This is a genomic window from Microbacterium sp. ARD31 (assembly GCF_031844425.1).
On sequence record NZ_JAUZVE010000009.1, the window covers coordinates 1 to 56,833 of the forward strand.

General features: G+C 72.6%; 53 protein-coding genes and 1 riboswitch (1 of these 54 cut by a window edge). Of the genes, 9 read left to right on the top strand and 44 right to left on the bottom strand.

The genetic code is table 11. The features are described from left to right. Positions 1-46: 46 nt before the first annotated feature. The 13 genes from Q9S36_RS21415 to Q9S36_RS21475 all read right to left on the bottom strand — a co-directional run bounded on the left by Q9S36_RS21415 (position 47) and on the right by Q9S36_RS21475 (position 12,858). Positions 47-379, bottom strand: a complete 333-nt coding sequence (locus Q9S36_RS21415) for an Lsr2 family protein (RefSeq protein WP_311286875.1) — start codon at positions 377-379, stop codon at positions 47-49. Between the two features lie 100 nt (positions 380-479). Beyond that, a complete protein-coding gene (locus tag Q9S36_RS21420; RefSeq protein ID WP_311286876.1) occupies positions 480-2,201 on the bottom strand; it encodes a hypothetical protein in 1,722 nt (573 codons plus the stop codon). Between the two features lie 49 nt (positions 2,202-2,250). Beyond that, on the bottom strand, positions 2,251-3,033 hold the full coding sequence (locus Q9S36_RS21425) for a type III pantothenate kinase (RefSeq protein WP_311286877.1): 783 nt from the start codon (positions 3,031-3,033) through the stop codon (positions 2,251-2,253). Next, on the bottom strand, positions 3,030-3,941 hold the full coding sequence (gene nadC / locus Q9S36_RS21430; RefSeq protein WP_311286878.1) for a carboxylating nicotinate-nucleotide diphosphorylase: 912 nt from the start codon (positions 3,939-3,941) through the stop codon (positions 3,030-3,032). Before nadC ends, Q9S36_RS21425 begins: the two co-directional genes overlap by 4 nt. After that, a complete protein-coding gene (locus tag Q9S36_RS21435) occupies positions 3,938-5,671 on the bottom strand; it encodes an L-aspartate oxidase (protein WP_311286879.1) in 1,734 nt (577 codons plus the stop codon). Before Q9S36_RS21435 ends, nadC begins: the two co-directional genes overlap by 4 nt. Positions 5,672-5,680: 9 nt before the next feature. Continuing rightward, on the bottom strand, positions 5,681-6,097 hold the full coding sequence (panD, locus tag Q9S36_RS21440) for an aspartate 1-decarboxylase (protein ID WP_311286880.1): 417 nt from the start codon (positions 6,095-6,097) through the stop codon (positions 5,681-5,683). Beyond that, on the bottom strand, positions 6,097-7,035 hold the full coding sequence (gene panC, locus Q9S36_RS21445) for a pantoate--beta-alanine ligase (protein ID WP_311286881.1): 939 nt from the start codon (positions 7,033-7,035) through the stop codon (positions 6,097-6,099). The genes panD and panC overlap by 1 nt, the downstream gene beginning before the upstream one ends. Beyond that, positions 7,032-7,940 (bottom strand): DUF2520 domain-containing protein, encoded by a 909-nt coding sequence (locus Q9S36_RS21450; RefSeq protein WP_311286882.1) that lies wholly within the window; start codon positions 7,938-7,940, stop codon positions 7,032-7,034. Before Q9S36_RS21450 ends, panC begins: the two co-directional genes overlap by 4 nt. Positions 7,941-8,082: 142 nt before the next feature. Continuing rightward, positions 8,083-8,748: a methionine ABC transporter permease gene (locus tag Q9S36_RS21455; RefSeq protein WP_311286883.1), complete on the bottom strand. Its 666-nt coding sequence runs from the start codon at positions 8,746-8,748 to the stop codon at positions 8,083-8,085. Further along, positions 8,745-9,773 (bottom strand): ATP-binding cassette domain-containing protein, encoded by a 1,029-nt coding sequence (locus Q9S36_RS21460; RefSeq protein ID WP_311286884.1) that lies wholly within the window; start codon positions 9,771-9,773, stop codon positions 8,745-8,747. The genes Q9S36_RS21455 and Q9S36_RS21460 overlap by 4 nt, the downstream gene beginning before the upstream one ends. Before the next feature lie 32 nt (positions 9,774-9,805). Beyond that, positions 9,806-10,744, bottom strand: coding sequence for a MetQ/NlpA family ABC transporter substrate-binding protein (locus Q9S36_RS21465; protein WP_311286885.1), 939 nt, complete (start codon positions 10,742-10,744; stop codon positions 9,806-9,808). 75 nt (positions 10,745-10,819) lie between these two features. Then, on the bottom strand, positions 10,820-11,770 hold the full coding sequence (locus Q9S36_RS21470; protein WP_311286886.1) for a glycosyltransferase: 951 nt from the start codon (positions 11,768-11,770) through the stop codon (positions 10,820-10,822). Continuing rightward, a complete protein-coding gene (locus Q9S36_RS21475; RefSeq protein WP_311286887.1) occupies positions 11,767-12,858 on the bottom strand; it encodes a hypothetical protein in 1,092 nt (363 codons plus the stop codon). The genes Q9S36_RS21470 and Q9S36_RS21475 overlap by 4 nt, the downstream gene beginning before the upstream one ends. A gap of 35 nt (positions 12,859-12,893) precedes the next feature. On the opposite strand from Q9S36_RS21475, the gene Q9S36_RS21480 reads away from it, so the two are divergent. Continuing rightward, complete coding sequence (locus Q9S36_RS21480; protein ID WP_311286888.1) at positions 12,894-14,024, top strand: glycosyltransferase family 2 protein; 1,131 nt, start codon at positions 12,894-12,896, stop codon at positions 14,022-14,024. A 120-nt stretch (positions 14,025-14,144) separates the two neighbouring features. On the opposite strand, the gene Q9S36_RS21485 is transcribed toward Q9S36_RS21480, so the two are convergent. From Q9S36_RS21485 to Q9S36_RS21495, 3 genes are read right to left on the bottom strand one after another with little or no spacing between them, the layout of a single operon-like run. Next, positions 14,145-15,098: an ABC transporter substrate-binding protein gene (locus tag Q9S36_RS21485; RefSeq protein WP_311286889.1), complete on the bottom strand. Its 954-nt coding sequence runs from the start codon at positions 15,096-15,098 to the stop codon at positions 14,145-14,147. 53 nt (positions 15,099-15,151) lie between these two features. Then, positions 15,152-15,916, bottom strand: a complete 765-nt coding sequence (locus Q9S36_RS21490; RefSeq protein ID WP_311286890.1) for an ABC transporter permease — start codon at positions 15,914-15,916, stop codon at positions 15,152-15,154. Beyond that, on the bottom strand, positions 15,913-16,611 hold the full coding sequence (locus Q9S36_RS21495) for an ABC transporter permease (RefSeq protein WP_311286891.1): 699 nt from the start codon (positions 16,609-16,611) through the stop codon (positions 15,913-15,915). The genes Q9S36_RS21490 and Q9S36_RS21495 overlap by 4 nt, the downstream gene beginning before the upstream one ends. 3 nt (positions 16,612-16,614) lie before the next feature. Here Q9S36_RS21495 and Q9S36_RS21500 point away from each other — a divergent pair, with 3 nt between their 5' ends. Further along, positions 16,615-17,610 carry an ATP-binding cassette domain-containing protein gene (locus tag Q9S36_RS21500; RefSeq protein ID WP_311286892.1) on the top strand — a complete coding sequence of 332 codons (996 nt, stop codon included), beginning with the start codon at positions 16,615-16,617 and terminating at the stop codon, positions 17,608-17,610. A gap of 20 nt (positions 17,611-17,630) precedes the next feature. Here Q9S36_RS21500 and Q9S36_RS21505 read toward each other — a convergent pair whose 3' ends face one another. The 14 genes from Q9S36_RS21505 to dacB form a co-directional block, all read right to left on the bottom strand. Then, positions 17,631-18,719, bottom strand: coding sequence for a GNAT family N-acetyltransferase (locus tag Q9S36_RS21505; protein ID WP_311286893.1), 1,089 nt, complete (start codon positions 18,717-18,719; stop codon positions 17,631-17,633). An 89-nt stretch (positions 18,720-18,808) separates the two neighbouring features. Continuing rightward, entirely contained in the window at positions 18,809-19,405 is a 597-nt protein-coding gene (locus Q9S36_RS21510) for a hypothetical protein (protein ID WP_311286894.1), read from the bottom strand. 9 nt (positions 19,406-19,414) lie between these two features. Next, positions 19,415-19,906 (bottom strand): DUF3180 domain-containing protein, encoded by a 492-nt coding sequence (locus tag Q9S36_RS21515; RefSeq protein ID WP_311286895.1) that lies wholly within the window; start codon positions 19,904-19,906, stop codon positions 19,415-19,417. A 10-nt stretch (positions 19,907-19,916) separates the two neighbouring features. Beyond that, positions 19,917-20,486, bottom strand: a complete 570-nt coding sequence (gene folK / locus Q9S36_RS21520; protein ID WP_311286896.1) for a 2-amino-4-hydroxy-6-hydroxymethyldihydropteridine diphosphokinase — start codon at positions 20,484-20,486, stop codon at positions 19,917-19,919. Further along, entirely contained in the window at positions 20,479-20,853 is a 375-nt protein-coding gene (folB, locus tag Q9S36_RS21525) for a dihydroneopterin aldolase (protein ID WP_311286897.1), read from the bottom strand. The genes folK and folB overlap by 8 nt, the downstream gene beginning before the upstream one ends. Then, a complete protein-coding gene (folP, locus tag Q9S36_RS21530; protein WP_311286898.1) occupies positions 20,850-21,686 on the bottom strand; it encodes a dihydropteroate synthase in 837 nt (278 codons plus the stop codon). The genes folB and folP overlap by 4 nt, the downstream gene beginning before the upstream one ends. Further along, entirely contained in the window at positions 21,683-22,291 is a 609-nt protein-coding gene (folE, locus tag Q9S36_RS21535) for a GTP cyclohydrolase I FolE (RefSeq protein ID WP_396653816.1), read from the bottom strand. The genes folP and folE overlap by 4 nt, the downstream gene beginning before the upstream one ends. Before the next feature lie 8 nt (positions 22,292-22,299). Further along, complete coding sequence (gene ftsH, locus Q9S36_RS21540; protein ID WP_311286900.1) at positions 22,300-24,363, bottom strand: ATP-dependent zinc metalloprotease FtsH; 2,064 nt, start codon at positions 24,361-24,363, stop codon at positions 22,300-22,302. A 107-nt stretch (positions 24,364-24,470) separates the two neighbouring features. Next, positions 24,471-25,022, bottom strand: coding sequence for a hypoxanthine phosphoribosyltransferase (gene hpt / locus Q9S36_RS21545; protein ID WP_311286901.1), 552 nt, complete (start codon positions 25,020-25,022; stop codon positions 24,471-24,473). 33 nt (positions 25,023-25,055) lie between these two features. Beyond that, complete coding sequence (locus Q9S36_RS21550) at positions 25,056-26,789, bottom strand: ATP-binding protein (RefSeq protein WP_311286902.1); 1,734 nt, start codon at positions 26,787-26,789, stop codon at positions 25,056-25,058. Positions 26,790-26,834: 45 nt separating this feature from the next. Continuing rightward, the gene (locus Q9S36_RS21555) at positions 26,835-27,206 is read right to left on the bottom strand and encodes a response regulator (RefSeq protein ID WP_311286903.1); all 372 of its coding nucleotides are present in this window, start codon (positions 27,204-27,206) and stop codon (positions 26,835-26,837) included. Between the two features lie 51 nt (positions 27,207-27,257). After that, positions 27,258-28,241 carry a tRNA lysidine(34) synthetase TilS gene (gene tilS / locus Q9S36_RS21560; protein WP_311286904.1) on the bottom strand — a complete coding sequence of 328 codons (984 nt, stop codon included), beginning with the start codon at positions 28,239-28,241 and terminating at the stop codon, positions 27,258-27,260. Beyond that, positions 28,238-29,254 (bottom strand): zinc-dependent metalloprotease, encoded by a 1,017-nt coding sequence (locus tag Q9S36_RS21565; protein ID WP_311286905.1) that lies wholly within the window; start codon positions 29,252-29,254, stop codon positions 28,238-28,240. The genes tilS and Q9S36_RS21565 overlap by 4 nt, the downstream gene beginning before the upstream one ends. A 62-nt stretch (positions 29,255-29,316) precedes the next feature. Beyond that, entirely contained in the window at positions 29,317-30,804 is a 1,488-nt protein-coding gene (gene dacB / locus Q9S36_RS21570) for a D-alanyl-D-alanine carboxypeptidase/D-alanyl-D-alanine-endopeptidase (protein ID WP_311286906.1), read from the bottom strand. 115 nt (positions 30,805-30,919) lie between these two features. On the opposite strand from dacB, the gene Q9S36_RS21575 reads away from it, so the two are divergent. Beyond that, the gene (locus tag Q9S36_RS21575; RefSeq protein ID WP_311287091.1) at positions 30,920-31,456 is read left to right on the top strand and encodes an inorganic diphosphatase; all 537 of its coding nucleotides are present in this window, start codon (positions 30,920-30,922) and stop codon (positions 31,454-31,456) included. A 12-nt stretch (positions 31,457-31,468) separates the two neighbouring features. On the opposite strand, the gene lon is transcribed toward Q9S36_RS21575, so the two are convergent. The 6 genes from lon to Q9S36_RS21605 form a co-directional block, all read right to left on the bottom strand. Then, the gene (gene lon / locus Q9S36_RS21580; RefSeq protein ID WP_311286907.1) at positions 31,469-33,817 is read right to left on the bottom strand and encodes an endopeptidase La; all 2,349 of its coding nucleotides are present in this window, start codon (positions 33,815-33,817) and stop codon (positions 31,469-31,471) included. A gap of 153 nt (positions 33,818-33,970) precedes the next feature. Then, positions 33,971-34,855 (bottom strand): RNA polymerase sigma-70 factor, encoded by an 885-nt coding sequence (locus Q9S36_RS21585; protein WP_311286908.1) that lies wholly within the window; start codon positions 34,853-34,855, stop codon positions 33,971-33,973. Then, a complete protein-coding gene (locus Q9S36_RS21590; protein ID WP_311286909.1) occupies positions 34,852-35,433 on the bottom strand; it encodes a carboxymuconolactone decarboxylase family protein in 582 nt (193 codons plus the stop codon). Before Q9S36_RS21590 ends, Q9S36_RS21585 begins: the two co-directional genes overlap by 4 nt. Positions 35,434-35,498: 65 nt before the next feature. Further along, positions 35,499-36,185 (bottom strand): class I SAM-dependent methyltransferase, encoded by a 687-nt coding sequence (locus Q9S36_RS21595; protein ID WP_311286910.1) that lies wholly within the window; start codon positions 36,183-36,185, stop codon positions 35,499-35,501. 1 nt (position 36,186) lies between these two features. After that, positions 36,187-36,762 (bottom strand): hypothetical protein, encoded by a 576-nt coding sequence (locus Q9S36_RS21600; RefSeq protein WP_311286911.1) that lies wholly within the window; start codon positions 36,760-36,762, stop codon positions 36,187-36,189. A 1-nt stretch (position 36,763) separates the two neighbouring features. Beyond that, on the bottom strand, positions 36,764-38,836 hold the full coding sequence (locus Q9S36_RS21605) for an acyl-CoA dehydrogenase (RefSeq protein ID WP_311286912.1): 2,073 nt from the start codon (positions 38,834-38,836) through the stop codon (positions 36,764-36,766). A 36-nt stretch (positions 38,837-38,872) separates the two neighbouring features. Between Q9S36_RS21605 and Q9S36_RS21610 the strand changes: the two genes are divergently transcribed. Next, on the top strand, positions 38,873-39,742 hold the full coding sequence (locus Q9S36_RS21610; RefSeq protein ID WP_311286913.1) for a sulfotransferase domain-containing protein: 870 nt from the start codon (positions 38,873-38,875) through the stop codon (positions 39,740-39,742). Between the two features lie 6 nt (positions 39,743-39,748). On the opposite strand, the gene Q9S36_RS21615 is transcribed toward Q9S36_RS21610, so the two are convergent. The 5 genes from Q9S36_RS21615 to Q9S36_RS21635 all read right to left on the bottom strand — a co-directional run bounded on the left by Q9S36_RS21615 (position 39,749) and on the right by Q9S36_RS21635 (position 46,421). Beyond that, positions 39,749-41,248, bottom strand: a complete 1,500-nt coding sequence (locus Q9S36_RS21615; RefSeq protein WP_311286914.1) for a C40 family peptidase — start codon at positions 41,246-41,248, stop codon at positions 39,749-39,751. Between the two features lie 285 nt (positions 41,249-41,533). Then, entirely contained in the window at positions 41,534-42,580 is a 1,047-nt protein-coding gene (locus tag Q9S36_RS21620; protein WP_311286915.1) for a phosphatase PAP2 family protein, read from the bottom strand. 21 nt (positions 42,581-42,601) lie between these two features. Further along, positions 42,602-43,603, bottom strand: a complete 1,002-nt coding sequence (locus Q9S36_RS21625; protein WP_311286916.1) for an ABC transporter ATP-binding protein — start codon at positions 43,601-43,603, stop codon at positions 42,602-42,604. Positions 43,604-43,605: 2 nt separating this feature from the next. After that, on the bottom strand, positions 43,606-45,240 hold the full coding sequence (locus tag Q9S36_RS21630) for an iron ABC transporter permease (RefSeq protein WP_311286917.1): 1,635 nt from the start codon (positions 45,238-45,240) through the stop codon (positions 43,606-43,608). Positions 45,241-45,338: 98 nt separating this feature from the next. Then, the gene (locus Q9S36_RS21635) at positions 45,339-46,421 is read right to left on the bottom strand and encodes a thiamine ABC transporter substrate-binding protein (protein ID WP_311286918.1); all 1,083 of its coding nucleotides are present in this window, start codon (positions 46,419-46,421) and stop codon (positions 45,339-45,341) included. Next, positions 46,411-46,520: riboswitch (TPP riboswitch) on the bottom strand. It overlaps the preceding gene by 11 nt. Before the next feature lie 96 nt (positions 46,521-46,616). Between Q9S36_RS21635 and Q9S36_RS21640 the strand changes: the two genes are divergently transcribed. Both Q9S36_RS21640 and Q9S36_RS21645 read left to right on the top strand, forming a co-directional pair. Next, positions 46,617-47,516 carry an alpha/beta hydrolase gene (locus Q9S36_RS21640; RefSeq protein ID WP_311286919.1) on the top strand — a complete coding sequence of 300 codons (900 nt, stop codon included), beginning with the start codon at positions 46,617-46,619 and terminating at the stop codon, positions 47,514-47,516. Further along, entirely contained in the window at positions 47,513-47,962 is a 450-nt protein-coding gene (locus tag Q9S36_RS21645; RefSeq protein WP_311286920.1) for a GNAT family N-acetyltransferase, read from the top strand. Before Q9S36_RS21640 ends, Q9S36_RS21645 begins: the two co-directional genes overlap by 4 nt. Here the strand turns inward: Q9S36_RS21645 and Q9S36_RS21650 are convergent. Further along, the gene (locus Q9S36_RS21650; protein ID WP_311286921.1) at positions 47,916-49,061 is read right to left on the bottom strand and encodes an aldehyde dehydrogenase family protein; all 1,146 of its coding nucleotides are present in this window, start codon (positions 49,059-49,061) and stop codon (positions 47,916-47,918) included. The genes Q9S36_RS21645 and Q9S36_RS21650 overlap by 47 nt on opposite strands. A 56-nt stretch (positions 49,062-49,117) precedes the next feature. Here Q9S36_RS21650 and Q9S36_RS21655 point away from each other — a divergent pair, with 56 nt between their 5' ends. From Q9S36_RS21655 to Q9S36_RS21665, 3 genes are all read left to right on the top strand, one after another. Then, entirely contained in the window at positions 49,118-49,864 is a 747-nt protein-coding gene (locus tag Q9S36_RS21655) for a helical backbone metal receptor (RefSeq protein ID WP_311286922.1), read from the top strand. 9 nt (positions 49,865-49,873) lie between these two features. Next, positions 49,874-50,365 carry a MarR family transcriptional regulator gene (locus Q9S36_RS21660; protein ID WP_311286923.1) on the top strand — a complete coding sequence of 164 codons (492 nt, stop codon included), beginning with the start codon at positions 49,874-49,876 and terminating at the stop codon, positions 50,363-50,365. A 576-nt stretch (positions 50,366-50,941) separates the two neighbouring features. Further along, positions 50,942-54,268, top strand: coding sequence for a methylmalonyl-CoA mutase family protein (locus Q9S36_RS21665; protein ID WP_311286924.1), 3,327 nt, complete (start codon positions 50,942-50,944; stop codon positions 54,266-54,268). A gap of 31 nt (positions 54,269-54,299) precedes the next feature. On the opposite strand, the gene Q9S36_RS21670 is transcribed toward Q9S36_RS21665, so the two are convergent. Together Q9S36_RS21670 and Q9S36_RS21675 are read right to left on the bottom strand one after the other, a co-directional pair. Further along, complete coding sequence (locus tag Q9S36_RS21670; RefSeq protein WP_311286925.1) at positions 54,300-56,321, bottom strand: ATP-binding protein; 2,022 nt, start codon at positions 56,319-56,321, stop codon at positions 54,300-54,302. Between the two features lie 134 nt (positions 56,322-56,455). Beyond that, a protein-coding gene (locus Q9S36_RS21675; RefSeq protein WP_311286926.1) for a SurA N-terminal domain-containing protein crosses the window boundary here: on the bottom strand, positions 56,456-56,833 show its end. The gene runs 420 nt beyond the window's last position; the window shows 378 of its 798 coding nt (coding positions 421-798); the start codon falls outside the window, past its right edge — the gene reads right to left on this strand; it ends in the stop codon at positions 56,456-56,458.

A 56,833-nucleotide genomic window follows, 5' to 3' on the forward strand; every position in this document is an offset into this window, starting at 1 on the left:
GTGTCTGGTGTGGCCCGGCGCCCGCGGCGCCGGACCACCCGGTGCGTCAGTGCGCGGCGTCGTAGGCCTGCTGCACGTCGGCGGAGATGCGGCCGCGCTCGGAGACCTCCATGCCCTGGGCCTTGGCCCACTCCCGGACGTCCTTGGTGTTCGAACTGCTCGAGGACGACCCCGACGACGCCTTGCGTCCGCGCCGCGACCCTCCGGTCACCTTGCGGGCGTGACCGACGTAGCCGCTCATCGCCTCGCGCAGCGCCGCGGCGTTGGCGTCGTTGAGGTCGATCTCGTAGGCGGTGCCGTCGAGACCGAAGGAGACCGTCTCGGTCGCCTCGGTGCCGTCCAGGTCGTCCACGAGAACGATGTTGACCTTCTGTGCCATTTCGTCGCTCATTTCAATTCAGGGGTGATGAACACCGATGATCATGGTGGAAGAAGTCCGTGGAGACAATTCCGCCCGTTTTGAAATGGCGTCAGGAATTTCATGACAGCCGAATTGTGCGCACCACCTTCTTCGCATTTCCTGCGGAGTCGCGCAGCGTCACGACGAGCTTTGCGGCAGCCTTTGTCCGCGAATTCCCGATCGCCCGCGCCACGGCCCGACGGGCCTTCTGTGGGATGACCAGCCGCAGCACCTCGGCGCGACCGGCGTACGACGTCGCCCGGGCCGTCCTGAGCACCACCGGCTTGCGGACACCGGGCAGCCGGACGCGGCCGCGGGCGGTGGACTCGACCCACTCCCCCGCACCTGCCCGCACCCGGACCGACCAGGCGCCACGACCGACGCGCGCCACCTTCGGAGCGCGGACCCGCGGGCGCGCGATGGCCGTGTCGACCTGGGTCGCCCACAGCTCGCGCCCGGCGGCGCCGTCGTCGAGCCCCATGAACAGCGTCCCGCCCGCGTCCGTCAGGCCGGTCGGGACGGACCCCGCCCGTCCACGGCGGGTGTCGTCGACCGGGTGCGTGCCGCGCGTGGTGCCGTCGGACACCCACAGCTCGGGGCCCCGCCCCTCGTCCGCGACGAACCACAGCCGTCCGTCGCTCGCGGTGAGCTCGGCGGGGCGGGTGCGGAGCAGCCGCGTCGGCAGGTCGGTCAGCCGCCGCGTGCCCGCGATCGTGCCGTCGCTGCGCCACAGCTCGGGACCGTGGTCGGCGTCGACGTGGGTGAAGAAGAGCGTGCGGTCGACCAGGGTGAGGTCCTGCGCGTGGTCCGACGGGTAGTCGCCCGCCTCGGCGGGCAGCACGGCCAGGCGCTGCGACCCGGCAGGCGTGCCGTCCGAGAGCCACAGCTCACTGCGCCGGCTCGCGGCGTTGGTGCTCGAGATGTAGACCCGGTCCCCGTCCGCCCGCAGCTCGTGGACGTAGTCGGCCTCGTCACCGAAGACGAGCTCGGCGGTCGTCCCACCGGCGGCGATGCGGAACACGTCGCGGCCCTCGGACCCTCCTCCGAGCACGAAGTAGACGTGGCCGCCGGCCGGGGTCAGCAGACCGGGGTAGGTGTCGAAGAAGGTGCGGAACTTCGTCAGCGGCGCCGTGCCGGCCGGGGTGCCGTCCGAGCGCCAGACCTCCGAGACGATGTCGGTGCCGTCGCTGCCCGTGAACCAGACGGACGACCCGACCGCGGTGAGGTTGGCGAGCGGCTTCGCGTCGGCGCCCGGCGGGCGGTTCGTCAGCGGGATCGTCCCCGCCACGGTCCCGTCGGAGCGCCACAGCTCCTGCCCGCCGACGCCGTCGTCGCCCAGGAACCAGACGAGGTCGCCGGCGACCGTCAGCTGCGTCAGGGGGACGTCGGTCGTGCCGAGGTCCTTGACCAGCTGCGTCCCCGCCTCGGTGCCGTCCGAACGCCAGAGCTGGTCGCCGGCGGTGAAGAAGAGCGTGGATCCGGCCACCGCGAGCTCCGATGCCGCCGTGACGGCCGCGGCGGCCGACACGAGCGTCGTACCGGCAGCGGTGCCGTCCGAGCGCCACACGCGAGGACCGTGCGCGCCGTCGTCGGCGACGAAGTACACGCCGCCGGCGTGGGCCGTGATCCGGCTGGGGTCGCTGCCCGCCGTGCCGGGGCGGACGTCGGCGACCCGCGCAAGTGGCACGTCGTCGCGACCGGCGGCAGGTGCCGCGGCCCCCGTCGGCGCGGTGAGGGCCGCGACGAGCCCCGCGGCGAGGGAGGCCGCCACGAGCGGCCTCGTCGTGTGCTGGATGACCATGTGTCCCCCTCGGACGGCGGGGCCCCGCGGCCCGGCTCGACCCTGAGACTCACACAGACGGCGATTGGTTGCGCTCGAACACGAGACGCAGGCCCTGCAGGGTCAGCCACGGCGAGTGCACGGTGAAGCAGCCGCAGTCGTCGACGAGGAGCGGGGCCAGGTGGCCGGTGGCGATGACGGTGACGTCCTGGGCCGGCACGCCGAGCTCGGCGATCATGCGCGCGACGAGGCCCTCGACCTGCGCCGCGACGCCGAAGACCATGCCGCTCTGCAGCGCCTCGACCGTGTTCTTGGCGATCACCGAGCGCGGGCGGGCGAGCTCGACCTTGCGCAGCTGCGCGCCCCGGCGACCGAGGGCCTCGAGCGAGATCTCGATGCCGGGCGAGATCGCGCCGCCGACGTACTGGCCCTTGGCGTTGACCACGTCGAACGTCGTCGCGGTGCCGAAGTCGACGACGATGGCGGGCCCGCCGTGCAGGGTGGCGGCCGCGAGCGAGTTCACGATCCGGTCGGACCCGACCTCCCGGGGGTTGTCCATCAGGACGGGGATCCCGGTCCGCACGCCCGGCTCGACGACGATCGCGACGACGTCGCCGAAGTGGCTCTCGAGCATCTCGCGCCACTCGTGCAGCACGGCGGGCACCGTCGCGCAGACCGCGATCCCGTCGACGTCCGCGACCCGCTCGCCGAGGAGGCCGCGGATGAGCACCGACCACTCGTCGGCGGTGCGGCGCTCGTCGGTGTTGACCCGCCAGTGCGCGGTGACCTCGGCGCCGTCGAGCAGGCCGAGGAACGTGTGGCTGTTGCCGATGTCGGCGGCGAGGAGCGTCATCGCGGGTCCTCGACGAGGTCCATGCCGAGGTCGAAGACGGTCACGGAGTGGGTGAGGGCGCCGACCGAGACGAAGTCGACGCCGGTCGCGCCGATCCGCGCGGCCCGCTCCAGCGTGATCCCGCCGCTGGCCTCCAGCGGCACCCGTCCCGCCGTACGCCGCACGGCCTCGGCCATCGTCGCGTCGTCCATGTTGTCGAGCAGCACGCGCTCCGGCGGCTCGGGCAGGGCGAGCAGCTCGTCGAGCTGGTCGAGGGTCGTGACCTCGACCTCCACCGACAGACCGGGGTGCCGGCCGCGGATGGCCTCGAGCGCCGGCAGCACGCCGCCGGCGGCGATGACGTGGTTGTCCTTGACCATCGCCATGTCCTGGAGGCTGGTGCGGTGGTTGACCCCGCCGCCGCAGCGGACGGCGTACTTCTGGAGCGCGCGGAGGCCGGGCAGCGTCTTGCGGGTGTCGAGCACGCGCGTCGGCGAGCCGGCAAGGGCGTCGACCCATTGCGCCGTCGCGGTCGCGATCCCGGAGAGGTGGGACGCCAGATTGAGGGCGGTGCGCTCCGCGACCAGCATCCGCTGGGTCAGGCCGGTCACCCGCATGACGACGTCGCCCGCCGCCACCCGGGTGCCGTCGGGCACGCGGTCGGTGATCGTGGCGTCCGCACCGAGCATGAAGAAGGTGACGGCCGCGGCGCCCAGGCCGGCGACCACGCCCGGCTCGCGCGCGGCGAAGACCGCCTCGCCCCGCGCGTCCGCTGCGATCGTCGAGCTGCTGGTCGGGTCGTCCAGGTCGAGGTCCGGCAGGTCCTCACCGATGGCCTCGGCGAGCTTCGCCCAGAGGGCATCGAGGTCCAGCCCGGCTGCGGTGAGCTCGTCGCGCAGGTCCTGCGGCACGTCACTGAGGCGCGTCACGCGGGTACCTCCTGGATCGACGGGTCGGTCGACGGCGCGTGGGTCCACTCGACGCGGACCGCGCCGTCGTCGAGCCAGGCGTCGACGTGCCCGGCCCTGGTGTCGTCGCGCTCCGGGAAGTCCTCGCGCCAGTGGGAGCCGCGGGTCTCCGTGCGCAGCGCCGCGGCCTCCGCGAGCGCGGTGCTGATCGCCACGAGATTGGTCGTCTCCCACGCAGCCGGCTCGACGACGGGGTCGCCCGGGTCGAGGTCGCCGAGCACGTCGAGCGCCTCGGCGAGCCCCTCGGCGTGCCGGAGCACGCCGACCCTGGCCGTCATCACCTCCTGCACGGCGCGGCGGCGGTCGCCGTCGACGAGGCCCTCCGACCGCTCGTCGACCACCGGCTCGGCCCACGCCCGCAGCTCACCGGGGAGCACCTCGGCGATCCGGCGGGAGAACACCAGCCCCTCGAGCAGCGAGTTGGAGGCCAGCCGGTTGGCGCCGTGGACCCCGGAGCAGGCGACCTCGCCGGTGGCGTAGAGGCCCGGCACGCTCGTACGTCCCCACAGGTCGGTGGCGACGCCGCCCGAGGCGTAGTGCTGGGCGGGGGCGACCGGGATCAGCTCGGTGACCGGGTCGACGCCGTGCTCGCGGCAGACCCGGAGGATGGTCGGGAACCGCTTCTCCCAGAATCTCGACACGGAGGCTCGTTCCTCGCCGCCTGCTCGATCACCGTGGTGGCTCGCTCCGCTCGCGTCCAGCCCGAGGTGGCGGGCGTCGAGCCACATGTGCGGCTCGCCCGTGTCCATCATCCGACGGGTGATCGCCTTGGCGACGACGTCGCGGGGGGCGAGGTCGGCGAGCGGGTGCTCGCCCTGCATGAAGCGGCGGCCGTCGCCGTCCACGAGGAAGGCTCCCTCGCCGCGCACGGCCTCGGAGATCAGCGGCTGCTGGCCCTGGGACTCGGGACCGAGCCACATCACGGTGGGGTGGAACTGCACGAACTCGAGGTCGCGCAGCCGGGCGCCGGCCCGGAGTGCGACGGCCATGCCGTCGCCGGTCGAGACGCTCGGGTTGGTCGACTGGCTGAAGACCTGGCCGAGGCCGCCGGAGGCAAGGACGACGGCGCGGCAGTGCACGGCCCCGACGCCGTCGCGCTGCCCCTCGCCAAGCACGTGCAGCGTGAGCCCGGCGACGCCGCCGTCCACGGCGAGCAGCAGGTCGACCGCGAGCGCGTGCTGGATCACCTCGATCTCCGGCGCCTGCTCGACGGCGGCGATGAGGGCGCGCTGGATCTCGGCGCCGGTCGCGTCGCCGCCTGCGTGCGCGATCCGGTCGCGGTGGTGGCCGCCCTCGCGGGTCAGGGAGAGCTCGCCGTCGGGGTGGTGGTCGAACTGGGTGCCGAGCGCGATCAGCTCGCGCACCGCGTCGGGCCCCTCGGTCACGAGCGCCCGCACGGCGTCGACGTCGCACGCACCGGCACCCGCGACGAGGGTGTCGTGCTCGTGCTGCTCGGGGGTGTCACCCGGCCCGAGCGCGGCGGCGATCCCGCCCTGCGCCCACTGGGTGGAGCCGGCGGCCAGCACGTCCTTGGTGACGACGGTCAGGTGGAGCGTGGGGTCGGCCGCGTGGATCCGCAGCGCCGCGGTGAGCCCGGCGATGCCGGAGCCCACCACGACGACGTCGGCACGGGTGGTCCACCCGGGGGCCGGCGCGCGGAGGCGTCCGGGGACCGGCCGGTGAGCAGTCATCCGGGCAGGCTAGCGATCGATGAGGTCGCCGCGGGTCAGCGCCTTGTCGCCGAACGTCTCGGCGGGGTCGTAGCCGGTGGCCATGATCTTGTTGTCGGCGTCGACGAACACCACGTGCGGCTGGTGCTCCTTGGCCTCTGCCGTGTCCATCTGGCCGTAGCCGATCAGGATGACCGTGTCGCCCGGGTGGACGAGGCGCGCGGCGGCGCCGTTGATGCCGATCACGCCTGAGCCCCGCTCGCCGGCGATGGTGTAGGTCTCGAGGCGGGCGCCGTTGGTCACGTCGACGATGTGGACCAGCTCGCCCGCCAGCAGGTCGGCCGCGTCGAGGAGGTCCTCGTCGACCGTCACCGAACCGACGTAGTGCAGGTCTGCCTGGGTCACGGTGGCCCGGTGGATCTTGGACTTCATCATGGTGCGCAGCATCAGCTGCTCCTTTCCGAGGTGGTCGAGGCCGCGAGCGCGGTCCCCGCCGTGGTCGCATCGGGGGTGATGCGATCGAAGTAGAGGGGCATGTTGTCGATCAGTCGCGTGCTGCCGACCCGCGCGGCCACGAGGATCCGGCCCTCGCCGACCTCGGGGGCCTCGCCGAGGTCGGGCGAGGTGAGCGCGAGGTAGTCCAGCTCGATCCCGGGCTCGCCCTTGAGCACCGCCATGGCCGCCCAGCGCGCGGCAGGGACGCCGTACGCCGCTCGCTCCTGCGCGGCGCGCAGGGCCCGGCTCAACACGACGGCGGCTTGCCGCTGCCCGGGGTCGAGGTAGCGGTTGCGGCTGGAGAGCGCGAGCCCGTCGGCCTCGCGGACGGTCGGCGCGCCGACGACCTCGACGCCGAGGCAGAGGTCACGCACCATCCGGCGGATCAGCGCCAGCTGCTGGTAGTCCTTCTGCCCGAAGACCGCGACGTCGGGGCGCACCAGGCCGAACAGCTTGGCGACGACGGTGAGCACGCCGTCGAAGTGGCCCGGCCTCGAGGCGCCGTCGAGGATCGTGGCGAGCGCACCGGGGGCGACCGTGACGCCGTCGTGGACGGAGTCGTGGCTGAACCCGCCGGGGTACATCTCCTCCACGCTCGGCGCGAAGACCACGTCGACGCCCTCGGCGGCGCAGACCTCGAGGTCGGCGTCGAGGGTGCGCGGGTAGCGGTCGAGGTCCTCGCCCGCGCCGAACTGCATCGGGTTCACGAAGATGCTCACCACGACCGGGCCTGCAGTGGCCTCGCGGGCCACGCGCATCAGGCTGGCGTGGCCGTCGTGGAGCGCACCCATCGTGGGGACGAACGCGACCCGGTCACCAGCGCGACGGGCGTCCGCGAGCAGGGTGGCGAGCTCCTCGCGGGTGCTCGCGAGGACGGGTCTCGAGGTCATCGGGGCTGCCGGTGGAGGGGTGCGGACGCCTCCGCGGCCTCGAGGACCCGGAGCATCTTGGTGGCACGGATGGGCAGCACCCGGCCGTCGGTGACGGCTCGGTCGAGGGTGGCGCGCGCCATGGCGACGTACGACGACAGCGTCTGCGGGGCGTTGGCCACGAGGTCGGCGACGTGGGCCCGCACGGTCTCGACGTCACCGCGGACGATCGGGCCGGTCAGTGCGGCGTCACCGTGCTCGAGGGCGTTGTTGAGGGCCGCGGAGAGCAGCGGTCGCAGCGTGGCGGCGGGGTCCTCGGCGCCGGCTGCGGAGAGGATCTCCATCGCCTCGCTGACGAGGGTGACGAGGTGGTTGGCGCCGTGCGCGAGCCCGGCGTGGTACATCGTGCGGCGGTCCTCGGGCACCCACATCGGGCGCCCGCCGAGGTCCGCGACGAGCGCCTCGGTGAGCTCCCGGTCGCCGGGGGCCGCCGTGATGCCGAAGACGCAGCCGGCCAGGCGCGGGAGGTCGACCTCGGTGCCGGTGAACGTCATCGCCGGGTGCATCGCGATGGTGCGGGCGCCGACGGCGCGGGCCGGCTCGAGGACGGCGAGGCCGTGGCGACCGCTGGTGTGGACGACGACCTGGCCCTCGTGGATGGCGCCGCTGTGGCTCAACACGGTGACGACGTTGGCCAGCATGTCGTCGGGGACGGTGAGGAGCAGCAGCTCGCTGGCCCGCGCCACGTCGGTCGGCTTGGCGATCCGCACCCCCGGCAGCAGGGCCGCGATGCGCCCGCGCGAGGCGTCGGACTCGCCGGCGGTGGCGACGATGTCGTGGCCGGCCCGGCGGAGTGCGGCGGCGAGGACGGCGCCGACACGTCCGGCGCCGATCACGCCCACGCGGAAGGTGGGGTCGTACGTCATGTGGTTGACCTCTTCGTTTCAGTCCCTCGCGGGTACCGATCTACTGCGATCAACATCGAGCCTACGCCCGCGGATTCCGCACCGGGAACCTTCCTGCGACGTGACGAGCACCACCGAAATCGCTACCCACCGGTAACGTCGGTCAGCGGCGGAGCAGCCGTCGTGCAATGGTGTTGCCGGCGAGCTGCCCGACCTGCACGAGCGCGACGATGATGACCACCGCGGTCCAGGTGACGACCGTGTCGAACTGCCGGAAGCCGTACTGGAGCGCGAAGTTGCCCAGCCCGCCACCGCCGATGACGCCCGCGATGGCGGTCATGTCGACGATCGCCACGAACACGAACGTGTAGCCCAGCACCAGCGGTCCGAGGGCCTCGGGGATCACCACGGTCCGCACGATGCGGGCACGGCTGGCCCCGACGGAGCGGGCCGCCTCGATCATGCCGGGGTCGATGGTGACCAGGTTCTGCTCGACGATGCGGCTGATCCCGAACATGGCCGCGACGGTCAGGGCGAACACGATGGCCGGGTTGCCGATCCCGGTGCCGACGACGACCCGGGCCAGCGGCTGGACGGCAGCGATGAAGATGACGAACGGGATCGGCCGGAAGAAGTTGACCAGCACGTTGAGGACGGCGTGGGCGGGCCGGCTGGCGTAGAGGCCGCCGCGGCGCGTGACGTACAGGGCGAGGCCGAGCACCAGCCCCAGCAGGCCGCCGACGGTCAGCGTGATCGCGACCATGTAGAGCGTCTCGTAGCTGGCCTGCCACACCAGGGGCCACAGCTCGTCGATGCGGGTGTCGGTCATCGGCCCGGCTCCGTGGTCGGGACCAGGTCACGTACGGCGGCCACGGCGGCCTCGACCGCGTCGGGCTCGCCGTCGAGGGCCAGCGTCAGGTTGCCGAAGGTCTCGCCCTGGACCTCCTCGATGCCGCCGTGGACCAGCTCGAACCGCACGCCGCGGCGCAGCAGCTCGGCGAACACGTCGCTCTGGCGCACGTCGTCCCCGCGGAAGGCGAGCGTGACGAACCGCCCGTCGTGCCGGGCACGCAGGGCGGCCAGCGCGTCGGCGTCGGGCTCGCCGTCGACGATCGTGGAGACGAAGCGGCGGGTCACCGGCTGCTGGGGGTCGGAGAGGACGTCGAGGACCGGTCCCTCCTCGACGATCCGCCCTGCCTCCATCACCACCACGCGGTGGGCGAGGCTGCGCACGACGTCCATCTCGTGGGTGATCACGATGATCGTGATGCCGAGCTCGCGGTTCACCCGGCGCAACAGACCCAGGACCTCCTGCGTGGTCTCGGGGTCGAGCGCGCTGGTCGCCTCGTCGGCGAGCAGCAGGCTCGGGTTGGTCGCGAGCGCACGCGCGATGCCCACGCGCTGCTTCTGGCCACCGGAGAGCTCCTCGACGTGGCTGTGCGCCTTGTCCGCGAGGCCCACGAAGTGGAGCAGGTCGGAGATCCGCTGGTTCTGCTCGGCCCGCGGCATCCCGGCGACCTCGAGGGGGTAGGCGATGTTGCCCCAGACCGTGCGCGAGCGGAGCAGGTTGAACTGCTGGAAGATCATCCCGATCCCGAGCCGGACCTCCCGCAGCTCACGCTCCTTGAGCGCGGTGACCTCGCGGCCGCCGACCCGCACGCTGCCGGACGTCGTGGTCTCGAGCGCGTTGATCAGCCTCACGAGGGTGGACTTGCCGGCGCCGGAGTAGCCCACGATGCCGACGATCTCGCCCGCCTCGACCGTCAGGTCGACGCCGCGGATCGCCTCGACGGCCCTGCCGCGGCGGGCGGCGGGGAACGTCTTGTGCACGTCGGTCATCTCGACCAGGGGCATCGCGGGGCTCCTCCTGCTGTCGTGCCTGTGGACTACTGCTGCGCCGCGGTGTCGGCCTCGACCTCGTCCAGCGCCGCCTGCAGGTCCTCCTGCGGGACCTTCACCAGCTGCGCGGTGCCGCCGGAGACGTCCTGCACGCCGTCGAGCACCGGCTGGGTGTCCTGGTAGATCTCCACGAGCTTGCGCAGCGTCGGGTCCTCCTGGTCCTCCGCGCGGACCGCGAAGACGTTGACGTACGGCAGCGCCTTCGGGTCCTCGGCGTCGTCGGTCGCGAGGGCGTCCTCGAACTCCAGCCCGGCCTTCTCCACGAAGTCGTTGTTGACCACGGCCGCGGCCACGTCGGGCAGCGAGGTCGGGGTGAGGTCGGCCTTGATCGCCTTGACCTCGACGCGCGACGCGTCCTGGTCGATGTCGGCGAGCGTCGAGTAGATGCTGCCGCCGTCCTCCAGGGTGATCAGCCCGGCCGACTGGAGGATCAGCAGGGCGCGGGCCTGGTTGCTGTCGTCGTCCGGGACCACCACGGTGTCGCCGTCCTCGATGTCCTCGACCGCGTCGACCTTGGTCGAGTAGAGGCCGAGCGGGTAGATCGCGGTCGAGCCCAGCGGCACCACGTCGTCGTCGTTCGCGACGTTGTACTCGGCGAGGTAGACGATGTGCTGGAACTGGTTGATGTCGAGCTCGCCCTCGCTCAGCGCGGGGTTCGGCTGGGTGTAGTCGGCGAAGTCCTTGACCTCGAGGTCGATGCCCTGCTCGGCGGCCTCGTCCACCAGGACCTGCCAGTACGGGTCGCTCGCGCCGACCGTGCCGAGGACGACCTTCTCGTTGGCCTCACCGGCGCTGCCGGTCTCGTCACCACCCCTCATCCACAGGAAGCCGGCCACCAGGACGAGGACGACCAGGGCGGCGATGCCGATCAGCAGGGGTGCGCGCCGCTGCTTCGGCGGGGCGATCTGGGGATGGGTTTCAGACATGGTGGGGCAACCCCCGGACACCACCGGGCTATGCCCCGGACGGGTGTGAACCGCCTCACGACGGGCACGCCGACGTCAGGCGCGCAGGTGCAGCTTGGCGTGGTCGGGGTCGTCGACGACGAACGGGCGCGGGGCGCGCGGCAGCCAGGTGTGGGTCACGTGGTCGATGACGTGGACCCCCTCCGGCGACTCGATCTCGACCACGCCCTCGGGCACCTGCCCCTCCTGCAGGGCGTTCCAGACGAGCCACTCGCGACGCTTGCGCCGGTTGCGGATCGACGTCGCGAACGACTCCGGGTTGGTCCAGTGGGCGAACTCGTCGCCGTCGAGCCACTTGAGCTCGACGCACAGGCCCTGGGGCAGCGCGAACATCTCGATCCGCTCGGGCGTCGTGCGGATCTCCCACTCCGGCGCCTTGGTGTAGACGTAGTCGGGGCTCATCGGGAAGCCCCACTCCTCGATGTTGCGCAGGCCCAGGTCGAGGTACGCCGTGCGGTCCGACTCGATGTAGAGCCCGTGACGCGGGAAGCGGATGACGGCCTCGGCCGTCCCGACCTGCCAGGACAGGTCGGACATGGACACCTCGCCCTCGGTGGTGAGGACCATGTCGCCGTCCCACTTCCACGAGTAGCGGGTGCGGACGTGGGAGAAGCACCAGTTGTAGAAGTAGGCCAGCGAGTGCACCGAGCGCTCGTTGACCGACAGGTGCTCGGCGCCCGCGCGGGCGACCTGGAAGGGGTACTGCTTCAGCGTGAACCGGTGGCCGAGGCCGTGCTCGTCGGCGACGCGCTGCGCCTCCTCGCCGGTGCCGTCGTCGGAGCCGTTGTCGACCAGCAGCACGTGGTCGCACGCCCGCAGCAACGGTGGCAGCACGAAGCGCAGGCCGGGCGCCTCGTTCTTCACGCGGAGCACCGCGGTCGCGCCCCGGCGCAGGCCACCGGGCTGGTTCCACGGCCACACGATGTCGAAGTCGTTGTGGCCCTCGAGGTTGGTCAGGCCGTGACCGGCGCCGATGGGGACGGTCACTGCTCGTCCCGCTCACGGCCGAGCGCCTTGCGCATCCCGCGGCGCACGGACGGCGGGATCGCGGCGCGCACGTCGTGCGGCACCCGGTCGACCAGCGAGCGATGCTCGGCCGACGCCTCCGCGCGGGCCCGGCGGCGCGCCTGGAGGCGCGCGTGCTCGGCCGTCGAGCGGCTGATCGCCTCGGCCTCCTCGTAGAGGTCGACGTACTCCCGGCGGAGCTGGTCGAAGGTGGCGTGGGCGTCGGTGGTGTCGCCGCCCTCGTCGGCGAGCTTGTTCAGCTCCTCCCACGTGTGGCCGGTGAGGTCGTGGAGCCGCTTCGGCAGACCGAGGTCGTCGAGGGTGGCGGTGACGCGGCGCAGGTTGGGGTCGATGAAGCGGTGCACCTCGCGGATCTGGTCGCTGCGGGTGTGGATGATCGTCTGCAGGTCGAGCGCGTGGCCGAGGGCCGTGACGGTCTTGACCCAGTCGGTGAGCAGGTCCTCGTAGCGCACGAAGACCCGGCCGCCGTCGCCCTCGGCGGGACGGGTGGCGCGCTCGGTGTGCAGCAGCATGTTGACCCAGCTGGCCGCGAGGTGCGCCGAGCCGAGCTTGTTGGCGTAGTACTTCTGCTTCGAGCCGACGACCTCGGCCGGCGGCCGCAGCATGGTCGCGAAGACCGGCGTCGCACCGGTGCGGATCGCGGCGACGCGCCACAGCCCGAGGAACCAGCTCAGCCGCGGGTCCTTGACGACCAGCTCGGGGTGCTCGGCGAAGTGCGGCTCGAGCCACTCGCTGACGCGGATGCGGGCGGGCTCGCGGCTGCAGATGCGCCCCGTGTCGAACCACGCATTCGGGCGCGAGTCGCTCACCTGGACCAGCGCCTCGGCCAGCCACTCGTCGTGGACGTCGACCACCCACTGCGGCTCGCTGAAGCCGCGTGGGTTCGAGTCGTCCGGCGGCACCTCCGGCAGGGGGACGTGCATGCCCAGCTTGGACACGATCCCGGCGAGCGTGCTCGTGCCGCTGCGTCCGGCGCCGGCGACGAAGAGGACCTTCCGCGCGACGCCGTCGGGGTTCATCTCGTCGATCGCTCTGGGCTGCTCGGTCACGGCGGGCAGCCTACCGGTGGCTAGAGTCACCGCCCGTGAGGCGTTGGCTGTCCCGGGGACCCCTGATCGGCGTGGTCGTGCCCGTCTACGGCGTGGAGCGCTATCTCGACGAGTGCCTGCGCTCCCTCGTCGCCCAGCAGCACCGCCGATGGGAGGCGGTGCTCGTCGACGACGGCTCCACCGACCGCAGCGGCGAGATCGCGGAGGCGTGGGCACGCCGCGACCACCGCATCTCGGTGGTCCACCAGGCCAACGCCGGCCTGGGCGCCGCCCGCAACGCCGGCCTGGCGCACGTCCGGGGCGACTACCTCGCCTTCCTCGACTCCGACGACCTGCTCCAGCCCTCGGCGTTCAGCACCCTCGTCGCGTCGCTGGAGGAGTCGGGGTCGGACTTCGCGACCGGCTCGATCCTCCAGTGGCGGTCCGAGGACGACAGCGCCGTCGACGACCCCTTCCGCGAGCCGCCGTGGATGAGGCGCCTGCACCACCCGCCCGCGCAGGGGCTGCGGGTCGAGGACCGCCCCGAGATCCTGGGCGACGTCTTCGCGTGGAACAAGCTCTTCCGCCGGTCGTGGTGGGACGCCGCCGGGTTGGCCTGGCCCGAGGGCGTGCGCTACGAGGACCAGCCGACCACCACGCGAGCCTTCCTGGACGGGAGGTTCGACGTGCTGGCCGAGACGACGTACGTGTGGCGCATCCGCGAGGGCTCGATCACCCAGACCCGCGCCACGGTGCAGGACCTCGCGGACCGCTGGGAGACGAAGAGGATGGCGCTTGCGGCGGTGCGCGCGCACGGCGACGCCGAGGTCGAGCGCGTCTTCGTCGACCGGGTGCTGGCCGGCGACCTGTGGCGCTACTTCCTGCTCGTGCCCGGGTGTACGCCGGAGTGGTGGCGGCTGCTGCGCTCGGGCGTGCTCGAGATCTGGGGCACCCGCCTCGTGGAGAGCGGGCTGCCTCCGGTGCACCGGCTCGCCGGCTGGCTCGTCGCTGAGGACCGGCGCGCCGACGTCACCGCGCTGATGGAGTGGGTCGGCGGTCTCGACGGTCCGGCACCGCGGGCCCAGGACATCGGCACGGGCGCCTGGCGCCTGTCGATCCCGCCGTCGGTGCTCGACGAGACGACCGTGGCCCCGGAGGCGTTGCGCCTCCGGGACCACGAGGTCTGAGCCGCTCCGGTGGTTGAGGTGCGAGCGCAGCGAGCCTCGAAACCACACCCTTGATCGAGTGGTTTCGAGGCTCGTCGCTGGCGCTCCTCGCACCTCAACCAGCGATGGTTGAGGCGGTCATCAGCCGAGGAGGCCCTCGGACTCCAGGAACTCCCTGGCGACGTCCTCCGGCTTGGCGCGGTCGACCGCCATCTGGCCGTTCATCTCGGTGAGGTTCTCCGTGGTCAGGGCCGCCATGAGCGGGTTGAGCACGTCGGCGACGTCCTCGTGCTCGGCGAGGAACTCGGTGGACACCGCGGGCACGAGGTTCTGGGCCGGCTGGATGGCCTTGTCGTCCTCGAGCACGACGAGGCCCTGCGACTCCAGGGTGCCGTCGGTGGTCGAGGTCTCGCCGAGCTGGGACTCGCCGCTGAGCACCGACTGGTAGGTCTGGTCCGAGGCGTAGCCGAGCTCGAGCACCTTGGTGACGTCGATGCCGTACTCGTCGGACAGGCCGCCCTCGCAGTCGAGGCGACCCTCGCAGTCGGGCGCCGCCGCGAGCACGACGCTCTTGCCCTCGAGGTCGGAGAGCTTGATGACGCCCTCGGACTCGCTGTAGTCCTGGGTGACGAAGAACGCGTTCGTGTCGGTCGCCGGGGAGATGTCGAGCAGCGTGATCCCGGCGTCGTCGAGCAGGCTCTTGCCGTCGTCGGCCAGCTGCTGGCCGTCACCCGCCTCGAACGGCTCGGCCTTGTCGCCGTTGGCCTGGGTGTTGAGGAAGTTCACGATGCCGCCGACGTACTCCGGGACGATGTCGACGTCGCCGGGGAAGGTGGGCATGTAGGCGTCGCGGGAGTCGACGAGCTTGGTGTCCACCGTGTATCCGGCGTCCTCCAGGAGCTGCTCGTACATCGAGGCGACGAGGGTGGCCTCGGGGAAGTTCTGGCCGGCGATGGTGAGGGACCCGTTGTCCCCGCCGCCCGAGGAGCCCGAGTCGTCGGAGGCGTTGTCGCTGGAGAGGTCGTCACCGGCACAGCCGGTGAGCGCGAGGGCGCCGGCGGCGAGGACCGCGGCCAGCGAGCGTGCGATGTGCATGGTGTTCCTTCTGTGTCCCGCAGCAGCGGCTGCGCGTGTCCGGATGTGCATCGTCAGCCGACGGATTCGGCGGGCGGTTCCACCGTAGCGCCGGTCACCGACAACGCATCGGTGTGACCACCCGCAGGAGTGCCCCGGCGGGTGGTGTCGACCGCCCGCTGCGCCATCGCGGCCAGCAGCTCGAGCACCAGCGCGACCGCCGCCACGACGAGCGCCCCGGCGATGCCCTTGCCGTAGTTCGAGCGGAAGAACCCGTCGGTGATGATCTGGCCGAGCCCCGGCCCGGCGACGAGCGCCGCGATCGTCGCGGTCGCCCACACCTGCACCAGCGCCAGCCGCAGCCCGGAGACGACCAGGGGCAGGCCCAGCGGCAGCTCGACCCTCCAGAACCGCTGCACCCCGGTCATGCCCATGCCGCGGGCCGCCTCGCGCACCTCGGCGGGGACCTCACGCATGGCGACGTACGAGTTCGTGATGATCGGGGGCAGCGCGAAGAGCGTCAGCGCGATCAGGGTGGCGAGGCCGGCGCGCCCGTAGGGGCCCAGCTCGCCGGTGCCGGGCCACGGCGCGACCACGAGCAGCGCGAGGAGCGCGAACGTCGGGATGGCGCGGCCGACGTTGGAGATGTTGATGGCCAGGAACCCGCCGCGGCCCAGGTGCCCGAGCCAGAGCGCGACCGGCAGCCCCACGGCCATCGCCATCACCAGCGCGGTGACGGTGAGCAGGAGCTGCTGACCGAGCAGGGCGGCGATGCCGTCGCTGCCCGACCAGTTGGACGCATCGGTGAGGTAGCGCCACATGTCGCCGAAGACCGTCATGCCCGCACTCCCCTCGTCCAGGGGGTCAGGGAGCGTTGCACCAGCACCAGCACGACGTCGAGGAGCACGGCGAGCACCACGCAGAGGACCGACGCGGTGAAGAGCTCGGCGCGGAAGTTCGTGAGCACGCCGTCCTTGATGAGGTTGCCCAGGCCGCCGTAGGCGACCAGCGAGCCGACCGTCGTCAGCGCCACGGTCGACACGGTGGCGACCCGGAGGCCGGCCATGATCACGGGGAGCGCGAGCGGCAGCTCGACCTTGAGCAGCAGCTGGCCGCGCCCGTAGCCCAGCCCGGTGGCCGACTCGCGTACGTCGTCGGGCACCGACCGCAGCCCCTCGAGGATGCTGCGGACCAGGATCGTCAGGGCGTACAGCGCGAGGCCGATCACGACCGTCGTCGCGGTCAGGCCGGTGAACGGCACCAGCAGCGGGAACAGCGCGAGCGACGGGACGGTGTAGATGCCGGTCGTGATCGCGAGGATCGCCGACTCGAGCCGCGGCAGCCGGCGCGCGAGGAGCGCCAGCGGGAAGGCGATCAGGAGGCCGACGACGACGGACAGCACGGTGATCTGGAGGTGCTCGATCGTCGCGTCGACGATCTCCTGCCGGCGGTCGGACACGTAGTCCAGGCAGACCCAGTCGTTGACGAGCCGGCTGTAGCAGCTCGGGTCGTCGGCCGCCCCCAGTATGGTCACCGCATGGACGCTACACGGAGCGCGGATCGGGGCGGCGAGTCGATGATCCGGCTCGAGGGCGTGGGGAAGACCTACCCGGACGGCACCGTGGCCGTCCACGAGCTCGACCTCGACGTCGCCCGTGGCGAGATGGTCTGCCTGGTCGGGCCGTCGGGGTGCGGCAAGTCCACGACGCTGAAGATGATCAACCGGCTGATCGAGCCGACCACGGGGCGGATCTGGCTCGACGGCCAGGACGTCACCGACGCCGACCCGGTGGAGCTGCGCCGCGGCATCGGCTACGTCATCCAGCAGATCGGGCTCTTCCCGCACCAGCGCATCGAGCAGAACGTGATGACCGTGCCGCTGCTCTACGGCGAGTCCAGGGCCACCGCGCGCGAGCGCGCCCACGAGCTGCTGGCCACGGTCGGGCTCGAGCCGGCCCAGTACGCCCGGAAGTACCCCCACGAGCTCTCGGGAGGCCAGCGGCAGCGGGTCGGCGTCGCCCGCGCGCTCGCGGCCAACCCGCCCGTGCTGCTGATGGACGAGCCGTTCGGCGCCGTCGACCCGATCGTGCGGGGTCGGCTGCAGGACGAGTTCCGCCGCCTGCAGGGCGAGCTGGGCAAGACCGTGGTCCTGGTGACCCACGACATCGACGAGGCGATCCGGATGGGCGACCGCGTGGCGGTGTTCGCCACCGGCGGGCGCCTCGCCCAGTACGCCACCCCCGGTGAGCTGCTCGCCCACCCGGCCGACGAGCAGGTGGCCGACTTCGTCGGGGCGGGCGGCCTGCGCACCCTGACCGTGACGCGGCTGCGTGAGGAGGACCTCGAGCCCCTCGACGGCGTCGCCACCGGTGACCTCGGAGCGGCGATCGACATCGACTCCTCGCTCGAGGACGCCCTCGCCACGATGTTGCGCGAGGACAAGCCGATGATCGGCGTACGACGCGGCGCCCAGTTCGTCGGCGTGCTCACGCCGGCCGGCGTGCACCGTGCGCTGCGCCAGTCCCTGCGCTGACACCCCCCAGCTGGTCCCGGTCAGCGGACGGGGACGTCCTTGTGCCAGGACTCGGTGACGTACTTGGTGCCCCAGCCCATCGAGACGTAGAGCCCGTCGGCGCCGGTGGGTGAGTCGGCGTCGACCTCGAGGCCGACGCGGTCACGACCGCGGGCGGCGGCGTCGGCGACGATCGTGCGGAGCAGGCCGGTGGCCACGCCGCGGCCGCGGGCGGACTCGAGGACGCCGAGGTAGGAGACGTAGGACCCGTCGGGGCCGTTCGCGGACTCGCTGACCGTGCCGACCAGGGCGCCGGCCGGCTCGGGCGCGTCAGCCTCGCCGTCGACGATCTCGGCGAGCCACCAGTGGTCCCAGCGGTGGCCCGGGTCCTCGCGGAGCCGGTGGATGAACTCCTGGAAGGTCTCCTCGGCGGAGTTGAAGTGGTCGGTGAACGCACCCTCGAGCACGTCGTGCACCGCCCGCAGGTCGGCCTCGTCGGGCATCCCGTCACCCGACCGCTCGACCAGCCGGAACACCACGCCCTGGCGCTCCCAGCGGGCCGGGTCGGGCACCAGCTCGGCCTCGTCCGCCTCGACCGAGCGGCTCATCTGCCACCATGTGCGCACCCGCTCGAACCCGGCGTCGGCGAGCCAGCCGTGCTGGCGCTCGTCCTCCGCGAACGACCCGGTGTCGATCTGCTGCACGGTCAGGCCGCGGGCGGTCCCGACGGCGCGGGCCTGGGCCTCGGCCCACTCGAAGAGGACGTCGCTGCACCGGTCGGCGAGCCGCTCGTCGATGGCGCGGTCGACGATGTGGACGAACAGCATCCGCCCCTCGGCGCGGTCGTGCACGCTCCCCCACGCCTGGATCGTGCCCTCCGGGTCGCGGACGACAAGGTTCTCCCGCATCGCCAGGCCCCGCTCCGACACCTCGACGAGGACCTCGTCCTCACCCGACCCGGCCCAGCCGCGGCCGGCCCTTTCGTGCGCGCGCAGCAGCTCGGTGAGCCGCGCGACGGTGGCGGGGTCGGCGCCGTCGGGCGTGTCCGCTCTCCACCCCTCGGGCAGCCCCGGGTCGTCGGGCAGCGCGTCGCTGGGGTCGCTCTCGAACCTGTTGTCCTCGGGGATCACGAGCCGTCATTGTTCCGTACACGCGCGACACCCGCCCGGACGGCGGTCCGGACGGGTGACGTACGTCGCTCGCGCGACGTGGGGACGGCTCAGGCGCTCCGGTGCTCCCGGCGCGCGGCAGCGGCACGCAGCGAGTCGAGCTCGGCGCGCAGCACGTCGATCTCGGCCTCGAGCTCGGCGACCTGGAAGATCGCCTCGGCCGCGCGGCCCTCGGCGTCGTCGCGGCCGCGCTCGGCGGCGTCGGCCCGACGGGCCTCCTGGCCACGCTTGAGGGTCTGCGCGGCAGCGTTCTTCTGGGCGGTCGACAGCGCGCGCTCGAGGACGTCGATGGCGTGCTCGCGCTCCTCGATCTTGCGACGCATGTCGGCGGCGAAGGCAGCCGACTCGGCGGTGCGCTGCTCGGTGAGGACGCGGTACTCCTGCGCCTGGAGGGCGCGGTCGCGGGCGGCCTCGCGCCGGGTCTGCATCAGCTCGGAGTGGGTGATCCGGGTGGCGGCCGCGCCGGCGAGCACGGCCAGGACCGCGGCGACAGCGGTCAGGCCGGCCGACGACGAGGCCAGGGCGCCCATCACGACCGCAGCGGCGGCGGCGAGGAGCACGACGGCGACGACCAGGCGCGTGCTGCGCTGGCGCCGGCGGGCGGGCGTCCGGGACGCCTGTGACTGCTGGGGCTGCTGGGAAGGCATGGGGTCAGACTAGGGCCGACCCTCGCCCCCGTCCGTGCGACACGCACGCTCCAGCGCCAGCGAGGCCAGCGTCACCACCGCGGCGGCCGCCGTCGCGACGAGCGACCGGAGGATCCAGCGGTCGGCGTACTGGCTCGCGTCGCCCAGCCAGCTGATCGCGTAACCGAGGTAGCCGGCGGCCACCAGCGCGCCGCACAGGGCGCACGCGCGGGCCAGCACCAGCCGGTTCACCGACTGGTGCACCTCCAGCCGTTCGCCCCGCACCTGGACGGTCTGCCAGGTGTGCCAGGCGAGGAAGACCATGATCGCGGCCACCAGCACGAGGGCCAGGGCCTGCGCCCACGACACCAGCGGCGGGGACCCGGTGAGCGCGGTCATCAGCGGGTGGACGCCCCACCCGCCGACGAGGCCCAGCACCACGCACGTGGTCAGGGCGCGTGCCGACGTGGGGCGCAGCGTCCCGCGCGGCTCCGGAGGCTCGTCGGGGTCGGGCTCGCTCACTCGCGGATGATCATTCGACCTCGAGGACGAGGTCCTCGCGCTTGCGGACACCCGAGGCGTCCGTCTCCCCGAGCAGGTCGGCGATCGGGCCGCGCTCGGGGAAGACCGCGTCGGGCTCGAGGTCGTGCCAGGGCTGCAGGACGAAGGCGCGCTCGTGGGCGCGCGGGTGCGGCAGCCGCAGGAAGTCCTCGTTGGAGCGGCGGTCGCCGACCACGATGAGGTCGACGTCGAGGGTGCGGGGCGCGTTGCGGACGTCGCTGCGCTCGCGCTCGAAGGCGTCCTCGATGGCCAGCGCGCGTTCCATCAGGCGGGCCGCGGGGAGGGTGGTGTCGGCGAGGACGACGGCGTTGAGGAACGGGCCGGCGCCGTCGGGCGAGTCGACCGGCTCGGTCTCGTAGACCGGGGAGACGCCGGTGACGAAGAAGTCCGGGGTGTCGCGCAGCGCGTCGACCGCACCCTGGAGCGAGGCGAGCCGTTCGCCGAGGTTCGAGCCCAGTGCGACCACGACGCGGCGGATCGGGTGCATCTCGCCGGTGAGGGAGTCGGTGTCCACGATGTTCGGGTTCGGGGTCTCAGTCATCAGCGTTGCCTCGCGTTCTGGTGATCGTCAGCGCGACGTCCGAGTACGTCGCGTCGATGGGCGCATCAGGTTTGTGCAGCGTGACTCGCGCCCATTCAACACGACTGTCCAACAGGCACACATCGGCGATGCGTTGAGCGACGGTTTCTATCAGGTCGACCGGATCACGCTCGACGGCGGCCTTCACGTCGGCGGTCAGGGAGCCGTAGTTGACGGTGTCCTGGAGGTCGTCGGAGGCAGCGGCGGCGCGGGTGTCGAGGCCGAGCACCAGGTCGACCACGAACGTCTGGCCCTCGCGCTTCTCGAAGTCGAAGACGCCGTGGTGCGCGAAGCACTCGATCCCGGTCACGGCGAGCTCGTCGCTCATGGATCTCCCTTCATCGCGGCGGCGACGGCCAGCGCGTCGCGGGTGGCACGTACGTCGTGCACGCGCAGGACGTCGACACCCCGGTCGGCGAGCAGCGCGACCAGCGCGGCGTGCGCGTGCTCGCGCTCACCGACCGGCCGGGTCTCGCCGTCGCGACGCAGGAGGGTGCCGAGGAACGACTTGCGGCTCGCCCCGACGAGCAGCGGGCGGCCCAGGCCGGCCAGCACGTCGAGCCGCGCGAGGAGCTCCCAGTTGTGGCGCGGCTCCTTGGCGAACCCCAGCCCGGGGTCCAGCACGACCCGCTCGACCGGGATCCCGGCGGCCACGGCAGCGTCGAGCCGCTCGCCGAGCTCGCGACGCACGGTCTCCACGACGCCGTCCGGCGAGTAGTCGGTGAAGTCGCGCATCCGGTCGGCGTGCGCGCGCCAGTGCATCGCGACGTAGTCGACGTCGCCGGCGGCCACCACCTCGAGGATCCGCGGGTCGGCGAGCCCGCCCGAGACGTCGTTGACGATCGTCGCCCCGGCCGCCACGGCCGCCTCGGCGACCTCGGCGCGCATCGTGTCGACGGAGACGACGGCACCCTCCCCGGCGAGCTCCCGGATGACCGGCACGACCCGGTCGAGCTCCTCGGCGACCAGGGGTCGGGTGGCGCCGGGGCGGGTGGACTCCCCACCGATGTCGAGGATGTCGGCGCCCTCGGCCAGGAGCTCGCGGCCGTGCGCGACGGCGGTCTCGGTGGTGTCGAACCGACCGCCGTCGGAGAAGCTGTCGGGGGTGACGTTGACGATCCCCATCACCCGGGGCAGTCGAGCGGCGGCCGTCGCGGTCACCTGGTGCCTGAGCGGATGAGCGCCATCGCCTCGGCGCGGGTGGCCTGGTTGGTGAGCATCGAGCCGCGGACCGCGGAGGTGATGGTGCGCGCACCCGCCTTGCGGACGCCGCGCATCGTCATGCAGAGGTGCTCGGCCTCGATGACCACGATGACGCCGCGGGCCTCGAGGATCTCCATCAGGGAGTCGGCGACCTGGGTGGTGAGCCGCTCCTGGACCTGCGGACGCTTGGCGTAGACGTCGACCAGGCGGGCCAGCTTGGACAGGCCGGTGATCTTGCCGGTGTCGGCCGGGATGTAGCCGACGTGCGCGACGCCCGTGAACGGCACGAGGTGGTGCTCGCACATCGACCACAGCTCGATGTCGCGGACCAGGACCAGCTCGTCGTGGCCGAGGTCGAAGGTCGTGGTGAGGACGTCCTCGGCCCGCATCCGCAGGCCCTGCGTGAGCTCGGCGTACGCCCGGGCGACCCGCGCCGGCGTCTCGAGCAGGCCCTCGCGTTCGGGATCCTCCCCGATGGCGGCGAGCAGCTCGCGCACCGCCGCCTCGGCCCGCTCATGGTCGAAGGCGGGCACGTCCTCGGGCGCCACCTCCGGCACCGTCACCGGGTCGGTCACGGTGCGCCCGGGGATGGCGGGGTCGGCGTGTCGGGACCGGGGGCGGGCGTGCCGTGGATGTCGCCGCCCGCACCCGGGGGCGTCAACACGGCGCCGGCGTCCGGCTCCTCCGGCACCGAGTTGGCGTGCGCCCGGTCGCGGATCTCCTGCGGGATGTCGACCGGCGGGATCGTCGACGGCACGCGCTGCGGGGAGCCCGTCCAGGCCGGCCGTGCCGGGCGCTTGAGCAGCGGCTCGAAGATCTCGGCGATCTCGCCCTTGTCGAGCGTCTCCTTGTCGAGGAGCGCCAGCACGAGGGCGTCGAGGACGTCGCGGTTGGTCTCCAGGATCTCGAAGGCCTCCTGGTGGGCGTGGCCGAGCAGCGCCTTGACCTCCTCGTCGACCGCGGCCGCGGTCTCCTCGGAGTAGTTGCGGGTGTGGCCCATGTCGCGGCCCAGGAACGGCTCGGAGTTGCTGTCGCCGAGCTTGACCGCGCCGAGGCGCTCGGTCATGCCGTACTGGGTCACCATCGCCCGGGCGAGGGCCGTGGCCTTCTCGATGTCGTTGCCCGCACCGGACGTGACGTCGTGGAAGATCAGCGCCTCCGCGGCCATGCCGCCCAGCATGTAGGCGAGGGAGTCGAGCATCTCGCTGCGCGTCTGGGAGTACTTGTCGCGGTCGGGCAGCACCATCGTGTAGCCGAGCGCACGCCCGCGCGGGAGGATCGTCACCTTGTGCACCGGGTCGGTGCCGGGCAGCGCCGCGGCGACCAGGGCGTGGCCGCCCTCGTGGTAGGCGGTGATGAGCTTCTCGCGCTCGCTCATCAGGCGGGTACGCCGCTGCGGACCGGCGATGACGCGGTCGATCGCCTCGTCGAGCGACTCGTTGTTGATCAGCTTGGCGTTGCTGCGCGCGGTGAGCAGGGCGGCCTCGTTGAGCACGTTGGCCAGGTCGGCGCCGGTGAAGCCCGGCGTGCGGCGGGCGATGCTCAGCAGGTCGATGTCGGGCGCGATCGGCTTGCCGCGCGAGTGGACCTTGAGGATCTGGTGGCGACCGTTGAGGTCGGGGGCGTCGACCTGCACCTGCCGGTCGAACCGGCCCGGGCGCAGGAGCGCGGGGTCGAGCACGTCGGGCCGGTTGGTGGCGGCGATGAGGATCACGCCGCCCCGCACGTCGAAGCCGTCCATCTCGACGAGCAGCTGGTTGAGGGTCTGCTCGCGCTCGTCGTGGCCGCCGCCCATGCCGGCGCCGCGGTGACGGCCGACGGCGTCGATCTCGTCGATGAAGACGATGGCCGGCGGGTTCTCCTTGGCCTGCTCGAACAGGTCGCGGACGCGGCTCGCGCCGACGCCGACGAACATCTCGACGAAGTCGGACCCGGAGATGGAGTAGAACGGCACGCCGGCCTCACCCGCGACAGCGCGGGCGAGGAGCGTCTTGCCGGTGCCGGGCGGGCCGTAGAGGAGCACGCCCTTGGGGATCTTGGCGCCGACGGCCTGGAACTTGGCCGGGTCGGTGAGGAACTCCTTGATCTCGCCGAGCTCCTCGATCGCCTCCTCGCAGCCGGCGACGTCGCTGAACGTCGTCTTCGGCATGTCCTTGGTGATCAGCTTGGCCTTGGACTTGGCGAACTGCATGACGCCGCGACCGCCGCCGCCCTGGGCCTGGTTCATCAAGAAGATGAACAGCAAGATGATCAGCGCGAACGGCAGGAGCGTGGCCAGCAGCGAGCCGAGGAAGCTGGGCTGCGGGAAGTCGGAGTCCGACCACTTCGTCTCGCCGGCCGCGATCTGCTCGTCGACCGCCGCGAGCAGGGTCTCCTGCTGGCCGTCGATGTAGTGGGTGACGACCTTGTCGCCCTCGTCACGGGTGCCCTTGTCCAGGGTGGCCCGGATCTCGTGGTCGACCCCGTTGAACTCGATCTCCTCGACCTGCCCGGCCGAGATGTACTTCGAGAGGGTCGAGGTCCGGACCTCGTCGTAGCCGTCGTTGGGCACGAGGAACTGGATGGCCAGCATCACCGCGAGGGCGGACAGGGCGATCCAGAGCCAGGGACCCTTGAATATGCGCTTCACAGGCAACTTTCACCGGTTCGGAGGTGGGATCGCGACGGTACACGTCGCTCGGGCGTCCATTCTTTCAGGCGGGGTGAAGCGTGGCGAGGCGAACGACCCTCACCAGGCCCCGATCAGGAGTAGACGTGGGGGGCGAGGGTGCCGATGTCGCGCAGGTTGCGGTACTTCTCGCGGTAGTCGAGGCCGTACCCGACGACGAACTCGTTGGGGATGTCCCAGCCGACGTACTTCGGCTCCACGGGCATCGACAGCGCCTCCGGCTTGCGCAGCAGGGTGGCGATCTCGACGCTCGCCGGGCTGCGGCTGGAGAGGTTGTTGACCAGCCAGCTGAGCGTCAGGCCGGTGTCGATGATCTCGTCGACGATCAGCACGTGGCGCCCGCTGATGTCGGTGTCGAGGTCCTTGAGGATCCGGACCACGCCGCTGGACTTGGTGCCCGAGCCGTAGGAGCTGACGGCCATCCAGTCCATCTCCAGGTGGCGCGGCATCGAGCGGGCCAGGTCGGCCATCACCATCACCGCCCCGCGGAGGACCCCCACCACGAGGAGGTCGCGACCCTCGTAGTCGGCAGTGATCTCGGCCGCCATCTCGGCCAGCCGCTGCTGGATCTGCTCCTCCGTGAAGAGGACGTTGACGAGGTCGTGCTCCACGTGGGACGAGTCCATGGGCTGCAGCCTAGGGCGCGGGGTCGCCGGTGGTCAGCCCGAGGTCGCCGCGCCGTCGCGCACGTCCTCGCGGACGACGCCGGCCGGCGCCTCCACCTGCTCCGCGGCGGCGGGCAGCGGGAGGCGTACGACGAAGACGCTGCCCTCGCCGACGGTGCTGGTGACCTCGAGGGTCCCGCCCATCAGGGCGGTCAGCTGCCGGGAGATCGCCAGGCCGAGGCCGGCGCCGCCGTAGCGTCGCGTCGTCGAGCCGTCGACCTGGGTGAACGACTCGAACACCGTGCCGAGGTCGACCGCGGCGATGCCGATGCCGGTGTCCGTGACGGCGAGCTCGACCTCGTCGCCGGTGCCGGGGCTGCGGCGTACGTCGAGCCGGACATGACCCTCGTGGGTGAACTTCACCGCGTTGTCGAGGAGGTTGCCCAGCACCTGGCGCAGGCGTTCGCGGTCGCCCACCACGCGTGCGGGCACCCCCGGTGCCACGACCGACTCGTAGGCGATGCCGACGGCCTCGGCGCGCGGCGCGCACCGGTCGTCGAGGTCCCGCACGAGCCCGGCGAGGTCGAACGGGGTGTGCGCCACCTCGAGCTGGCCGGCCTCGATCCGCGAGAAGTCGAGGACGTCGTCGACCAGGGACCGCAGCGCCTGGCCCGACCGTCGCATCCGGGTCACCATCTCGTGCTGCAGGTCGTCGAGGGGCGTGTCCTCGAGGATCTCCCCCGCGCCGAGCACCATCGTCAGCGGCGTACGGATCTCGTGGCTCATCGTCGCCAGGAACATCGACTTCGCCCGCGAGGCGTCCAGCGCGGCGTCGCGGGCCACCTCGAGCTCACGGACCGCACGCTCCTCCGAGCGCAGGAGTCGCGCCATCCGGATGAAGGCCAGCACGGCGAGGCTCGTGGTGCCGAGCAGCAGCATCAGCGGGCGCTCGTCCTCGTCGCGCAGGTCGCGGAGCAGCTCGATGGCCGGCGGCACCAGTAGGGGGCCGATGGCGATGCCGAGCTGGAAGACCGGGTGAGCGCGGCGCGCATCGTCCACAACTGGCGGCGGGGTGCCCTCGAGGCGCCAGACGCTGAGCGCCATCAGCACCGGAGCGACCATCCAGCAGACGTCCATCAGCAGGTCGAGGCCCGCCCCGCCAGGCTGGAGGTAGGCGACGTCGGCGGCCAACCACAGGAGGGCGCCTGCGGCGAACGACAGGTGCAGCCACCGACGCGCCGGACGGCTGGTGAGGACCCGGACGACCAGCGCGAGCAGGACCGCGTCGGCCACCGGGTACATCGACCACGCCACGCGCGTCGAGACCGCGAGGGACGCGTCGGTGACGATCGTGTCGATCGCGGTGCCCCACAGCACCAGCACGCTGACGATGACGATGGTGACCGCGTCGATGGTGAAGTCGAGGTCGTGCCGGCCTGCCCCGCTGCGTCGGAGCACGACCGAGAGGGCGATGCAGAGCAGGACGTAGGAGGCGACCCAGGGCGGGTCGGCCAGGGAGACCTCGGTGCCGAGGCCCATCGCGTCGAGCACCTCCCAGGTCGCGTCCCCGACGGCGGTGAGCGTGATGCCCCCGGCGATGAGCCCACCCACCAGGCGGTGCTCGGCCGGAGCACGCGCGGCACCCACCCACGCCGTCGCGGCGGAGAGCACGAAGACACCGAGGTAGAGGGTGTGGTCGAGCCAGGGCACGTCCAGGACGACGTAGAGCAGCACTGCGACCGCCGTGAGGGTCACCACGGCGAGGTCGATCGCCCGGCGCTGCCCCATGGAGGGGACTTTACTTTCGATCAGCGCCCGCGGCAGCCGAATCGGTCAGGAGGTCGGCCCCAGCAGTGTGGCGACGATCCCACGCAGGTCCTTGAGCGTGAACGGCTTGGACATGAAGTCCGTCGCGCCGGCCTCGAAGGCGCGCTCGCGGGTCGCGGCGTCGGCGTAAGCGGTGAGGATGAGGATCGGCAGGTCGCGCAGCTCGGGCACCTCCCGCAGGCGCGCGCACAGCTCCCCGCCGTCCATCTGCGGCATGCTCCAGTCGAGCACGGCCAGGTCGAAGTGCGTCGTGCCGACGAGGTCGAGGGCCGCGAGGGGGCTGCCGACCGCGACCACGTCGAGCTCGCTGCGGCGCAGCACGAGCTCGATGAGGTCCCTCATGTCCTGGTCGTCGTCGACGACGAGCACGTTCGCCATGTCTGTCCTTGTCCCCGAGCGCCCGAGTCGCCGAGCTGCGAGGACGCGACCCTACCCGCCCGGCACCGGTCCGAGCAGCAGGAGTCCACCGCGGCGCAACGCCCGTCGGGGGCCGGGCAGGTCGATCCAGCGCTGGCCGCGCCAGTCGACGAGGAGCCGGTCGACCTCCAGCACGTGCGCCCGCGTGAGCTCGGCGGCCGGCACGCCGGCCTCCAGGGCGGCCCGGTGGAGCGCCCGGTGGCGCAGCGAGGGGGGCTGGGTCCGCAGGGCCTCGACGTCCAGCCCGCCCTCGCAGCGGGCGGCCTCGAGCACCCGGTCGGCGAGCTCGTCGAGCAGCGCGGTGTCGTCGCGCAGCTGCTCGGCGGTGCGCGCGAGGGTCGCGGCGACGCCGGGGCCGAGCTCGTCCTCCAGCACGGGCAGCACCCGTTCGCGCACCCGGACGCGGGTGTAGCCGGGGTCGTGGTTGTGCGGGTCGTCCCACACCTCGAGCCCCTCCACCTGGCAGGCGGTGACGGTGTCGTCGCGTCGTACGCCGAGCAGCGGGCGCGCGAAGACCCCGAAGCCGGGCCGCATCCCCTGCAGCGAACGGCCGCCCGACCCGCGGGCCAGGCCGAGGAGGACGGTCTCCGCCTGGTCGTCCAGCGTGTGGCCGAGCAGGACCTTGGCGGCACCGAGGTGCTCGGCGACCTGCTCCAGGACGGCGTACCGGGCCTCGCGGGCAGCCGCCTCGGGCCCGAGGCCCGCGCCGGCGTCGACCGAGACCGTCGCGGTCAGCGTCTCGTCGACGCCGAGGGCGGCGAGCTGGGCCACCACCCGGGCCGCCTGGTCGGCCGACCCGGGCTGGAGACCGTGGTCGACGGTGACGCCGACGACCCGCAGGCCGAGCTTGTGGCCCTCGAACACCGCGGCCGAGGCCAGCGCCAGCGAGTCGGCACCTCCACTGCACGCGACGGCCACCACGTCGCCGGGCTCGAGCTCCGTCAGCAGCACGCGGACCGGCAGCCGGACCGCGGCGACCGAAGGGTGCAGCGTCACAGCACCCGGGCGACCCAGGCGTCGGGGTCCTCGATCTCCGCCTTCGACGGCAGGGTCTCGGGCCCGGTCCAGACGGCGTTGAACTCGTCCATCCCGACCTTGTCGACGACGTGGCGCACGAAGACGGCCCCGTCGCGGTACTGGGCCATCTTGGCGTCCAGGCCGAGCAGCCGCCGCAGCAGCTTGTCGAGGGTGCCGACGCCCTGGCGGCGCTGGTTGAACTTCTTGCGGATCGTGGCGACCGAGGGGATGACGCTCGGGCCGACGCCGTCCATCACCACGTCGGCGTGGCCTTCCAGCAGCGACATCACGCCCGTCACCCGGTCGAGGATCTCCTTCTGCTCCGGCGAGGAGACCAGGTCGAGCACGCTCCCGCCGCCGCTGCGGATCGACTCCGCGCCCCGGCGCAGGCCCTCGAGGACCGCGGTCGGCTCGATCGTGTCGGCGAGCGAGCCCATCTGCGCGAGGAGGTGCTCACCGAGCCAGGGGTTGGCGGTGAACTGCACCCGGTGCGTCTCCTCGTGGAGGCACACCCACAGGCGGAAGTCGTGGGGGTCGGCGTCGATCTCGCGCTCGACGTGGACGATGTTGGGTGCCACCAGCAGCAGCCGCCCGCGCGGGGCGTGGAACGGGTCGAACTGGCCGAGGACCTTGGACCCGAGGAAGCCGAGCATCAGCCCCACCTCGGCCCCGGTGACCCGAGACCCGACGGCGGCGGAGATCCCCGTGGGCGGGCCCTTCTTCTCGGTGATCTTGTCGACGATCGGCGTGAGGAGCTTGGCGAAGCCGTCGGCGTTGGCCTGGATCCACCCCGAGCGGTCGACCACCAGCACCGGAGCCGTGCCGGCGGTGGTGCGGAGCCCGGTGAAGTCGCTGACCAGCGGCGTGGACCGCTCCGCGCCCTCCCGCAGCTCGACGACCGCGGCGGCGGCCTCGTCGGGGCTGACGTCCGGCCCCGGGCCGGACACCCGGGATCCCAGGGTGACGGCGAGGTCCCAGTCGACGAGGCTCATGTCCCGACCCTAGCCGGGCCCTCCGAAGGAACACCCCGCGCCGACCGGGCAGCGCGAGCTCCTCAACCGGCGGTCGGTGCCCCACACCTGCACGCGGCCAACGCGGCGGCGGCGCGGTCGAGGGCGTCCTGGGCGTCGTAGCGGTCGGCGTCCGCGACCCGGTCGGCGGCGACGACGAAGGCCAGCGGGGTGCCGTCACGGTCCACGGCGATGCCGGCGAGGGCGTGCACGCCGGTGAGGGTGCCGGTCTTGGCGCGCACCAGGCCCCGGGCGAGCGCGGGGCCGTCGTCGAAGCGCCAGGTCAGCGATCCGGTGAAGCCGGCGACGGGCAGGCCGGTGACGAGGCTGCGCAGGTCCGGGTCGGGCCCGGAGGCCGCCTGCAGGAGGGCGAGCACCGTGCCGGTGCTGATCCGGTTGCGTCGCGACAGGCCGGAGCCGTCGTACAGCTGGTCACCGCTCGTGTCGATGCCGAGCCCCTGCAACGTGCTGGCGACACCGGCCGCGCCGGCCTCGAAGGAGCCGGTGCCGGACACCGCTAGCCCGACGTGGTGGCCGAGGACCTCCGTGCCCTCGTTGTCGCTGACGTCGAGGACGCGCTCGGCGACCTGCGACAGCGGTGCGCTCTCGACGGAGGCCAGCTCCTCCGTCGCGGTGGGTACGACGACCCGCTCCGGCGCGCCGGTCACCCGCAGGCCGGCGGCGGTGAGCCCCGCGGCGAAGGCCCGGGCGGCGGCCAGCGAGGGGTCGTCGGAGCGCTCCTGGCCGTCGGGCGCGATGCCGCTGTCGACCATGAGTGCGGTGATGGGGCTGACGATGTCGTCGGGGACGTAGTCGCGCCGCCAGGCGGGGTTGTCGGTCGGGCCGCTGAACAGGCTGTCGTCGAAGCGCACGACGACCCGGCCGCGTCCGCCGAGCGCCTCGGCGACGTCCACGGCGAGGGTCGCGACGTCGGCGCGCTCGGGGTAGGTCGCGCCCCGTTCGGCGACGGTGAGCGGCTTGCTGGCGAGCAGCGGGTCTCCCCCGCCGACGAGCACGACCTCGCGGGGTCCGTCGCCACGGACCACCCGGGTGGTGAAGGTGTGGTCGGGGCCGAGGGCGGCGAGGGCCGCGCCGACGGTGAGGAGCTTGGTGGTCGAGGCCGGCAGGTAGGTCCCGTCACCGGACGTCCACACCTCCCCGCCGGGCTCCAGCGGGGTGACCGCGGCGACCACGTGGCGGCCGAGGTCGGGGTCTGCGAGGGGCTTGCGGAGGGCGCGGGCGACCGCGTCGGGCGCGAAGGCGGCCGCGGACCCGGCGGGGAGCGCGGCGGGGGTCGGCGTGCTCCACGCGGGGAGGTCGAGCCCCGCCGGGGGCAGGACCTCCTCGGGCTCGGTCACCGGGTCCGCCGCCAGCCCGGGCAGGTAGCGCTGTCCCCACTCGAAGCGGTAGGCGCCGACCCCGGCGGCGAGGAGCGCGACGACCAGCACCACGGGCAGCCACACGCCGGCGACCCGGCGTGCGGAGTGGCGTACCTCACGTCCCCGTCGTTTCGACCCTCTCGCTTCGCGCATCGGGGCCATTGTGCGCGACACTGCCCCCAGTACTTCGCGCCGGGCTCTCGGTCGGGCGCAGCGGAGCTGGACCGATGACGGCCCGAAGGCGTGCCGGAGAGTGGAGGAAGACGTGCTGACGTTCGACGTGCTGGTGGAGATCCCCAAGGGCGAGCGCAACAAGTACGAGGTCGACCACGAGACCGGGCGGATCCGCCTGGACCGGATGCTCTTCACCTCGACGGCCTACCCCGCCGACTACGGCTACATCGAGAACACCCTCGGCCAGGACGGCGACCCGCTCGACGCGCTGGTGATCCTCCAGCAGCCGACCTTCCCCGGCTGCATCATCGAGTGCCGCGCGATCGGCATGTTCCGCATGACCGACGAGGCCGGCGGCGACGACAAGGTCCTGTGCGTCCCCTCGCACGACCCGCGCCTGGAGCACCTGCGCGACATCAACCACGTCTCCAAGTACGACCGCCTGGAGATCCAGCACTTCTTCGAGGTCTACAAGGACCTCGAGCCCGGCAAGTCCGTCGAGGGCGCCGACTGGGTCGGCCGCGCGGAGGCGGAGGCCGAGGTGCACGCCTCCTTCGAGCGCTTCAAGACCGAGGGCCACGGCGACGACGTCGCGAACCTCGCCGACGACAGCCTGGGCGAGGACGCCTGACCCGCTGACGGGTCAGGCGGCGCTCACCTCCGCCGCCGCAGCCGGCTCGAGGGCCTCGGCGAGGATCTCGGTCACCCGTCCGACCGGTCGCACGTCGAGGTCGCTGAGCAGCTCGGCCGGTACGTCGTCGAGGTCGGGGCGGTTGCGCTCGGGGACGAAGACCGTGGACAGCCCGGCGCGCTGGGCCGCCAGCAGCTTCTGCTTGAGGCCGCCGATCGGCAGCACCCGCCCGGCCAGCGACACCTCGCCGGTCATCCCGACATCGGAGCGCACGGGCCGGCCGGTCAGCAGCGAGACCAGCGCGGTCACCATCGTGACGCCCGCCGACGGGCCGTCCTTGGGCACCGCGCCGGCCGGGAAGTGGACGTGGATCGACCGCTCGAACGCGGACGGGTCGATGCCGAGCTCCCCCGCGTGGGCCCGCACCCACGACAGCGCGATGGATGCGGACTCCTTCATCACGTCGCCGAGCTGGCCGGTGACGGTGAGCCCGGCGGTGCCTTCGGCCACCGACGTCTCGACGTAGAGCACGTCACCACCGAGGCCCGTCACCGCCAGGCCGGTCGCGACGCCGGGGACGTCCGTGCGCTCGTGGCTGTCCGGCGTGAAGCGCGCCCGCCCGACCAGGTCGACGAGGCCGTCCCGGTCGATGTCGACGCGCTCGACCTCGCCGGTCGCGAGCAGCGTGGCCGCCTTGCGGAACGCCTTGGCCAGCAGCCGCTCGAGCTGGCGCACGCCGGCCTCGCGGGTGTAGTTCGCGGCGAGCTCGTCGAGGGCGTCATCGGAGATCGTGACCTCCTCGGGCGTGAGCGCGGCCCGCTCGAGCTGGCGCGGCACCAGGAAGTCGCGCGCGATGGCGACCTTGTCGTCCTCGGTGTAGCCGTCGATCGAGACGAGCTCCATGCGGTCGAGCAGCGCGGAGGGGATCTGCTCGACCACGTTGGCGGTGGCGATGAACAGCACGTCGGAGAGGTCGAGGTCGAGCTCGAGGTAGTGGTCGCGGAAGGTGTGGTTCTGCGCGGGGTCGAGGACCTCGAGCAGGGCCGCGGCCGGGTCGCCCCGGTAGTCGGCGCCGACCTTGTCGACCTCGTCGAGCAGCACGACCGGGTTCATCGAGCCGGCCTCCTTGATCGCCCGCACGATGCGGCCGGGGAGGGCACCGACGTACGTCCGCCGGTGGCCGCGGATCTCGGCCTCGTCGCGCACGCCGCCGAGGGCGACGCGGACGAACTTCCGCCCGAGCGTCCGGGCGACGGACTCGCCGAGCGACGTCTTGCCGACGCCGGGAGGACCGGCGAGCAGGACCACCGCGCCCGAGCCACGACCACCGATGACCTCCAGGCCGCGCTCGGCCCGGCGGGCGCGCACGGCGAGGTACTCGGTGATGCGGTCCTTGACCTCGTCGAGGCCGTGGTGGTCGGCGTCGAGCACCGCGCGGGCGGCGGCGACGTCGTGGGAGTCCTCGGTCCGCTCGTTCCAGGGCAGCTCGAGGACGGTGTCGAGCCAGGTCCGGATCCACCCGGCCTCGGGGTTCTGGTCGCTCGAGCGCTCGAGCTTGTCGACCTCGCGCAGCGCAGCCTCGCGGACGGAGTCGGGCAGGTCGGCGGCCTCGACCCGGGCCCGGTAGTCGTCGGAGCCGTCGGGCTCGCCCTCCCCGAGCTCCTTGCGGATCGCGGCGAGCTGCTGGCGGAGGAGGAACTCCCGCTGGTTCTTCTCCAGGCCCTCGCGGACGTCCTGGCTGATCTTGTCGTTGACCTCGTCCTCGGCGTCGTAGGCCCGTGTCCACTCCACGAGCAGGCGCAGCCGCTCGCCGAGGTCGGGTGTCTCCAGGACCTGCCGCTTCTGGTCCTCGGAGAGGTACGGCGCGTAGCCGGAGGCGTCGGCGAGCGCGTCGGGGTCGCCGAGGCGGCGCACGTTCTCGATGACCTGCCACGCCTCGCGGCGCTCCAGGATCGAGATCACGTGGGTGCGGTACTCCTCCGCGAGCGTGCGGACCTCGTCGGTCACGACCGCCTCGGGGACGGACTCGGCCTCGACCCAGAGCGCGGCGCCGGGACCGGCGACGCCCGATCCGATGGCGACGCGGCGCTCGGCGCGCAGCACGGCGGCCGGCCGGCCGCCGGCGAACCGGCCGACGCGGTCGACCACGGCGACCACGCCGTGGGTGGCGTACCGGTCCTCGAGCCGCGGGGCGACGAGGACCCGGGTGGGCTCGTCGTCCTGCGCGCCGTCGTGCGCGAGGCGGGCGGCGTCGATCGCCGCACGGGCCTGGTCGTCGAGCTCGATGGGCACGACCATGCCGGGGAGCACGACCGTGTCGTGGAGGAACACCACGGGGAGCTTGAGGGAGTTCTGCGTCATGCCCCCTCAACGCACCAGAACCGGAGGCATGTTCCGGTTGTGGGTTCGCCCAGCGCGAACGCGGGACCTGTCGACCGGCATGGACGCTTGCCGCCCGGTATGCCGGGCGTCGAGCGGACCGTGGTCCGCTCGACCCGCCCCGTGGCAGGGCCCTCAGAGGCGGGACAGGTCGACGGGAGAGCCGAGCAAGCCCAGCTTGTCGGGGTTGCGGACCAGGAACAGCCGGGTCACCACGCCGTCCTCGACCAGCATCGTGCCGACGCCGTCGCGCCGGCCGGCGATGACGAACTGGATCGCCGGCGATCCGTTGAGCCACACCGGCTCGAGCTCGAGCGCGTCGGGCGTGACGGCGGTGAGGAACCGGAACACCTTGTCGCGGCCGTAGATCGGGTTGAGCGCGGCCTGGACCTTGCCGCCGCCGTCGGTCATCAGGACCACGTCGGGCGCCAGCACGTCCATCAGTGACTGGAGGTCGCCGCCGGCGGTGGCGGCGCGGAACCTCTCGATCACCGCGTCCCGCTCGGCGGCACTCACCGAGGTCCGTGGACGCCGCTCGGCCACGTGGCCGCGGGCGCGGCTGGCGATCTGCCGGACCGCCGCCTCGGACTTCTCCACCGCCTCCGCGATCTCGTCGTACGGCAGGTCGAAGACCTCGCGCAGCACGAAGACGGCCCGCTCGGTCGGCGGCAGCGTCTCCAGCACGAGCAGCATCGCGGTCGAGACGCTGTCGGCGAGCTCGACGTCCTCGGCGACGTCGGGTGCGGTGAGGACCGGCTCGGGGAGCCAGGTGCCGACGTAGTCCTCGCGACGCCGCGCCAGGGTGCGCAGCCGGTTGAGCGACAGGCGGGTGGTCATCCGGACGAGGTAGGCGCGCGGGTCGCGCACCTCCTCCACCACCACGTCCGACCACCGCAGCCAGACCTCCTGGAGGACGTCCTCGGCGTCGGCGGCCGAGCCGAGCATCTCGTAGGAGACGGTGAAGAGCAGGTTGCGGTGGGCGGCGAAGTGCTGCACGAGGGGCGTCTCCGTGTGGTTCACGTCGTGATCGTCCCAGCCTGCGCGAGCGGGAGCTCGCAGACGTCGCTGAACCCCTGCGAGGCCAGGCCCATCGCGGAGTTGAAGCGGGACCGCTCGTTCTCGACGGCGACCATCATGGTGAGCTCGACGACCGCTGCGTGGCCGAGCTGCCGGTCGAGGCCGGCGACCATATCGTCGGTCACCTCCGGCGGGGTCACGGTCATCGCCTCGGCATAGGCCATCACCTCGCGCTCGAGGTCGGTGAAGACGTCCGACTCGCGCCAGCGCGGCACCTCGCGGACCTTCGCCTCGTCGAGCCCCTTGGTGTGAGCGAGGAAGTAGCCGAAGTCCAGGCACCACGAGCAGCCGATGACGCCGGCGCTGGCCATCTCGGCGTACGCCTTGAGGTGCGGGTCGAGCGACGACCACTTCGCGACCTTCTGCTCGAAGCCGAAGACCGCCTTCATCACCGGCTTGTTGTGCCACAGGACGTGGGCGTTGTCGGGGACCTTGCCCCACATGCGCTTCGCGACGCGGGTCATGATCGCGCCGTAGGCGCCGTCGATGGTGGCCTTCGGGATGCGGAACTGGCTGGGCATGTCGCCTCCTGTGGTGGGTGTCTGCCATGGAGACACCGCCCGCGCAGGTTCTGTGACAACCCCTCTCAGTCGAGCCGCTTCGTGCCTCGGAACCAGCCGATCCCGCCGCTCATCTCGAGTCGTACGTCGACCGCACCCGCCTCGCCCAGCCACCGCACCGCGTCGGCCGAGGAGCACATCGGGCCGAGCACGCGGGCGAGGCGGCCGGCGGCGTGGACGAGCCCGTAGCGCCGCTCGACCCCGCGGAAGTCGTCGGTGAACAGCGCGCTGCCGACGATCGCGGCGCCCGGCCGCAGCACGCGCACCATCTCGTGGACGGCCCGGTGTGGGTCGGGGAAGACGTGCAGGCCGGTGAAGGACACGACCAGGTCGAAGGTGCCGTCGCCGAACGGCAGCGCGCCGACGTCCGCCAGCGCGGTGGTGACCTGGTCGGCGACGCCGTGGCGGCGCGCGGCCGCGTAGGTGCGCTCGAGCATCCGGGGCGAGATGTCGGCGGCGACGACCTCGACGTGCCGGCCCGGGAGCAGCCCGCGCAGGGCGACGCCGCTGCCCGTCGGCACGTCGAGCACTCGTGCGCCGTCGGGGAGCGCGCCGATCTCGCGGGCAGCGTCGTGGAGCAGGGAGATGTCCGTCCCGAGCCCGAGGCGCCACAGCGGCGCACCGAGGGCGGGGTGGTCGACCAGGTGCGGGTAGATCCGCGCCCAGAGCGGGTCCTCGCTCCAGGCCCCGACCAACCGACGCGGCCCGGTCATCTCAGAGCCCGGCGAGGAAGGAGTCGACGGCGCGGGCGACCTCGAGGTGGATCTCGGTGGTGCGCACGGCGTCGTCGGTGGCCATGACGTGGTCGGCGTCCGCGACCTCCAGCACCTCGCACCCGCTGTCCGCCAGCTCGCGCGCGACCTCGGTGTCCCACAGCTCGTCGGCCAGGCCGCCCACCAGGAGCTGGCGCCCGGCGTTCGCGGCGATGCCCTCGGCCACCTCCGGCACGACCAGCAGCGGGGTGAGCCAGATCGCGTCGAGCCCCCGATCGGCGGCGTACGACGCGGCGCGGGTGCCGAGCGACTTGCCCACCACGACGACGTGGTCGGCGTCCTCCCGCTCGAGCGCCTCGGCCGCCTGGCGGCGTACCCACGCCTCCGCGTCCTCCTCGCCGCGGGACTCGGCGTCCCACCAGACCTGCTGGACGGTGAAGTGGTGCTGGAGCAGGGCACGGAGGGCGAGGTCGAGCAGCGGTGCGCTCGGCGAGTAGGCGCGACCCGGCAGGACGAGCGCGAGGCCGCGGCTGTCGCCGTCGGGCTCCCACCGCGTCGGCAGCCCCCCGAACGTCATGTCACTCGCCCGATCCGATGGGCCAGCTCAGGAGCTCGGGACTGCGCAGCATCTCGTCGGGCACGCCGAAGGCGTCGACGAGGTCGACGGCGAGCGGGCGCAGCTTGCGGCACAGCGCGTTGATCTCGCGGCTGATCGCCTTGGAGCGGGCGCTGGAGAGTCGGCCGTGCTCCATGAACCAGGCCCGGTCGGCCTCGATCGTGGACAGCGCGTGCAGGTCGCAGAGCAGGTTCAGCGAGACCTTGAGGTCGCCGTCGGGCAGCTCGGCCGTCTTCGCGACGAACGCCTCGAGAACGAGCCGCTCGGTGTGGGCGCGGGCCGCGGCGATGACGTGGTCCTGGACGCGCGAGAAGACGGCACCCGGGTTCTCGCCCTGGTCGATGCCGCGCTTGAGCCGTCGGGCGACGCCGCCGATCATGTGCTCCTCGCGGAAGCGCAGCATGGCCAGCTGGTAGTTCGGGTCGAGCAGGCCCGCCTCCTGATCCCACCGGTCGCCGCCCGGCAGCAGGTCGCGGACCGACTGGACGAGCTTGTGGACCGAGGTGCGTTCGACCACGGTCTCGACGGCGAGGCCGGCGACGAAGCGGGCCATCCCGAGCTGGTCCATGTCCTCGAACTCACCGGCGTAGTCCGTGAGCAGGCCCTTGGCGACCAGCTGCAGCAGGACGTGGTTGTCGCCCTCGAAGGTGGTGAAGACGTCCGTGTCGGCCTTCAGCGCGGCGAAGCGGTTCTCGCTGAGGTAGCCGGCGCCGCCGCACGCCTCGCGGCACTCCTGGATGGTGCGGGTGGCGTGCCAGGTGCCGAGCGCCTTGGTGCCGGCGGCCCGGGACTCCAGCATGCGGCGCGCGTGCTCGTCGCTGCCCGGCTCGGTCGGGCCGGGCCCGGAGAAGACGTCGTGCAGCTGTCCGGCCACGACCTCCTGCGCGAAGTGCAGGGCGTAGGTGCGGGCGAGCAGCGGGAGCAGGCGGCGCTGGTGCATGCCGTAGTCGAGGAGCACCTGCTCCTCGTCGGGGGAGGTCGCCTCGAACTGCCGGCGCCGGTCGGCGTAGCGCACGGCGATCGCGAGCGCGACCTTGGCGGCGTTGATCCCCGCGCCGCCGACGCAGACGCGCCCCTGCACCAGGGTGCCGAGCATGGTGAAGAAGCGCTTGTTGGGGTTGTCGATCGGCGAGAGGTAGCGGCCCTCGGGCGTCACCTCGGCGAACTGGTTGAGCAGCGCGGTGCGCGGCACCCGGACGCCGTCGAACCAGATGCGCCCGTTGTCGACCCCGTTGAGCCCCATCTTCGGCCCGCAGTCCTCGATGCGGACGCCGTCGAGCACCTCGCCGCCCTCGCGGATCGGGACGACGAAGGCGTGCACGCCGTGCCGCTCCCCTGCCACGTCGAGCTGGGCGAACACGACGGCGAGCTCGGCATGGGCCGCGGCGTTGCCGATGTAGTCCTTGCGGCTCGCGTCGTCGGGGGTGGTGATCACGAACTCCTGCGCCTCGACGTCGTACGTCGCGACGGTGCCGAGGGCCTGCACGTTGGAGCCGTGGCCGGTCTCGGTCATCGCGAAGCAGCCCATCGTGCGGCCGCTGACGAGGTCGGCGAGGTGCGCGTCGTGGTGGGTCTTCGTGCCGAGCTGCAGGATCGCGCCGCCGAAGAGGCCGAACTGGACGCCGACCTTCACCAGGACCGAGAGGTCACCGAGGGCGAGGGTCTCGAAGGCCGCGATCGAGGCGCCGATGTCGCCGCCACCGCCGTACTCGACCGGGAAGCCCATCCCCGTCTGCCCGGTCTCGGCCATCATCACCACGACGTCCTTGACCCGCTCGCGGAACTCGGCGCGGCTCATCTCCTCCTCGTCGCGCAGGACCTGCGCGTGCTCGGCGAGGTTGGTGCGGACCAGGTCGCGGACCTCGCGGTAGCGGCCGTCGAGCAGCGTGCGCATGGCCGCGACGTCGACGACCGGCTGCCGGTAGCCCGAGTCGTCGGCGTGGACCGCGTCGTCCTCGACCCTCTCGACGACCGGTGCCTCGGGCTCGGGCGTGGGCATCTCGTCGGCGATCGGGGGGACCTGCTCGGTGGCCATGGCACCCAAAGTAGTCCGGCGGGTAGGTTCACCGCGATGAACGTGTCAGATGCCACGCCCGTGGGGGTGATGCCCTACAACTACGCCGTCGTCGGCGTGCAGAAGGGCGGTACGTCGACCCTCGCGGTGACGCTGAACCAGCACCGGCTGGTCTGCCAGCCGCCCGACAAGGAGCGGCACTACTTCGACGACGAGACCGTGGACTGGACCGCCCCGGACTACGCCCGCGACTACACCGCGCCCCGCCGGGCAGCCGTGCACCAGCTGGTCGGCGACGCGTCACCCACGTATCTCTACTGGCCGCACGCCCTCGAGCGGATGCGCGCCTACAAGCCGGACATGCCGTTGATCGCGGTGTTCCGCGACCCGTTGGAGCGGCTGTTCTCGCACTGGGTGATGCTCCGCTCGCGCAACCTGGCGTGGCCCGACTGGCCCGACTTCCTCACCGAGTGGCCGCACACCTCGCTGCCCGACGAGGTGCCCGACCCGGGCGAGGTGCGCACGATGCGGTGGCGGCACATGACCGGCCTGGCGCGCGGGTTCTACGGCGAGCAGCTGCAGCGCGGCTTCGAGCTCTTCCCCCGCCAGCAGTGGCTCCTGCTGGAGCTGCGCTCGATGCTGGCCGACTTCGCGCCGACGATCGACCGCACCACCGACTTCCTCGGCCTGCCGCGCTTCGAGCAGGTGCCGCCGCTGCGCAACTGGCACGCCGGCGCGGACGTCGTACCGGGAACGGCGCCGACGGCCGACGACGTGTCCCGCCTGGCGGAGCTGTACGCCAAGGACCTCGCGCTCTTCGAGGAGCTCTCGGGCATCGTCACCTCCGCCTGGCCCACCCGCCTCGTCCTCGACGGCCGGATGGACCCCGGCGAGCTCGCCACCCGCTTCGCGCGCAAGGTGCGCTGAGGGACGTCAGGGCCGCGCGAAGAAGTTCGGGGCCCGCCAGTAGTACATCGACTCCTGCGTGACGTCCCGGCCCGTGCGGGGGGCATGGACGATCTGGCCGCCGCCGACGTAGATCGCGACGTGGTAGATCGAGCTCGGGCTGCTCGAGGAGCCCCAGAAGACGAGGTCGCCGGGCACGAGCTGGGCGGCGGTGATCCGCGTCGACTGGGAGTACTGCGCGACCGAGTAGTGCGGCAGTGACTTCCCGCCGCGGGCCCAGGCTGCCGCGGTGAGTCCCGAGCAGTCCCAGGCGTCCGGGCCGGAGGCGCCGTAGCGGTAGGGCTTGCCGAGCTGGGACTGGGCGAACGCGATCGCGGCGGTCGCGTCCCCGCTCGGCGCCGGCGGCGGGGTGGGAGTGGGGGTCGGCGTTGGGGTCGGGGTCGGCGTCGGAGTCGGCGTCGGAGTCGGCATGGGGGTCGGCGTCGGGGTCGGCGTCGGAGTCGGCGTCGGAGTCGGCGACTGGGTGGGCGTCGCGGTCGGCGTAGCGCTCGGGGTGGGCGTCGGCGCGGGCGTCGGCGCGGGCGTCGGCTTGCTGGTCGGGGTGGGCGCGCTGGTGGGGGTCGCCTCGGCCTCGGCCTCCGCCTCGGCCTGGGCCTCCGCCTGGGCCTGGGCCTCCGCCTGGGCCTGGGCCTCCGCCTCGGCCTGCGCGGCAGCGGCCGCCGCCTCGGCGGCCGCCTGCTCGAGGGCCCGCTGCCTCTTCTCGGCGAGGCGGACGCTGATCCCCTGCAGGTCGGCGAGCTCGGCGATCAGCTCGGACTTGGTGGCCGCGACGGCCTCGGCCTGTGCGCCTGCGTCGGCCTGCGCCGCAGCCGCAGCGTCGCGGGCCTGCTCCGCATCGGCCTCCGCGGCGTCCGCGCGCTCCGCAGCGTCCGCGGCCGTGGCGGCGGTGACCTCGGCGACGGCGGACGCGGCGATGAAGGCGTCGTACTGGTGGTCGAGCGCGTCGGAGGTGTTGCCCATGGTGACGCTGCGGTCGATCATCGACTCGATGCCGTCGGACTCGACGACGGCGCTGAGGCCCTGGACCTGGGAGGCCTCCTCGTAGGACCGGACGACGGTGTCGGCGTAGAGCTCGCGCTGCGCCTCGACGTCCTGCCGGGCCGCCGTCGCCGCCTCCTGCGCGTCCGTCGCCTCGAGACGCGCTTGCTCGGCACGCCAGCGGGCCCCGTTGTAGGCCTCGGCCGCCTGCGCCGCGGTGTCGCCCGCCCCCTCCAGGGCCAGGTTCGCCCGGATCAGGTCGGCCTGCACCGCCGCGACGTCACGTCCCTTGGCCGCCGCCCGCTGCTGCGCGGCCGCCACGTCGGCCTCCGACGGCACGGTCGATCGATCGGAGCTCCCCTCGTCCGCGAACGCCGCCCCGTGCGCACCACCGAGCCCCAGCGCCACGACGAGCACGAGGGCACTCGCTCGGCGCGACGTCGTACGACGCGGCGCCGCGGCCGGGTCCTGCGGTGGAGCGAAGGGCACGGGGGTTCCCCTTGTGGTCTCGGGCCCGTGCGACTTCCCCTTCGCACGGGCAACGCGAGGCACGCTAATCAACTTTCGTCACACAAGGAACACTTTCCCCAACTTTTTCACCTTACCCCGGCGTGTCGCCTTGCAAACTACACCGCTGTCATTCCCTACCGGGCAGTTCCTCGCGGTTCGCGACACCCACCGGGCAGTTCCTCCCGATCGCACTCGCCCCGTCCAGAACGAAGTGCCCGGTCACCGCCCCGGAGGGGAACGAAGTGCCCGGTCGGCGGGACGCCGTCAGTCGGCGTCGACGGGCACCTGGGCGGTGGTGGAGGTGGGATGGGACGCGAGCCCGTGTCTGTCGAACTTCTGCCCACTGGCGAGTCCGCCGAGCCAGAAGGAGAAGAGGGCGATGACCACGCCGGCGAGGTCGTCGGCGATGTAGTGCCAGCCGAAGTAGAGGGTGGCGACCACGGTGATCGCGAAGTTCGCCCAGAAGACGATCTGGATGATCTTGTTGCGCAGCGTGTACTGCACCATCAGCGCGACCAGCAGGGTGATCGCGACGTGCAGCGACGCGAACCCCGCGACCGACTGCACGGCACCCTCCGCGCCGTCGCGGATGACCCCCTTGCGGCCGTAGTACAAGGCGCGCATCAGCGCCTTCGACCCGGTGTCCGGGAGATCGGTGTAGAGGTAGGAGTACTGGAAGCCGGGACCGAGGGTCGGCAGTGCGTAGTACGACGCCGTGCCGAGCGACCAGGCCAGGCACTGCGAGGTGGCGAACCAGTAGCCGAAGGTGATGTTGCGCGACCACACGAGCCAGGCCGCGAGGGCCAGCGGCACGAGCGGCAGGAACCAGAGGTAGATCGTCGACAGGAAGTGGGCCATGAACCCGGTGCCGAAGACCGTGTGCAGGATCGTCGCCGGTTCGTGGCCGAACATCAGCGCCCGGTCGATCAGGTGCAGCTCACGGTCGTACTTGTCCTCGCCCATGATGAAGGGCAGGAAGGACTTGAGGTTCCGGTAGCAGACGTAGGTGATGTAGAAGCAGACCAGGCCCAGGACCACGAGCACGATGCGGTCGCGGTCCCAGTGGGTGCGGATCCGCTCGCGCACGAGCTCCGGCATCAGCGCGGGCTTCATCCGCGAGGCCCACAGCGTGCGCGGCAGGACGTCGAGCAGGAACGCGCCGAAGACCAGCAGCGGCAGCCTCAGCCACGACGGGCCGAGGAAGCCCTCGGGGTCGACCAGGGGACGGTCGAGGCTGATCGCGGCTGCCACGGCGAGTGCGCCCATGACAGCGGCGACCCCGATGAGGAGGGCGTAGGCCGGTCGATACACGCAGGTCAGTGTAGGGACGGGTCAAGGGGCGACTGAGATCGGCAGGACCGCGAGACGTGTCACATCGACCCGGAGCGCCACCGCGTCGCCCGGGGCGACCCGGCTGCCGAGCGGCGCCACGGCGTCCAGCGACCCGACGCCCTCGACCGTGACCCCGAGGCGCACCTGCTCCGGCGTCACCCGGGACGACTCGACCCGGGCATCCAGCGCACCGGCGGGGTCCACGACCAGTGCGGAACGGCGCAGTGCGACGGCGTACGCCGGCTCCAGGCCCGCTGCGGCCGCCACCCGCGCCGCCGCCGGGCCGCGCACCACGCGGGCGTAGCCGAGGAAGAGCGCGGTCGCCTCGTCGACGGGCTCGCGCCACACCTCGTCGATTGCGCCCTCCTGCACGACGCGCCCCTCGCGCATCACCGCGAGCCGGTCGGCCAGCGCGAACGCCTCCTCGTGGTCGTGGGTGACCAGCAGCGCCGTCGTGCCCGCCGCGTGCAGGATCGACCGGAGGTCGCTCGCCAGTCGCTCGCGCAGCGTCGCGTCGAGGGCGGACAGCGGCTCGTCGAGCAGGATCAGCCGGGGCTCGACGGCCAGCGCGCGGGCGAGGGCGACGCGCTGCCGCTCGCCGCCCGACAGCGTCCCCGGCAACCGGTCGCCGTACCCGGACAGGCCGACGAGGTCGAGCAGCTCCCCCACCCGGCTGGCGACCTGCGCGGAGGGCAGTCGCCGCAGGCGCAGGGCGTACGCCACGTTGCGCGCGACGCTGAGGTGGGCGAAGAGCTGGCCGTCCTGGAACATCAGGGCGAAGCCCCGCTTGTGGGTCGGTGTGCCGGACAGGTCGGCGCCGTCCCACGAGACCGTCCCGGCCGCCAGCGGCTCCAGCCCGGCGACCGCGCGCAGCAGGGTCGACTTCCCGCACCCCGAGGGGCCGAGCACGGCGAGCACCTGGCCCGAGGCGAGCTCCAGCGACACGTCGTCGACCGCGAGCGCGTCGCCGTAGCGCACGGAGACGTCCGTCAGGGAGAGCACCGTCAGAACGCTCCCACACCCGGCACCCGGAGGCGCTCGACGGCCAGCATCACAACAGCGGTCGCGACGGCGAGGACGACGGAGGCGGCCAGTGCCATGCCGTAGTTCATCTCGCCCGGGTGGCCGATCAGCCGGAAGATGACGACCGGCAGGGTCGGGCTCTCGTCGCGCGCGAGGAACGAGGTCGCGCCGAACTCCCCCAGCGAGGCGGCGAAGGCGAACCCGCTCGCCGCGAGCACCGGCTTCCAGGCCGCCGGCAGGTCGACGGTCAGCAGGGTGCGCAGCGGCGAGGCGCCGAGCGACGCCGCCGCCTGCCGCTGACGGTCGTCGATGCCGCCGAGGACCGGCGTCAGCGTGCGCACCACCAGGGGGAGCGCGACGAGCGCCTGCGCCATCGGCACGAGCAGTGGCGAGTCGCGCAGGTCGAGCGGCGGCCGGTCGAGGGTGATGAGGAAGCCGAAGCCGAGCGTCACCGCGCTCACGCCGAGCGGGAGCATGAAGAACCCGTCGAGGGTCGAGCGCACCCGCCGCTCGACGACGGAGTGCGAGCGCCGGGTGACGATGGTGGCGACGGTGACTCCGAGCAGCAGCGCCATCCACGTCGCGTCGACGGCCGTGCGCAGGCTCGTGACCAGCGCGCTCGTCACCGGCACCACCAGCGCCCGGTCGTCGCCGGCCGTGGTCAGGGCACGGTAGTTGGCCAGGCCCCAGCCGTCGCCCACGCTCAGCGAGCCCACCACCAGGGTGAGGATCGGCAGCAGCACCGCCGCCAGCACCGCGACGGTCGCGGCGACGACCGGCAGGTCCCCCGGGCGCACGGCCCGGGGCGGGGTGACGGTGCGGGGCGCGGTGGGGTCGGGGACGGCGCGCAGCCGCGCCGCGAGGGCCAGCAGGCCGACGACCACGACGATCTGCAGGACCGACAGGGCGGCGGCCGCCTGCAGGTCGAAGACCGTCGTGGTCAGCAGGTAGATCTCGGTCTCGACTGTCGCGTGGCGCACCCCGCCCAGGGTCAGCACGATGCCGAACGCGGTCGCGCAGAAGAGGAACACGACGCTGGCCGCACCGACGATCGCAGGGCGCAGCGCCGGCAGGGTCACCGTCCGCAGCACCTGCCACGGCGTGGCGCCCAGGGCGGCCGCCGCCTGCCCCGGCCGCGGGTCCAGCGACTCCCACGCGACGCCGACCGTCCGGATCACGACGGCGACGTTGAAGAAGACCAGGCCGCACACGATCGCGACCGGCGTGCCGTCGAGGCCGAGGAAGCCGAGCGGCCCGCCCTCCCCCAGGAGCTGGCGGAACGCCACGCCCACCACGACGGTCGGCAGGACGAACGGCACGAGCAGCGCCGCCCGCACCGCCGCGCGACCGGGCAGCGCGAGCCGGTGCAGGGCGTACGCCGCCGGCAGGCCCAGCACGACGGCGACGAGCGTCGCGACCGCCGAGGACCACACGGTGAACCAGGCGACCCGGTGCACCCGCGGCCGGGTCAGCACCTCGAGGACCTCGCCCGGCGCGAAGCGGCCGTCGACCACGAAGCCCTCGGAGACCATCCCGGTCACCGGCAGCACGAACAGCACGCCCAGCACCAGCACCGGGCCGGCGGCCAGGAGAAGGAGGCCGGCGACCCGCCTCATGGGAGTGGGGTTTCGAGGCTCGTCGCTGGCGCTCCTCGCACCTCAACCACCGAGCGCCCCGGTGGTCGAGGTGCGAGCGGAGCGAGCCTCGAGACCTCTCATCGCGAGATGACGTCCGTCCACTCCGTCAGCCACTGCTCGCGGTTGGCCGCGATCTCGGCGGGGTCGACCTCGTAGGGGTCCTCGGGCTGCTCGGCGAAGGCGGCCCAGTCCTCGGGGATCGTCGCGCCGGGCATGACCGGGAAGACGTACATCGACTCCGGCAGCGCGCTCTGCACCTCGTCGCTGAGCAGCCAGTCGACCAGGGCGGCCGCACCTTCCGGGTTGTCGGCACCCTCGAGCACGCCGGCGTACTCGACCTGGCGGAAGCAGGTGTCGAGCAGCGCCGCCGTCGTGCTCCGCCCCCCGGAGACCGTGAAGGCGGGCGAGGAGTCGTAGGACACCACGATCGGACGCGTGCCGTTGTCGGAGCCGGCGGTGAAGTCGCCGTAGTAGGCGTCCTCCCAGCCGTCGACGACCTTGGTGCCGTTGTCGAGCAGGTCGGTCCAGTAGGACTGCCAATCGTCGCCGAAGGCAGCGACGGTCGCGAGGAAGAACGCCATCCCGGGGCTGCTCGTCGAGGCGCCGGGGGTGACGAACAGGTCCTGGTACGCCGGGTCGGCGAGGTCCTCGAGCGTCCGGGGCGGCTCGAGCCCCTCCCGGTCGAACCAGGCGGTGTCGACGTTCACGCACACGCTCGCCGAGTCGACCGGGACGAGCCGGTCGGAGCCGTCGGGCAGGGCGTACTCGACGGGCGGCTGCGTCGTCGGCGAGACCTCGGCGAAGGCGCCCTCCCCCAGCGGTCGCGAGGCGAAGGTGTTGTCGACGCCGAAGGCGGCGTCGGCGATCGGGTTGTCGGCGGTCAGGCTGAGCTTGGTGGCGAGGGTGCCGGCGTCACCGGCGGCGCGCACCTCGAGGGTGTAACCGCTCTCGTCCTCGAACGCCCTGACCAGCCGCTTCGGCAGGTGGAAGGACTCGTGCGTGGCCAGGACGACCGTCCCGCCGGCGCCTCCGGTGGAGCCGCTGGGGCTCGCGGTGGTCTCGCTCGCGGACTCGTCCGAGCCGCCTCCGGCGAGGCTGCACCCCGCGAGCGTGACGGCGGCGGCCGCGGTGGTGAGTGCAGCGCGGACACGTTGGTGCATGGTGACTCCCTATCGCCGGTGCTAACCGGATCAGGTTCGGAGGGTCTGCGGCTGGTCCGCACTCTCAGCACGCCTGCACGTGCTCCCCTGTCTTCTGGCGCCAGCGTACTAGGACACCTCTGTGGCCGCCCGACGTAGGGCATGGCGCGCGTCGAGCGGCCAAGTGTCCGCTCGAGCACCTCTAGGGTCGGGGGCATGCCGAGCCGCCGCCACGACCTGCTGGCCACCCTCGTCCCGAAGATCCGCAGGTCCCGCGAGCTCGACAGCGAGCCCGCGGAGCGAGCCCGGGTCGAGGCCTGGCACCGCACCCTCGACCGCGCGCTCCCGACCCGCGTCACGCCCGGCTTCGCGAAGCGGTGGGACGCCACGGTCACCGACATCGGCTTCCCGTGCCACGTCCTGACACCACGCACGCGACGGCCGGTGCGGACCCTGTACTACGTCCACGGCGGGGCGTTCATGGCGCCCATCGACGCCTTCCACGTCCGGTACGCCACCCGGCTCGCCGACGCGATCGGGGCGCGGGTCGTCATGCCGGACTACCCGCTCGCGCCCGAGCACACCTGGCGCGACTCCCACGACGCGCTCGTCGACGACGTCGCCCGCTGGGCGGGGCGCGAGGGCGGGGTCGTCCTCGCCGGCGACTCCGCCGGCGGCGGCCTGGCACTGGCAGTGGCCCAGTCCGTCCGCGACCGCGGGCTCACCCCGGCCAGCCACCTCGTGATGCACGCGCCGTGGGTCGACCTCACCACCTCGACCCCCGAGACGCACGACGTCGATGCGATCGACCCGTGGCTGTTCATCGGCAAGCTGCAGGCGTACGCCGGGTGGTGGGCCGGCACGTCGCAGGACCTGGGGCGGCCTGAGGTCTCCCCCGCCCTCGGCGAGCTGGCCGGCCTGCCGCGGGCGCTGGTGCTCTACGGCACGCGCGACCTGCTCTTCCCGGGCTGCCGGCTGCTCAGGCAGCGCGCCGGCGAGGCCGGCTGGGACCTGACGGCGATCGAGGAGCCGGACCTGATCCACGTCTACGGGCTGCTGCCCTTCGCACCCGAGGCCCGGCGCGCGTTCGCCCAGGTCGTGGAGTTCCTGCGATGAGCCTGCAGGTGCGGTGCGTCCGGTTCGACGAGCTGCCGACGCGGCTGGCGTACGACGTGTGGCGGCTGCGCCAGCAGGTGTTCGTCGTCGAGCAGCACTGCGCCTACCCCGACCTCGACGGCCGCGACCTCGAGGCCGCGACCCGCCACGTGCTGCTGCTCGAGGACGACCGGCTCGTCGGCTGCCTGCGCGTCCTCGACGACGGGGACCGGGCGCGCATCGGCCGGGTCGTCGTCGCGCCGGACGCCCGGGGCCGCGGTCTGGCCCACCGCCTGATGGAGCGCGCCCTCGAGGAGTGCGGCGACCGCGACGTCCACCTCGACGCCCAGACCGGGATGACCGGGCTCTACCGCGGCTACGGCTTCGAGGTCAACGGACCCGAGTTCGACGACGACGGAGTCATGCACGTGCCGATGGCGAGGTCCGGGACTCCGTCACGACCATGAGCACCGGCCCGAGCAGCTCCTCGGTGACCAGCCGGGAGTCGCGGGCCACGCCGCCGATGACGGTCGGCGGGACCCACCAGCCGGGACGGTCCAGCGCCCGGCCACCGCGGGCGACGTCGGCGCCCTCCGACTCCGCCAGCGCGACGTAGCGCAGCACCCGGTCGCGGGCCACGGGCGAGCGCAGCGGCCCGCAGAGCGTCGCGGGGTCGAGCGGGTCGCCCACCACGACGGAGTCCATCGCCCGGATCGCCGCCGTGCGGGCGTCCATGTAGCGGAGCGCGGGCACGACGACGCTGGTCGGGATACGGCACGCCTGGCCGGCGTTGGTGGCGACGGCCACCGCCGCCCGGGCCACGACCGCCTCGAGGTCCGCGTCGTCCTTCGCGCGGATGCTGACGGGGTGGCCGGTGTCGGTGCGGACCTGCTTGCGTGCCCGGGTGGCCGCGTCGCGGACGCGCTCGGCGACGACCTCGGAGCCGGTGAAGGCCACCTCGTCGACACGGCGGTCGACGGTGAGCCCGATGGCCACGTCGACGTCGCGGGTGACCACCACGTTGAGCACCCCGCGGGGCAGGAAGTCCAGCGCGATGCGGCCGACCTCGATGGCGGCGCGCGCCGCCTCGGGAGCCGGCTTGAGCACGACTGCGCCCCCGGCGACGACCGCGCGGCGCACCTCGGCGAGCGCTGCCGCGAGCGGCGAGGTGGCCGGCGTGATGACGGTGGTGACCTTCGGGTCCGCTCGGCCCGGGCCGCTGTGCAGCGCGGCCACCGGCTCGTCGACGTGCACGGAACGCAGCGCGACCGGGACGCCGGTCTCGGTGGCCAGCAGCTCGACCAGCCGGTCGGACTCGGCGAGCAGCGCCTCCTGGAAGCCGAGCAGCGCCTTGAGCCGCATCGGCCCGTCGGTGCTCCAGCCGGTGGCGTGGACGGCGCGCCAGGCCGCCTCGACGGCGTCCTGCGCGTCCTCGGGGCCGGCGTCGGGGAGGTCCCAGAGCTTCTCCCCGGTCGAGGGGTTGCGGGCCGGGAAGCTCCAGCCCGCGCGCGTCGCCCGCTCCCTGCCGTCGATCGGCAGGCCCACGGGACCGGCGTGTGCGCTCATGGGGCCAACTCCACCACGACGCCCCGGCCGTCCACCAAACCCCTAGGGTCACTGGCATGGCGGACGACGACCTGGGAGCCGAGGTGCCCCTGCGGGGAGCGGCCCGGCGGGTGGTGTCGCTCGTGCCGTCGCTGACCGAGGCGATCGCGGCGACGGCACCGGACCTCCTCGTCGGGGCCACCGACTGGTGCACCCACCCGGCCGACCTCGACGTGACCCGGGTGCGCGGCACCAAGAACCCCGACCTGGCCGCGGTCCGCGCGCTCGCGCCGGACCTCGTCGTGGCCAACATGGAGGAGAATCGCGAGCTCGACGTGCGCCGCCTCCGCGACGCCGGCGTCGTGGTGTGGGTCACCCGGATCGAGACCGTCGAGCAGGCGCTCGCCTCGATGTCGCGCCTGTTCGCCGTCGCCCTCGACCTCGACGACCCGCCCTGGCTGGCGTCGGCCCGCGCGCTGTGGTCGGAGCCGGTCGCCCCGCGGCTCGCCGTCGCCGTGCCGATCTGGCGCGACCCCTGGATGGTGGTCGGCTCGGGGACCTACACCGACGACCTGCTCGCCCGGGCCGGGCTGGCCAACGTGCTCGCCGACCGCGACGGGCGCTACCCCGGCGTCACCCCGGACGAGGTCGACCGCGCCGGCGCGGACGTCGTGCTGCTGCCGGACGAGCCCTACGTCTTCACCGCCGACGACGGCCCGGAGGCGTTCACCACCCCGACCCGGCTGGTGTCGGGGCGGCTGCTGACGTGGTACGGCCCGGCGATGGTCGAGGCGCACGCCGAGCTGGCGGCGCTGACTGGCTAACCTCCAGCCATGACCCGCGACCCCATCGGCGAGGCCCACCGGCAGTGGGTCGCCCACGGCTGGGCCGACGCCGCCGACGGCATGGCGATGGTGACGTCGGTGGTGCGAGCCCAGCAGCTGCTGATGGAGCGGATCGACGCCGTGCTGCGACCTCGCGGGCTGACCTTCGCCCGCTACGAGGTGCTGCGGCTGTTGTCCTTCGCGCGCGAGGCGGCGATGCCGATGTCGCGCCTCGGGTCGCTGCTGCAGGTGCACCCGACGAGCGTGACCAGCGCGGTCGACCGGCTGGTCGCCCAGGGGTACGTCGAGCGCCAGCGCGGCGACGAGGACCGGCGGGTCGTCCTCGCCGTGCTGACCGAGGCGGGGCGCGAGGCCGTCGAGGAGGCCACGTCGGCGCTCAACCGGGACGTCTTCGAGGAGCCCGGCCTCCCGGAGGACGACGTACGAGCCCTCACCGACCGGCTCACCGCGCTGCGGACGGGGCTCGGCGACGCCCTCTGACGCAAGCACCAAGAAGGGTCTGCGCAATCCCTACGCTTGTGTGCATGAGTGAGAGGACCTGCGCGGCGTGCCGCCAATCACTTGGTCAGGATGAATACGCAGCGCCTGGTCGAACGAAGTGCAAGGGGTGCGAGCTCTTCGACGCCACCCTTTCCAACACTCGTGGACGCGGAGCACCCCTGCAGATGACACGTGCCCAAGTGCTCGACCTCTTCGGTCGCATGAGTGACCGACATTGCTTCTACTGCGGTATCTCAGAGCCCGCCTATGTGTCGCTGCAAGCCCAACTCCCAGCGGTAAGCCGGGACTTCGTCTTGGGCTAGATCGATTGGACTCGTCAGCTCCATACGTCGAGGGCAATGTCGTCATTTGCTGCCTGGTCTGCAACCGCCTGAAGTCGTCTACCTTCTTGCACTCAGAGATGGTTCTGCTCGGAGCCGTGGTCAATTCGATATGGCGCTCTCGGCGTCTCGATGCCGAGCTGCCCGAAGCAGTCGAGAACACCTAGCGGCAACACACGCACGCCCTAAGTACGGCTACTCGCGGGTACTTAGTTGGATGTCCTACTATCGCGACATGGCCGACCTCCACGTCCCGCAGCACCCGATCCGCCTCGTCACCGCCTCGAGCCTGTTCGACGGCCACGACGCCTCGATCAACATCATGCGGCGGATCTTCATGAGCCAGGGCTGCGAGGTGATCCACCTCGGCCACAACCGGTCCGTGCAGGAGGTCGTCGACGCCGCGCTGGAGGAGGACGTCCAGGGCGTCGCGGTGTCGTCCTACCAGGGCGGGCACGTCGAGTACTTCGAATACCTCGTGGAGTCGCTGCGCGCGGCCGGCGCGGGCCACGTGCGGGTCGTCGGCGGTGGCGGCGGTGTGATCGTGCCGTCCGAGATCGCCCGTCTGCGCGAGTCCGGGGTCACCATCTTCTCCCCCGAGGACGGCCAGAAGATGGGCCTCGTCGGGATGATCAACTCCGTCGTGGAGGCCTGCGACATCGACCTCTGGGCCGACAGGTCCGTCACGGTCGAGCAGGTGCTGACCGGTGACCGGTTCGCCGTCGCCCGCGCGATCACCGGAGCCGAGGAGGGCCGCCTCGACGCGTCGGTGCTCGAGGAGATCCGTACGGCGGCCGCGCGCCGCGTCGTGCCCGTGCTGGGCATCACCGGCACCGGCGGCTCGGGCAAGTCCTCGCTCACCGACGAGATCGTGCGCCGCTTCCGCACCGACCAGCAGGACAAGCTGCGCATCGCCGTCATCGCCGTCGACCCGACCCGCCGCAAGGGCGGCGGCGCGCTGCTCGGCGACCGCATCCGCGCCAACTCCCTCGACGGCGACCGGGTCTTCTTCCGCTCGCTGGCCACCCGCGGCGCGCACGAGGTGCCCGCGCACCTCGCCGACGTGATCGAGGTGATGAAGGCCGCCGGCCACGACCTCGTGATCGTCGAGACGCCGGGCATCGGCCAGGGCGACGCCGGCATCGTGCCGCTGGTCGACCACTCGCTCTACGTGATGACGCCGGAGTTCGGCGCCGCCTCGCAGCTGGAGAAGATCGACATGCTCGACTTCGCCGACACGGTCGCCATCAACAAGTTCGAGCGCCGCGGCGCCAAGGACGCGCTGCGCGACGTCGGCCGCCAGCTGGTCCGCAACCGCGAGGCGTTCGGCAAGGGCCCCGACGACATGCCGGTCTTCGGCACCAGCGCCGCGACCTTCAACGACGACGGCGTCACCGCGCTCTACCAGCACCTCCGCGGCGCGCTCGCCGACGCCGGGCTCGAGGTCCACGACGGCACCCTGCCCCACGTCGACGTCCGCCACTCCTCCGGCATCCGCCAGGTCGTGCCCGCCGACCGGGTGCGCTACCTCAGCGAGATCACCGAGACCGTCCGCGGCTACCACGCCGAGACCGAGCGGCTCGTCGAGGCGGCCCGCCGGCTCCAGCGCATCGAGGCGGTGGCGGCCGAGCTCGAGGGTTTCGAGGCTCGCTCCGCTCGCACCTCAACCAACGACGAGGGAGCTCACACCTCAACCAACGACGAGGGAGCTCGCACCTCAACCAACGATGAGGGAGCTCGCACCTCGACCAGCGACCTGACGGAGCTGCTGGAGTCCGCGCGCAAGGACGTCCCCCACGACGTCGCCGACCAGATCACGCGCTGGCCGGCGGTCGTGGAGTCCTACTCCGGCGACGAGCAGGTCGTCGTGGTCCGCGACAAGGAGATCCACACCAAGCTGACCCGGGAGTCCCTGAGCGGCAACAAGATCCCGCGCGTCTCGCTGCCCCGCTTCACCGACCACGGCGAGCTGGTGCGCTTCTGGCGCAACGAGAACCTCCCGGGCTACTTCCCCTTCACCGCCGGGGTCTTCCCGTTCAAGCGCGACAACGAGGACCCCGCGCGGATGTTCGCCGGCGAGGGCGACCCGGCGCGCACCAACCGGCGCTTCAAGATCCTCTCCGAGGGCAACGACGCGACCCGCCTCTCGACGGCGTTCGACTCGGTGACGCTCTACGGCCGCGACCCCGACCCGCGCCCCGACGTCTACGGCAAGGTCGGCACGTCCGGTGTCTCGGTGGCGACCCTCGACGACATGAAGGCGCTCTACGACGGCTTCGACCTCGTCGCGCCGACCACCAGCGTCTCGATGACGATCAACGGCCCGGCGCCGACCGTGCTGGCCTTCTTCCTCAACACCGCCATCGACCAGCAGGTCGACGCCTTCCGCGCGAGGGAGGGCCGCGAGCCGAGCGAGGAGGAGCGCGCCACCCTGGCGGCGTACGCCCTCGCGAACGTCCGCGGCACGGTGCAGGCCGACATCCTCAAGGAGGACCAGGGCCAGAACACCTGCCTGTTCTCCACCGAGTTCAGCCTGCGGATGATGGCCGACATCCAGGAGTGGTTCATCGAGCACCAGGTGCGCAACTTCTACTCGGTGTCGATCTCGGGCTACCACATCGCCGAGGCCGGGGCGAACCCCATCAGCCAGCTCGCGTTCACCCTCGCCAACGGCTTCACCTACGTCGAGGCCTACCTCGCCCGCGGGATGGAGATCGACGACTTCGCGCCCAACCTGTCGTTCTTCTTCTCCAACGGCATGGACCCCGAGTACTCCGTGCTCGGCCGGGTCGCGCGCCGCATCTGGGCGATCACGATGAAGGAGAAGTACGGCGCCTCGGAGCGCTCGCAGAAGCTGAAGTACCACGTCCAGACGAGTGGTCGCTCGCTGCACGCGCAGGAGATGGACTTCAACGACATCCGCACCACGCTGCAGGCGCTGATCGCGATCTACGACAACGCCAACAGCCTCCACACCAACGCCTACGACGAGGCGGTCACGACCCCCACCGAGGAGTCCGTCCGCCGTGCGCTGGCGATCCAGCTGATCATCAACCGCGAGTGGGGCCTGGCGATGAACGAGAACCCGCTCCAGGGGTCCTTCGTCATCGACGACCTGACCGACCTGGTGGAGGCGGCCGTCCTCGCCGAGTTCGACCGCATCAACGAGCGCGGCGGCGTGCTGGGCGCGATGGAGACCGGCTACCAGCGCGGCCGGATCCAGGACGAGTCGATGCTCTACGAGCACCGCAAGCACGACGGCTCGCTGCCGATCATCGGCGTCAACACCTTCGTCAAGGAGTCGGCCGCCGACGCGCAGCCCCAGGAGATCGAGCTCGCCCGCGCCACCGAGGCCGAGAAGGAGTCGCAGCTCGCGCGCGTGCGTGCCTTCCAGGCCGAGCACGGCGCCGAGGCGCAGGAGGCCCTGGCCCGGCTCAAGGACGCCGCCGTCTCGGGCGAGAACGTGTTCGCCGTGCTGATGGACGCCGCCCGCGTCTGCTCGCTCCAGCAGGTCACCGAGGCCTTCTTCGAGGTCGGCGGCCAGTACCGGCGGAACGTCTGAGCCCGGACGTGAGCCCAGACCTGGGCTCGGTCTAGGCCGAGGCCCGCGCCGCGCGCTGCGGGTCCGGCAGCGGGAGGACGTCGCCCAGGTCGCCCTCGGCGGCGGGCAGGTCGAAGCGGAACACCGCGCCGGGGCCGGGCTCGGCACCGAGGCACTCGATCGTGCCGCCGTGGCGGTGCACGATCGTCTGGCAGATCGACAGTCCCATGCCCGTGCCGCGGAAGCCGGAGCGGACGGTGTCGCTGCGGTGGAAGCGCTGGAAGATCAGCGTGCGCTCGTGCTCGTCGACCCCGACGCCGTTGTCCCGGATCTCGACGACGACCCGTGATCCCCGGCGCTGCGCGGTGACCTCGATGTGCGCGGGCACGCCCGGTCGGGCGTACTTCACCGCGTTGTCCACGAGGTTCGCGAAGAGCTGGCGCACCGCGAGCCGGTCGGCACGCACGGCCGGCAGGGGGCCCGGCACCTCGAGGACGTCGTCGGGGCCGAGGAGGTCACCGGCGAGGGTGAGCACCCCGTCGGCGCCGGTCAGCGCGATGTCCTCCGGCACCAGATCGCCCGCCTCGGCGAGCGCGTGGGCGAGCAGGTCGTCGATCAGCTGGGCCATCTGGCCCGAGGCCCGCTCGGCGCGCTGGAGCGCGAGGAGGGTGTCGCTGTCCGCGTCGAGGTCCTCGGCGGCCAGGCCGACCCACGAGCGGATGGCCGTCAGGGGGCCACGGAGGTCGTGCGCGGCCGTGGACGCGAAGCTGACCAGGGGACGCAGCCCCTGGCGGTGCTCGGTGACCTCGCGCAGCACGAGCAGCACGGACGGGCGGTCCGCCTCGCCCGGTCGCGGGGGCAGCACCGCACGCGACACCGCGAGGACGATCTCCTCCCCCGAGTCGAGGGGCACCTGGACGTCGCCGACGCCGAGCTCCGCGCGTACGGCCCCGGTGTTCTCGACGCTCGGCGAGACGATGAGCTCGACGAGGGCGGCGAGGGCGGCGGCGTCCGCAGCGCCGGGCAGCACCCGGTGGGCGAGCCGACGGCTGGCGCCGTTGCTGCGCTCGATGCCGCCGTCGGGACCCACCACGATGAGCCCTTCGTCCATGCTCTCGGTCATCTCGGCGAGGAGCGCGGCCTGCTCGGCGGCGCGCTCCTGGGCTCGCGCGGTCCGCGCCACCAGCTTGTCGATCCGGTCGCTCAGCGTGCCGACGCCGAGCCCGGTCAGCAGGACCGCGACGAGGAACACCTGCGGGAGGAGGGCCTGCTCGAGGGGGTCACCGAGGTCGGCGTACGGACCGACCCCGACCAGGGTCAGCACCAGGCCGAGCATGCCGAGCGAGAGGGCGTGCAGGGCGGCGAGGTACGTCGGGAAGCGGGCGGCCGACCAGACGCAGAGCGAGACCACGAGGAACACGAGCGGCAGGGGCTGGAGGAAGATCGCGACCAGGGACGCCAGCGAGACCACCCACAGCAGCGCCAGCTCCAGCCGGGAGCCGCCGCGCGCGCGCGGCGGCAGGTGCTGGGTGTGCCACTCCCACGCCAGGTGACCGACGCAGCCGACGACGAGCATGCCGGTGAAGTGCCGAGCGAACCACGCCTCGGGCACCCAGGCGTTCCACCCGGTGCCGGACGCCAGCACGCCTGCGGCACCGATGAGCGCCCCGGCCACGCTCCCGAGCGCCACGGCGGCGCACGTCCTGCCCAGGGTCCTGGGCGAGCGGAAGCTCTCCGTGCCTCCGGCTCCCAGCAGCGTGGGGCACCAGCGCCGCAGCAGCACGACGGTGAGCCAGGTCTGGACCGAGACCGAGACGGCGCCCAGGGCCACTATCGTCGCGGGGGCGTTGGTGAGGATCGAGACGCTGCCGTGGATCACGGTCAGCGGCAGCAGCACGCGCAGCTGGTGGCGGGGTGACTCCGCGAGCAGCCACAGCATCGCGACGCCGGCGGCGGGCCAGATCAGGCTGACGGTCTGCCCCTCGACGACGGTCAGGCGGGCGGCGACGGCGAGGACGGCGTACGCGACGGCGAACCCGATCGCCCAGGGGAACGCCAGCGTCCGCGGCCTCACGGGCGCGCCCCGGCCTGTGCCGGTCGCCGGAGGACCGCGCCCTCGGCGACACGGATCTGACACACGCCGTGAACTTTAGTGCCTCGTCCGGTCACGCGAGAGGAACAAGTGCACAAACGCCGGGGGGACGAGCGTCACAGGTTGATCGTGATGTCGGCGTCCTTGCGCAGGTCCTCGAGCATCGAGCCGGCGACCTCGCCGACCTGCTGGGTCCGGGCCTGCTCCTCGAGCTGGTCGCGGACCTGGGCGAACGGCGGCACGGACTGGCCCTGCTGCCCCGACTGCGCCTGCTGCTCCTTGACCTGAGCGTAGAGCGCGCGGAGCTCCTTCTCGGACGGCTCGATCGGGCCGTCCTCGTCGGCGACGAGCTGCTCGACCATGACCTGGGTCTCCACCTGCGCACGTGCCTGCTCCTGGCTCAGGCCCTGCTTCTCGACCGCCTCGAGCAGCTCCTCGGCCGAGCCCATCTGGTTCTGCTCGGCCAGCGTCTCCAGCTCCGCGTCGACGGCGTC

Coding starts and splice junctions, on each gene's coding strand:
- Q9S36_RS21415 (WP_311286875.1), bottom strand. CDS start 379: ATGGCACAGAAGGTCAACATCGTTCTCGTGGACGACCTGGACGGCACC.
- Q9S36_RS21420 (WP_311286876.1), bottom strand. CDS start 2,201: ATGGTCATCCAGCACACGACGAGGCCGCTCGTGGCGGCCTCCCTCGCC.
- Q9S36_RS21425 (WP_311286877.1), bottom strand. CDS start 3,033: ATGACGCTCCTCGCCGCCGACATCGGCAACAGCCACACGTTCCTCGGC.
- Q9S36_RS21435 (WP_311286879.1), bottom strand. CDS start 5,671: ATGACTGCTCACCGGCCGGTCCCCGGACGCCTCCGCGCGCCGGCCCCC.
- panD (WP_311286880.1), bottom strand. CDS start 6,097: ATGCTGCGCACCATGATGAAGTCCAAGATCCACCGGGCCACCGTGACC.
- panC (WP_311286881.1), bottom strand. CDS start 7,035: ATGACCTCGAGACCCGTCCTCGCGAGCACCCGCGAGGAGCTCGCCACC.
- Q9S36_RS21450 (WP_311286882.1), bottom strand. CDS start 7,940: ATGACGTACGACCCCACCTTCCGCGTGGGCGTGATCGGCGCCGGACGT.
- Q9S36_RS21455 (WP_311286883.1), bottom strand. CDS start 8,748: ATGACCGACACCCGCATCGACGAGCTGTGGCCCCTGGTGTGGCAGGCC.
- Q9S36_RS21460 (WP_311286884.1), bottom strand. CDS start 9,773: ATGCCCCTGGTCGAGATGACCGACGTGCACAAGACGTTCCCCGCCGCC.
- Q9S36_RS21465 (WP_311286885.1), bottom strand. CDS start 10,744: ATGTCTGAAACCCATCCCCAGATCGCCCCGCCGAAGCAGCGGCGCGCA.
- Q9S36_RS21485 (WP_311286889.1), bottom strand. CDS start 15,098: ATGCACATCGCACGCTCGCTGGCCGCGGTCCTCGCCGCCGGCGCCCTC.
- Q9S36_RS21490 (WP_311286890.1), bottom strand. CDS start 15,916: ATGACGGTCTTCGGCGACATGTGGCGCTACCTCACCGATGCGTCCAAC.
- Q9S36_RS21500 (WP_311286892.1), top strand. CDS start 16,615: ATGGACGCTACACGGAGCGCGGATCGGGGCGGCGAGTCGATGATCCGG.
- Q9S36_RS21510 (WP_311286894.1), bottom strand. CDS start 19,405: ATGCCTTCCCAGCAGCCCCAGCAGTCACAGGCGTCCCGGACGCCCGCC.
- folK (WP_311286896.1), bottom strand. CDS start 20,486: ATGACTGAGACCCCGAACCCGAACATCGTGGACACCGACTCCCTCACC.
- folB (WP_311286897.1), bottom strand. CDS start 20,853: ATGAGCGACGAGCTCGCCGTGACCGGGATCGAGTGCTTCGCGCACCAC.
- hpt (WP_311286901.1), bottom strand. CDS start 25,022: ATGGACTCGTCCCACGTGGAGCACGACCTCGTCAACGTCCTCTTCACG.
- Q9S36_RS21550 (WP_311286902.1), bottom strand. CDS start 26,789: ATGGGGCAGCGCCGGGCGATCGACCTCGCCGTGGTGACCCTCACGGCG.
- Q9S36_RS21555 (WP_311286903.1), bottom strand. CDS start 27,206: ATGGCGAACGTGCTCGTCGTCGACGACGACCAGGACATGAGGGACCTC.
- Q9S36_RS21565 (WP_311286905.1), bottom strand. CDS start 29,254: ATGAGCCTCGTCGACTGGGACCTCGCCGTCACCCTGGGATCCCGGGTG.
- dacB (WP_311286906.1), bottom strand. CDS start 30,804: ATGCGCGAAGCGAGAGGGTCGAAACGACGGGGACGTGAGGTACGCCAC.
- lon (WP_311286907.1), bottom strand. CDS start 33,817: ATGACGCAGAACTCCCTCAAGCTCCCCGTGGTGTTCCTCCACGACACG.
- Q9S36_RS21590 (WP_311286909.1), bottom strand. CDS start 35,433: ATGCCCAGCCAGTTCCGCATCCCGAAGGCCACCATCGACGGCGCCTAC.
- Q9S36_RS21595 (WP_311286910.1), bottom strand. CDS start 36,185: ATGACCGGGCCGCGTCGGTTGGTCGGGGCCTGGAGCGAGGACCCGCTC.
- Q9S36_RS21600 (WP_311286911.1), bottom strand. CDS start 36,762: ATGACGTTCGGGGGGCTGCCGACGCGGTGGGAGCCCGACGGCGACAGC.
- Q9S36_RS21605 (WP_311286912.1), bottom strand. CDS start 38,836: ATGGCCACCGAGCAGGTCCCCCCGATCGCCGACGAGATGCCCACGCCC.
- Q9S36_RS21610 (WP_311286913.1), top strand. CDS start 38,873: ATGAACGTGTCAGATGCCACGCCCGTGGGGGTGATGCCCTACAACTAC.
- Q9S36_RS21630 (WP_311286917.1), bottom strand. CDS start 45,240: ATGAGGCGGGTCGCCGGCCTCCTTCTCCTGGCCGCCGGCCCGGTGCTG.
- Q9S36_RS21635 (WP_311286918.1), bottom strand. CDS start 46,421: ATGCACCAACGTGTCCGCGCTGCACTCACCACCGCGGCCGCCGCCGTC.
- Q9S36_RS21640 (WP_311286919.1), top strand. CDS start 46,617: ATGCCGAGCCGCCGCCACGACCTGCTGGCCACCCTCGTCCCGAAGATC.
- Q9S36_RS21645 (WP_311286920.1), top strand. CDS start 47,513: ATGAGCCTGCAGGTGCGGTGCGTCCGGTTCGACGAGCTGCCGACGCGG.
- Q9S36_RS21650 (WP_311286921.1), bottom strand. CDS start 49,061: ATGAGCGCACACGCCGGTCCCGTGGGCCTGCCGATCGACGGCAGGGAG.
- Q9S36_RS21655 (WP_311286922.1), top strand. CDS start 49,118: ATGGCGGACGACGACCTGGGAGCCGAGGTGCCCCTGCGGGGAGCGGCC.
- Q9S36_RS21660 (WP_311286923.1), top strand. CDS start 49,874: ATGACCCGCGACCCCATCGGCGAGGCCCACCGGCAGTGGGTCGCCCAC.
- Q9S36_RS21665 (WP_311286924.1), top strand. CDS start 50,942: ATGGCCGACCTCCACGTCCCGCAGCACCCGATCCGCCTCGTCACCGCC.